Consider the following 57,671-nt stretch of genomic DNA (forward strand, 5'->3'; position numbering starts at 1 on the left):
AGGTCGGAACGTTCCCCTTCGAGACGTACGGCCTGCTCATGGCCCAGGCCTCCACCGGGTTCGAACTGGAGACACAGACCCTCTCGCTCTTCGAGAAGAACCTGTTCACCGACTCTGCCTACCCCAAGTGGTACGTCGAGTCGATCATGGTGCACGAGCTGTCCCACCAGTGGTTCGGCGACAGCGTCAGCCCCCGCACCTGGTCCGACGTCTGGCTGAACGAGGGGCACGCCACCTGGTACGAGGAGCTGTACGCCGAGGAGACCGCCCACCGGCCCATGGAGGAGCGGATGAAGGCCGCCTACGGCTCCTCCGACCGCTGGCGCCAGGCGGGCGGTCCGCCGGCGCGGCCCAAGCCGCCCGCTCCGGGCCAGAAGATCGGAATCTTCCGGCCCAACGTGTACGACGGCGCGGCCCTGGTTCTGTACGCCCTGCGGCAGGAGATCGGCCGGCCGGCCTTCGAGCGGCTGGAGCGCGTCTGGGTGAGAGAGCACCGGGACGCCACCGCCGGCACCGCCGACTTCGTCCGGCTGGCCTCGGCGACCTCCGGGCGCGACCTGACCGGCTTCTTCAAGGCCTGGCTGTACGGCGAGAAGACCCCGCCGATGCCGGGCCACCCGGACTGGAAGCCGCTGAGCCCGGCCAAGGCCGCGGGCCCGGCGGGCCACGTCGCGCACGGCCACACCGCGACGCACGGCGGCGGTGCCGGGAAGCAGGGGAGCGGCCGGTGACACAGGGGCCGTGAGGCCGGGCGTGCGGGGCGCGGCCGGGGAGCCCGGGCGCCGCGGGCGCGCGATAACACGGTGACGCGACGAGCCGCCTCGTGCGACCATCTTCGGGTCGGGCGGGACGGGCCACGGGAATCTCCCGGGGTACTCGTACGTTCACCATTCAGAAGCGGTCCTGCGGGCCCGCGCCACCGACGCCGTAACGGCATCCCATCGACGTAAGGATCCAATGACCTCCTCTTCTTCCCCTTCCCAGGACACCAAGCGCCTCGCGCACGCCTATCCCGAGGGTCTTCGGGCCGATGCCCTGATGGAAGAGGACGTCGCCTGGAGCTACGAGATCGACGGCGAGCGGGACGGCGACCAGTTCGACCGCACCGAGCGCGCGGCCCTGCGCCGTGTGGTGGGCCTGTCCACCGAGCTGGAGGACGTCACCGAGGTCGAGTACCGCCAGCTCCGCCTGGAGCGGGTCGTGCTCGTCGGAGTGTGGACCACCGGCACCGCGCAGGACGCCGAGAACTCCCTCGCGGAGCTGGCGGCCCTCGCGGAGACCGCGGGCGCGCTCGTGCTCGACGGCGTCATCCAGCGCCGCGACAAGCCGGACGCGGCCACCTACATCGGCTCCGGCAAGGCCGCCGAGCTGCGGGACATCGTGATCGAGACCGGCGCGGACACCGTCATCTGCGACGGTGAGCTGAGCCCGGGCCAGCTGATCCAGCTCGAGGACGTGGTCAAGGTCAAGGTCATCGACCGTACGGCCCTGATCCTGGACATCTTCGCCCAGCACGCCAAGTCCCGCGAGGGCAAGGCGCAGGTCGCGCTCGCGCAGATGCAGTACATGCTGCCGAGGCTCCGCGGCTGGGGTCAGTCGCTGTCCCGGCAGATGGGTGGCGGTCGCGGCGGCCTCGCCACACGCGGCCCCGGTGAGACCAAGATCGAGACGGACCGGCGGCGGATCCGCGAGAAGATGGCGAAGATGCGCCGGGAGATCGCGGAGATGAAGACCGGCCGCGAGATCAAGCGCCAGGAGCGCCGGCGCCACAAGGTGCCGTCCGTCGCCATCGCGGGCTACACCAACGCCGGCAAGTCCTCCCTGCTCAACCGCCTCACGGGCGCCGGCGTCCTGGTCGAGAACGCCCTGTTCGCGACCCTGGACCCGACCGTCCGCCGGGCGCAGACACCGAGCGGCCGGCTGTACACGCTGGCGGACACCGTCGGTTTCGTGCGGCACCTGCCGCACCACCTGGTCGAGGCGTTCCGCTCCACCATGGAGGAGGTCGGCGACTCCGACCTGATCCTGCACGTGGTGGACGGCTCGCACCCGAACCCGGAGGAGCAGCTCGCCGCCGTGCGCGAGGTGATCCGGGACGTCGGCGCCACCGACGTGCCCGAGATCGTCGTGATCAACAAGGCGGACGCGGCCGATCCGCTGGTCCTCCAGCGGCTGCTCAGGGTCGAGAAGCGCTCCATCGCCGTCTCGGCCCGCACCGGCCGGGGCATCGAGGAACTGCTCGGCCTGATCGACAACGAGCTGCCGCGCCCGGCGGTCGAGATCGAGGTGCTCGTGCCGTACACGCACGGCAAGCTCGTCGCCCGCGCCCACACCGAGGGCGAGGTGATCTCCGAGGAGCACACCGCGGAGGGCACCCTGCTCAAGGTCCGGGTGCACGAGGAACTGGCAGCGGACCTGGCGCCGTACACCCCGGTCTCGGCGGCCTGACCCACGGCTGCACCGAAGGCCCGCTCCCTCTGTACGAGGGGGCGGGCCTTCGTGCGCCTTGTCAGGGGGGCGCGTGCGGCACCGATGTGCGGCAACCCCCACGTCGAGACGTGCAGGCCGCCGCCCTCACCGCCCGGCGTTCCTACTGCCCGGCGAACTTCCTGCTCATCGACGTGTACACGTCCTTGGCCACCGGGCCCAGCCGCGGACCGGCAAGCCATCCCGAGGTCACCGGACCGATGGACGTGTTGGACACGAGCGCGGGCTTGCCGTCGGCACCCGTCTCCACCCAGCCCCCACCGGAGGAACCCGCCGTCATCGTGCAGCCGATCCGGTACATCGTCGGATCCGACTGGTTGAGGGACAGCCGGCCCGGCTTGTCCTTGCACTGGTACAGCAGCTGACCGTCGAACGGAGCCGCCTCCGGATAGCCGGACGCGGTGATGCTGCTGACCTTCGGCACCGCCGGCGCGTCGAAGTTCACGGGCAGCGCCCCACCGACCGTCTCCTCCAGCGACTTGCCGCCGTTGCCCTGCTCCGGGGTCACATGGATCACCGCGAAGTCGTACGGCGCACCGTTGCCGCCGCTCTCACCGCCCTGGTCGATCCACTGCTGCGAGGTACGCGCCCCGTCGGCCCACCAGACGCCGTACGGCGCGATCTCGGACCGGCTGGCGTTCTGCAACTGGGCAACCGACCTGCCCGAGTTGTTGTACGACGGCACGAAGGCCATGTTGCGGTACCAGCCGCCGTTCCTGCCGGCGTGCACACAGTGTCCCGCCGTCCACACCAGGTTGGACTTGCCCGGGTGCGCGGGGTCCTCCACGACCGTGCCCGAGCACACCATGTGGCCCTCGGGCGAGTCGAAGAACACCTTGCCCGAGACAGGTGCGTTGGTGTGGTACGGCGGCACGACCGCCTGGGCCTTCACCGGCTGCGGGGTCGGGTCCGTCACGCCCTGGTCACCGGAGATGTCGTTGTCGCGGACGCCCTTGCCGGGGTCGTTGGCGTGACGCATCCGGTCGGGGTCCCACAGACCCTTGATGATCGGGTTGATGAAGTCGTTGGCCTCGCGCAGCCAGTCCTGCCTGTTCCAGTTCTTCCAGGCGCCGTTCTTCCACTTGTCGATGTCGATCCCGTGCTGCTTCAGCCGCCGCTTGAGGTCGTCCGGGATCTTGATCTTGCCGTCGCCGCCACTGGCCGCGGTCGCCGAGGCGGTCGGCTTGCCGTCGGCCGTGTCGTCGCCGTTGCAGGCGGTGGCGGTCAGCGCCAGCGCCGAGGCGAGGGCGACCGCCGCCAGTGCGGGGGAGGTCCGGCGGGGACCACTCCCTCGCCGAACGGTGAACGACGGCCGTATGGATCGCATGCTCTGACTCCCCCTGAGTGAAGGTACTCGGCGCTTCGGCCGCGCCACCGGCCGCGAACCCATGGGGAGTTCATGCCGGTCCCACGACCGTCTAGGAACGGCATCACACACTATGCGCTCGCTGTGAGGGACTTCCGCCGGAACGGCAACGGTTCGGCTACAAGCCGTCTGACCAGGCCGGTCACCAGGGTGGGGGAGTCCAACGCCGAGGCCGTGACGGCGGCAGGCCGCTGGTCTCCCCCCTGCGGCTCCGTGACGTGCGCCACCGCCCGGACCGCCGGCGACCGTGCACCGCGCGTGCCGCCCTTCCGCCCCGGCAACGATCTTGGGCGAAGCCGTAACCCGTCGAACCCTCCGCGGTTGTAGCGGTGGGGGGCCAGCTGCCTGCACCCGGTCCCCGCCGACCAACTCGCCTGTGGACAGCCGGGAGGACAGCGAGCCGTGGCCGTAACGGAGTCGATGGCCGGGGACATGCCCGGGCAAGCGCGTGCGCTGCACGAGGGGATCCTCAGACGTCAGTCGGCGCGTGAATCCTCCGCCCGCACCTACGCCCGGGCCCTGCCCATCGTCCCGGTCCGGGCCCGTGGGCTCACCATCGAGGGCGCCGACGGCCGCCGCTACCTGGACTGTCTCTCCGGGGCCGGCACCCTCGCGCTCGGACACAACCATCCGGTCGTGCTGCAAGCCATCCGCAGGGTCCTCGACTCCGGCGCTCCGCTCTCCGTCCTCGACCTGGCCACCCCCGTCAAGGACGCCTTCATCACCGAGCTGTTCCGCACTCTCCCCCCAGGCCTCGCCGACCGTGCCCGCGTGCAGTTCTGCGGGCCGGCCGGCACCGACGCCGTCGAGGCCGCTCTCAAACTGGTCCGCGCCGCCACCGGCCGCACGGGCATCCTCGCCTTCACCGGCGCCTACCACGGCATGACCGCCGGCGCCCTGTCCGTCTCCGGTGACGCCCGCGACGTCCAGGTCGCCCGCCTGCCCTACCCCCAGGACTACCGCTGCCCGTTCGGCGTCGGCGGACCGCGCGGCGCCGAACTCGCCGCCCGCTGGACCGAGTCCCTCCTCGACGACCCCAAGTCGGGCGTGCCCCTGCCCGCCGGGATGATCCTCGAACCCGTCCAGGGCGAGGGCGGGGTGATCCCGGCGCCGGACGACTGGCTGCGCCGTATGCGACAGCTCACCGCGGACCGGTCCGTTCCGCTGATCGCCGACGAGATCCAGACCGGAGTGGGCAGGACGGGCGCCTTCTGGGCCGTCGACCACAGCGGCATCACCCCCGACGTCATGGTCCTGTCCAAGGCCATCGGCGGCAGCCTCCCGCTGGCAGTGATCGTCTACCGGGACGACCTCGACGTCTGGCCGCCCGGCGCCCACGCGGGAACCTTCCGGGGCAACCAGCTCGCCATGGCCGCCGGCACCGCGACCCTCGCCTACGTCCGGGAAAACGGACTCGCCGCCCGAGCCGCCGACCTCGGCGCCCGCATGCTGGGCCAACTCAGGGAACTCTCCGACACGTTCGCGTGCGTCGGGGAGGTGCGGGGGCGCGGGCTGATGATCGGGGTGGAGCTGGTGAACCCGGAAGGCACCGGCCCCGGACCCCACGACCACCTCGTGCCCACCGTCTCGGAACCCGCCGTCCCCGCTCCCACCGTCTCGGAACCCGTCGGCTCCGGACTCGCCGCCCAGGAAGCCCACTTCCCGAGACCTACCGTCCCGGAATCCGTCGCCCCGGGGCCCGCCGGTCCTGAACCCGCCGTTCCGGAACGCGCACGCGCCCCGCACCCGGCCTCGCCCGAACTCGCCGTGGCCGTGCAGCGGGAATGCCTCCACCGTGGTCTGATCGTCGAACTCGGCGGCCGCCACTCGGCTGTGGTCAGGCTGCTTCCCCCGCTCACGATCAGCGACGAGCAGGCCATGGCCGTGCTGGACCGCCTCGCGGACGCGGTGGCCGCGGTGGCCCGCGCCTACCAGGAGCACGGCCCACGCCGCGGCCCCCACCACGGCCCTGCCCAGCGCGCGGGCTGAGCCCCGAGCCCGCACCGCCCAGCTCCCGACGCCCGCCCCAGCCATCGGAGCGCCTGCCTTCCCCATCCGACTGCACCCCCCTTTCAAGAACCCTCAGGCCGAAGCCGGCCACCCACGACACATCCACCGCCCACTCGTGCACGCCCGCTCTCCCCGCCGGTCCGGCCCTCCGCGACGGCAACCGCCGACGCCGCCGCGGCAACCGCCGACCGCGCAGGAACACCGCCCGAGCCACGGCACGAGCCCCGCACCTCCCCAGCCAGCCACGAGGAGCCGCCATGAACGCCAGCCCCACTCCCGACGGCAGCGCCGGCGCTCCCGACGAACAGGGAGACCCCGGCGCCCCGGCCTCTCCCGTGCCGCTCGTCGAGTCGGTTCCCCAGCAGAAGCGCCGCACCGCCGATCTGACCCGAGTCACCGAGCCGGGCACCGATCTGCTGGAGCACCCCGACCCGCGCACCGCCGCCCAGGCCGCCACCGTGGAGAACCTCCTGCGGTGCTGGGTCCGCGAGACAGCCCCCGCCGCCCCCACCGCCGGCACCCTGCGCCTTCCGCTTCCGGCCAGCGGCACCTGTCTGCTCGTGCCGGTCCGCTACTGGTCCCCTACGGGCGCGCACCGCTTCGGCCCACCGCGCCTCGCAGGCGCCCCCGACACCGCCCCCGCCGTCGACGCCGTCACCCTGGCGGCGCTGCTCGCCCGCGAGACGGCCGGTGACACGAGCGCTGCGTCCGGCACCGATGCTCCGGGCACCGAGACCGCGGGCGCCGAGACCCCGGGCACCTCAGATCCCGGCGACGGCGGCGACCTCGTGGCCAGGGTGGCCGACTCCCTCCGCCGCACCGCGACCTTCCTCCGCGAGCGCCGCGAGCACCCCACCGATGTCCCAGACCTCTTCCTCTCCGCCGAGCAGGCGCTCGTCCTCGGACATCCCCTGCACCCGACCCCGAAGAGCCGGGAGGGCCTGACCGAGGCAGAAACCCGCCTCTACTCACCGGAGTTGCGCGGCTCCTTCCCTCTGCACTGGATGGCTGTCGCCCCCTCTCTCCTCGCGACCGACTCGGCCTGGACCGAAAGCGGCCGACCCGTGCCGGCCGGCCACCTCACCCGGCGCCTCGCCGGGACCGACCTGCCGCTGCCCGACGGCTACGCCGCCCTGCCCCTGCACCCCTGGCAGGCCCGCGAGCTGCGCCATCGCGAGAGCGTCGGCGCCCTGCTCGACGCCGGCCTCCTGCGCGACCTCGGCCCTCTCGGCGCCCGCTGGCATCCCACCTCCTCCGTACGCACCGTCCACCGGTCCGGCGCCCCCGCGATGCTCAAGCTGTCGCTGGGCCTGCGCATCACCAACTCCCGCCGTGAGAACCTGCGCAAGGAACTCCACCGGGGAGTCGAGGTCCACCGGCTCCTGCGCTCCGGTCTGTTCAAGCAGTGGCAGGCCGCGCACCCCGGCTTCGACATCGTCCGTGACCCGGCCTGGCTCGCCGTCGACGACCCGGACGGCCGGCCGGTGCCCGGACTGGACGTGGTGATCAGGCACAACCCGTTCACCCCGACCGACGACGTCGGCTGTGTCGCCGGACTCGTCTCGCCCCGGCCCGTCTCCGACGGCGCCGACGCCACGACGCGGCCGCCGGCCCGGCCCATGCGTTCACGGCTGGCCGAGCTCGTGGAGAGGCTCGCCGCCCACACCGGCCGACCGGTCGGAGCCGTTGCCGCCGAGTGGTTCCTCCGCTACCTGGCGCACGTCGTCCGCCCCGTGCTGTGGCTGGACAGCGAGGCCGGCATCGCACTGGAGGCCCACCAGCAGAACACCCTGCTCCTGCTCGACGGCTACGGCTGGCCCGTCGGCGGCCGCTACCGAGACAACCAGGGCTACTACTTCCGCGAGTCCCGGCGGGCCGAACTGGACGCCCGGCTGCCCGGCATCGGCGAGCGCAGCGACACCTTCGTCTCCGACGAGGTCACCGACGAACGCTTCGCCTACTACCTCGCCGTCAACAACGTGCTGGGCCTGATCGGCTCGTTCGGCTCCCAACGGCTCGCCGACGAGCGCCTCCTCCTCGCATGCTTCCGCCGCTTCCTCAGCGAGGTCGCCACGGGACCCGGAGCACTGCGCACCCCTCTGCCCGGGCACCTGCTCGATTCACCCGTGCTGCGCTGCAAGGCCAACCTGCTGACCCGGCTGCACGGCCTGGACGAACTCGTCGGCCCGGTCGACACCCAGTCCGTCTACGTCACCATCGCCAACCCCCTTCATTCCTGAGCTTCATTACTGAGCGAATCGAACCGTCTCCCCGCCCTGCCGAGGAACATGACCCACCTCGTCTCCTGAGAGGAGCGCACCATGCCTCCCACCGACGCGAACGCCGGCCCCGGCCCCGCCCGCCCCGGTGCCCCCACCCACGCGGGCGCGCCTGTCCACGAGGCCTCCGGCGGGCCCGCCGCGGACCGAGCGGGCAGCCGGAGTGCCCCCTTCGCGGGCTTCGCCGTCGAGGACGACGACGGGGACTGCGAGGAAACACTGGACCTGCATCTGCCCGCCGATTTCCTCGCGCTCCTCGCCGGAGGCACCGGCCATCTCCTGGGTCAGCTCCCCTCGTGGGGCCCGGTGGTCACACGGGTCGGCTCCTTCCGGCTCGTTCCTGTACGCATCGATCAGGACCTGCCGCTCGTCCATCGCTGGATGAACGACCCCGCCGTCGCGGAATTCTGGGAGCTGGCCGGGCCCCCGAACCGGACGGAGGAGCATCTGCGCGCGCAACTCGACGGCGACGGAAGCAGCGTGCCCTGCCTCGGCGTACTGGACGGCACACCGATGAGCTACTGGGAGATCTACCGGGCGGACCTGGATCCACTGGCCCGCCACTACCCGGCCCGGCCGCACGACACCGGGATCCATCTCCTCGTCGGCGAAGCGGCGGACCGAGGGCGGGGCGTGGGCTCGGCCCTGCTGCGGGCCGTGGCCGACCTGATCCTCGACCGGCGCCCCGCGTGCGCACGCGTCGTAGCAGAACCCGACCTTCGCAACACCCCCTCCGTCGCAGCGTTCCTGAGCGCGGGATTCCGGTTCGCGGACGAGGTCGACCTGCCCGGCAAGCGGGCCGCCCTCATGATCCGGGACCGGGTCCTGCGCGATGTGCTGTAGCGCACTGTGACCGCCCTGTCACATCTAGTACGACTGGTGTGCCGGGGGAGTTCCCGCCGATCCCGGAAATTCCTGCGCCGACCACCGTCCACTCGTTCACCCGCTCAACCGTCCACCTCGCCCCACCCAGGAGCCCGGCCGTGATCCCGCCCTCCCTCCCCGTCTTGATCGCCCGTTTGTCAGTGCCGGGCCGTAGGGTGGTCGGGCTATGACGAAGCCCTCACTCCCCGAGCTCCTGCACGCCGCTGTCACCGCTGTGGGCGGCACGGAGCGCCCCGGCCAGGTGACCATGGCCGAAGCGGTCGCCGAGGCGATCGACGACGGATCCCACCTGCTGGTCCAGGCAGGTACCGGCACCGGCAAGTCGCTCGGCTATCTCGTGCCGGCGCTCGCGCACGGGGAACGGGTGGTCGTCGCCACGGCCACCCTCGCGCTGCAGCGCCAGCTGGTGGAGCGGGACCTGCCGCGCACGGTGGAGGCCCTGCACCCGCTGCTGCGCCGCCGCCCGGAGTTCGCGATGCTCAAGGGCCGGTCGAACTATCTCTGCCTGCACCGGCTGCACGAGGGCATGCCCCAGGACGAGGAGGACGGTCTCTTCGACCAGTTCGAGGCCGCGGCGCCCACCAGCAAGCTGGGCCAGGATCTCCTCAGGCTGCGGGACTGGTCGGACGAGACGGAGAGCGGCGACCGGGACGACCTCACTCCGGGCGTGTCGGACCGCGCCTGGGCACAGGTGTCGGTGTCGTCGCGGGAGTGCCTGGGCGCATCGAAGTGCGCCTACGGCGCCGAGTGCTTCGCGGAGATGGCCCGGGAGCGGGCCAAGCTCGCCGACGTCGTGGTCACCAACCACGCGCTGCTCGCCATCGATGCCATCGAGGGCGCACCGGTGCTGCCGCAGCACGAGGTGCTGATCGTGGACGAGGCTCATGAACTGGTCTCCCGCGTCACCGGCGTCGCGACCGGCGAGCTCACGCCCGGCCAGGTCAACCGGGCGGTGCGCCGCGCCGCCAAGCTCGTCAACGAGAAGGCCGCCGACCAGCTGCAGACCGCCGCCGAGGGCTTCGAGCGGCTGATGGAGCTGGCACTGCCGGGCCGTCTGGAGGAGATCCCGGAAGATCTCGGCTATGCACTGATGGCCCTGCGGGACGCCGCGCGCACGGTCATCACCGCGCTCGGCACCACCCGCGACAAGTCGGTGCAGGACGAGGACGCGGTCCGCAAGCAGGCGCTGGCCTCGGTGGAGACGGTGCACGACGTCGCGGAGCGGGTCCTGAACGGCTCGGAGTGGGACGTCGTCTGGTACGAGCGGCACGACCGCTTCGGTGCCTCCCTGCGCATCGCGCCCATGTCGGTGTCGGGTCTGCTCAGGGAGAAGCTGTTCTCCGACCGCGCGGTCGTCCTCACCTCGGCGACCCTCAAGCTGGGCGGTGACTTCAACGGCGTGGGCGCCTCCCTGGGGCTCGGCCCCGAAGGCGTGGAGGGCGAGGACCTGCCGAAGTGGAAGGGCATCGACGTCGGCTCGCCCTTCGACTACCGCAAGCAGGGCATCCTCTACGTCGCCCGGCATCTCTCGCGCCCCGCGCGTGACGGGGAGCGCTCCGACATGCTGGATGAGCTGACCGAGCTGATCCAGGCGGCCGGCGGCCGTACCCTCGGGCTGTTCTCGTCCATGCGGGCCGCGCAGCTCGCGGCGGAGGAGCTGCGCTCGAGGATTCCCGAGTTCCCGATCCTGCTCCAGGGCGAGGAGACCCTCGGCGAACTGATCAAGAACTTCGCGGCCGACCCGAGGACCTGTCTGTTCGGCACCCTTTCTCTGTGGCAGGGCGTCGACGTGCCGGGACCGAGCTGCCAGCTGGTCGTCATGGACAAGATCCCGTTCCCCCGTCCCGACGATCCCTTGATGAGCGCCCGGCAGAAGGCGGTGGAGGACGCGGGAGGCAACGGCTTCATGGCGGTGGCTGCCACCCACGCCGCTCTGCTGATGGCCCAGGGCGCCGGCCGGCTCGTCCGCGCCTCGGGAGACCGGGGCGTGGTCGCCGTACTGGACCAGCGGCTGGCGACCGCACGGTACGGCGGCTATCTGAAGGCGTCACTGCCGGACTTCTGGTACACCACGGACCGTAACCAGGTGCGTAAGTCGCTCGCCGCGATCGACGCGGCGGCTAAGGCGGTCGAGGCGCAGCAGGACGCGAAGTGATCGCGGGGTGGCCTGACCGGCGCCGGTCAGGCCACCCCGCCATACGAGGGAGTGCCGGGAACCGTCCCGGACAGGGCAGGGCCCCGGAACCGGCGCAGGGGTTCCGGGGCCCGGTCAGGGAGCGAGCTGCCGTACGGCCCGCCCGCAGGCGTCACACGCGCCGCAGCACCGCGACGACCTTGCCCAGGATGGTCGCGTCGTCGCCGGGGATCGGCTCGTAGGCCGCGTTGTGCGGAAGGAGCCAGACATGGCCGTCCTCGCGCTTGAAGCGCTTGACGGTGGCTTCGCCGTCGAGCATCGCGGCCACGATGTCGCCGTTCTCGGCGACCGGCTGGCGGCGCACGGTGACCCAGTCGCCGTCGCAGATCGCGGCCTCGATCATGGAGTCGCCGACGACCTTCAGGACGAAGAGCTCACCGTCGCCGACGAGCTGGCGGGGGAGGGGGAAGACGTCCTCGACGGACTCCTCCGCGAGGATGGGGCCACCGGCGGCGATGCGGCCGACCAGCGGGACGTAGGACGCGGCGGGCTTGCCGGCGGTGTCCGTGGGCTGCATGGTCACGGCCTGGTCCGAGCCGCGCACCTCGTACGCACGCGGGCGGTGCGGGTCGCGGCGCAGGAAGCCCTTGCGCTCGAGTGCCATCAGCTGGTGCGCGACCGAGGAGGTGCTCGAGAGACCGACGGCCTGGCCGATCTCCCGCATCGACGGCGGGTAACCGCGCCGCTGTACCGAGTCGCGGATGACCTCGATCACGCGGCGCTGCCGGTCGGTGAGTCCGGAGCTGTCGGCCCGGATGCCTGGAGGTCGGCCTGGCAGGGAGCGCTTGGGCCCCTCGGGATTCGTGGCTTCGTTCATCACGTGTACCGCCTCGACTCGGCCCTGGGAGCGGTCCTGGGCGGTGATGGTGGCACTGTCTGCGGTGGTGGTCACGTCGGCCCCTCTCGATGGTCTCCCTGCTGCACAACGGTAGTTGCTTTCGAAAGGTTGCGCCAAACACACGTTCGAGTGAAAAAGTGTGATCCACCTGACGCGATCATGTGTCTGGGTGTATTGCTGACGCGCCACCTGGCGGGCAAAAGCGCCCATTGTTGTACTCTTCACCGCCGGGGTTGCCGACCTCGTGGGTCGCGGCCCCAGTCTGCCATCCGGGAGCCGGCCGTCCTGGCTCCGGGTCCCTTCTGCCCCGGAGTCCCACGCGTCCTCCGTGTGGCGCTCACGGTATCTCCGTAAGCCGCACAGCGATACGGTTCTGCGGCCCGCGTGTCCCTGAGCGGGCCGTTCGCGGCCGGTGCGCGCGGTGGTTCCCGGCGACACGCGATTCTGCCTCGATGTATGAGCCAATCCCCACATCTAGTGGTTGGATGGCTACGGCAGCCCAGAAGTTGTGGTCCCCCCGGTCTGAGACGGCTCCACGATCGCCTATGCTTAGGGCTGCTTCGCGGGGCTCATGTGGCTCGGTGAGGTTTATGGGTCTGCTGTGAGGAGGGTTGGAGATCATGCACTGTCCCTTCTGCAGGCACCCCGACAGCCGCGTGGTCGACAGTCGTACGACCGACGACGGCACGTCGATCCGCAGGCGCCGCCAGTGCCCCGACTGCTCCCGTCGTTTCACGACCGTGGAGACGTGCTCGCTCATGGTGATCAAGCGGTCCGGGGTCACCGAGCCGTTCAGCCGGACCAAGGTCATCAACGGCGTGCGCAAGGCGTGCCAGGGGCGGCCTGTCACCGAGGACGCACTCGCCCAGCTCGGCCAGCGGGTCGAGGAGGCGGTACGGGCCACCGGAAGCGCCGAGCTGACCACCCACGACGTGGGACTGGCCATACTCGGCCCGTTGCAGGAACTCGACCTCGTCGCCTATCTGCGATTCGCCTCCGTCTACCGGGCGTTCGACTCGCTCGAGGACTTCGAGGCCGCCATCGCGGAGCTGAGGGAGGCGACGGGAGGCCCCGGCGTGGACGAGGAAGACGCGGGAACGGGGAGCAAGGAAGACGATCGCGGGCCGGGCGGGACCGGCGAGGTCCCCGTGCCCGCTCACGCCGCCGACTGACGGCGGGCCGGAAACCGGGAGGAGAGCCGGGTTCCGGCCGTGAGGCGGCCAACGAAGACCTGTTGCGGGTGGCAGCTGAGGGTGCCCGCGACACACGACAGAACACCGTGCCACGGGAACAATCGGGGCACTTCAGGGCGTTTTTGCCCGTACAGGGAGGCGGCATGACAGAGACGGCGAGCGGTCCGGCACGAGGTTCCCGAGCCAAGGGCGCCAAGGCCACCAAGGGGCTGCGTGTCGAGCGCATCCACACCACCCCCGGCGTACACCCGTACGACGAGGTGTCGTGGGAGCGCCGTGACGTCGTCATGACCAACTGGCGCGACGGCTCGGTCAATTTCGAGCAGCGTGGCGTCGAGTTCCCCGACTTCTGGTCGGTGAACGCGGTCAACATCGTCACCAGCAAGTACTTCCGCGGTGCCGTCGGCACCCCGCAGCGCGAGACCAGCCTCAAGCAGCTGATCGACCGCATCGTGAAGACGTACCGGAAGGCCGGCGAGGACTACAAGTACTTCGCCTCGCCCGCCGACGCGGAGATCTTCGAGCACGAGCTGGCGTACGCCCTCCTGCACCAGATCTTCAGCTTCAACAGCCCCGTCTGGTTCAACGTGGGCACCCCGCAGCCCCAGCAGGTCTCCGCCTGCTTCATCCTGTCCGTCGACGACTCCATGGAGTCGATCCTCGACTGGTACAAGGAAGAGGGGATGATCTTCAAGGGCGGCTCCGGCGCCGGCCTGAACCTCTCCCGCATCCGCTCCTCCAAGGAGCTGCTGTCCTCCGGCGGCAACGCCTCCGGCCCGGTCTCCTTCATGCGCGGCGCCGACGCCTCCGCCGGCACCATCAAGTCCGGTGGCGCCACCCGCCGCGCCGCCAAGATGGTCGTGCTCGACGTCGACCACCCCGACATCGAGGACTTCATCGAGACCAAGGTCAAGGAGGAGGAGAAGATCCGCGTCCTGCGCGACGCGGGCTTCGACATGGACCTGGGCGGCGACGACATCACCTCCGTCCAGTACCAGAACGCCAACAACTCGGTCCGCGTGAACGACGAGTTCATGAAGGCGGTCGAGGAGGGCGGCAAGTTCGGCCTGCGCGCCCGCATGACCGGCGAGGTCATCGAGGAGGTCGACGCCAAGGCGCTCTTCCGCAAGATCGCCGAGGCCGCCTGGGCCTGCGCCGACCCCGGCATCCAGTACGACGACACCATCAACACCTGGCACACCTGCCCCGAGTCCGGCCGGATCACCGCGTCGAACCCGTGCAGCGAGTACATGCACCTGGACAACACGTCCTGCAACCTGGCCTCGCTCAACCTGATGAAGTTCCTGAAGGACGACGGCAAGGGCAACCAGTCCTTCGAGACCGAGCGCTTCCAGAAGGTCGTCGAGCTGGTCATCACCGCGATGGACATCTCGATCTGCTTCGCGGACTTCCCGACCCAGAAGATCGGCGAGAACACGCGCGCGTTCCGCCAGCTCGGCATCGGCTACGCCAACCTCGGCGCCCTGCTGATGGCCACCGGCCACGCCTACGACTCCGACGGCGGCCGCGCCCTCGCCGGCGCCATCACCTCCCTGATGACGGGCACCGCCTACCGCCGCTCCGCCGAACTGGCCGCGGTCGTCGGCCCGTACGACGGCTACGCCCGCAACGCCGACGCCCACAAGCGCGTCATGGCGCAGCACGCCGACGCCAACGGCAAGGCCGTCCGCATGGACGACCTGGACACCCCGGTGTGGGCCGCCGCCACGGAGGCCTGGCAGGACGTGCTGCGTCTCGGTGAGAAGAACGGTTTCCGTAACTCCCAGGCGTCCGTCCTCGCCCCGACCGGCACCATCGGTCTCGCGATGTCCTGCGACACCACCGGTGTCGAGCCCGACCTGGCGCTCGTGAAGTTCAAGAAGCTGGTCGGCGGCGGCTCGATGCAGATCGTCAACGGCACCGTCCCGCAGGCCCTGCGCCGCCTGGGTTACCAGGAGGAGCAGATCGAGGCGATCGTCGCCCACATCGCCGAGCACGGCAATGTGATCGACGCCCCGGGCCTGAAGCACGAGCACTACGAGGTGTTCGACTGCGCCATGGGCGAGCGCGCCATCTCCCCGATGGGCCACGTCCGCATGATGGCCGCGATCCAGCCGTGGATCTCCGGCGCCATCTCCAAGACGGTCAACATGCCGGAGACGGCGACCGTCGAGGAGGTCGAGGAGATCTACTTCGAGGCCTGGAAGCTGGGCGTGAAGGCGCTCGCGATCTACCGCGACAACTGCAAGGTGGGCCAGCCGCTCTCCGCCAAGAAGAAGGAGCCCGCGGAGGACAAGGCCGAGGAGCCCGCCGCGGAGCCCAAGGTCGAGAAGGTCGTCGAGTACCGCCCGGTCCGCAAGCGCCTCCCCAAGGGCCGCCCGGGGATCACCACCTCCTTCACGGTCGGTGGCGCCGAGGGCTACATGACCGCCAACTCCTACCCGGACGACGGTCTCGGTGAGGTCTTCCTGAAGATGTCCAAGCAGGGCTCGACCCTCGCGGGCATGATGGACGCCTTCTCCATCGCGGTCTCCGTCGGCCTGCAGTACGGCGTGCCGCTGGAGACGTACGTCTCGAAGTTCACCAACATGCGCTTCGAGCCGGCCGGCATGACGGACGACCCGGACGTGCGGATGGCGCAGTCGATCGTCGACTACATCTTCCGCCGTCTGGCGCTGGACTTCCTGCCCTTCGAGACCCGCTCCGCACTCGGCATCCACTCCGCCGAGGAGCGCCAGCGGCACCTGGAGACCGGTTCCTACGAGCCGTCCGAGGACGAGGTCGACGTCGAGGGCCTGGCCCAGTCGGCGCCGCGTGCCCAGGAGCTGAAGGCGGTCGCCACGCCGAAGGCCGAGACCGAGGCGGCCAAGCCCGCTCCGAAGCAGGCCCACACCAGCGCCGAACTGGTGGAGATGCAGCTGGGCATCCAGGCCGACGCCCCGCTGTGCTTCTCCTGCGGCACGAAGATGCAGCGGGCCGGTTCCTGCTACATCTGCGAGGGCTGCGGCTCGACCAGCGGCTGCAGCTGACGGTCGTGAAATGAGGTGAGAGTAAGGGGCGCCGGCCATTGCCGGCGCCCCTTACTTCTAGTGCCGGGGCCTACTTCTGGTGCCTGGCCCTGCCCATGACACGGGTGAAGGCCACCGGGTCCTCCTCGAAGCCGTGCACGCCGGGACGGAAGGCCCACTCCCCGGCCTCGTCCCGCACGAACTCGGCGATCGTGGCGGCCGTCGCCCCGGGGACCGAGCCGAAGTCGTCCTGGGCGAGCACGGTGTAGCGGCCCTCCCGGACGCGCATGCCCGGGTTCAGCACCTGGGCGAACGTCCTGGGCCCGTAGCGCTGCTGGATGACGACGCCGACCACCACGCGCGCGTACCGGCCGTCCAGCCGGTCCAGTTGCAGCGTCATGACCTCGTCCCAGCCGAAGCCCTTGCCGTCCGGGCTGTCCCGGTTGAGGAAGATCGTTCCGTCCGGTGAGCGGCTGTCGAAATGCACCACATACGCCGGGCTCCCGTACGCGTCGCCCGACACGAAGGTCGCGGCGACCAGATCCAGATCGCTCGGAGGCTGACCCGCCGGACTGGGGTCCCACTTGAGTCCGACCTCGACCTCGCGCATTCCCTTGCTGAAGCCGGTCAACAGGCTTTCCCCTTCCCCCAGTGGCTGCCTCGTTCCCCAACTCCCGCGGAGAGGGGGTCTCTTGTTCATCGTGCCACGCGCGCGTGGGCATGTGCGCGGGTGATCTGCGCCGGAGCGTGACCGGCGCCACGTCCCGTGGCCTTACGATGGCGCGGTGCTGGTCAAGTGGATTCGCTGCACCGTGGTGGACCGCCGCGGGTTCGAGCGGGGGCAGCGGAAATGGGCGGGGCTTCTGGGGGAGCCGGGATTCCGGGGGCAGGGTGGCGGCTGGAGCCGGCAGCGACCGGGCGTGGCGCACATCTTCGCGTTCTGGGAGAGCCGCGCCTTCTACGACTCCTTCATGGCCCGCTCGCACGACCGGCTGGCGTCCGCCCAGGCCGGCACGTTCAAGGACGCCCAGGCCAAGCTGTTCGAGTACCGCTTCGATGTGAAGACCGGCTTCGAGCCGAGGTTCACCGACGCCGATCTCATCCGCGTGGCGCTGTGCCGGATCCACGAGGAGCGCGTCGAGCACTTCACCCTCATGCAGGAGAAGGTCTGGAATCCCGCGATGGCCGGTTCGCCCGGCATGATCCGAGGCATGTTCGCCGAGGCGGCCGGGCAGGAGTTCATGATCCTCTCGATGTGGCGGTCGGCCGCCGAGCACGGCAAGTACCGCACCGAGCGTGTGGAGCGCCTCGCGCTGCGCGCCCAGACCGAGGCCGACGTCGCGGCTCTCTCCGGGGACATCGTGGAGATGGAGCCGTCCTGGACGGTGTGAGATCCAAGGGTGAATGAGTTGGATTTTCCAACTTACTCGCAGTGTCAGGTGCCGACGCGGCCGTCGAGGGCGGGTTTCGTGTGACATACGCTGTATGAGCCCCCACGAGTGCATTGATGTCCGTCGCTCGATCTAGGGTTTTGGCATGGCACGACCACGGCGCATCGTCCTTGTCCGGCACGGCGAGTCCACGGGCAACGTCGACGACTCCGTGTACGAGCGCGAGCCCGACCACGCGCTCGCGCTGACCGAGCGCGGCTGGCGGCAGGCCGAGGAGACCGGCAAAAGGCTCCGGGAGCTCTTCGGCCGGGAACGCGTGAGCGTGTACGTCTCCCCCTACCGCCGGACCCACGAGACACTCCGCGCCTTCCACCTCGACCCGGACCTCATACGCGTCCGGGAGGAGCCCAGGCTGCGCGAGCAGGACTGGGGCAACTGGCAGGACCGCGACGACGTACGCCTGCAGAAGGCCTACCGCGACGCGTACGGCCACTTCTTCTTCCGGTTCCCGCAGGGCGAGTCGGGCGCCGACGTGTACGACCGGGTCGGCGGCTTCCTGGAGAGCCTGTACCGCAGCTTCGAGGCCCCCGACCATCCGCCGAACGTCCTGCTGGTCACCCACGGGCTCGCGATGCGCCTGTTCTGCATGCGCTGGTTCCACTGGACGGTGGCCGAATTCGAGTCGCTGTCGAATCCCGGGAACGCCGAGATGCGGATGCTCGTTCTCGGGGAGGACGGCAAGTACACGCTCGACCGGCCCTTCGAGCGCTGGCGCAAACCGGTGCCGTACTGGGTGAACGGATAGAGTGGCAGAGCGATGACCGCTGACTCCTCGACCTCGGGGCGCCTGGAGCGCGCCCTCGCCAGCCTGCGCGGACTGGCCGTGGGGGACGCCCTGGGCTCCCAGTTCTTCGTTCCGGCGAACTACCCCCTGCTGAAGCGGCGCGAGCTGCCCGCGGGACCCTGGCAGTGGACGGACGACACCGAGATGGCCTGCTCCGTGGTCGCCGTCCTCGCCGCCCACGGCCGCATCGACCAGGATGCTCTGGCCCGCTCCTTCGCCGAGCACCACGACTTCGACCGGGGGTACGGCCCTGCCGTCAACCGTCTGCTGCGCCTGGTCCGAGAGGGCCAGGACTGGCGGGGACTGGCCGCCGGGCTGTTCAACGGACAGGGGTCCTGGGGCAATGGAGCGGCGATGCGGATCGCGCCGCTGGGCGCGTGGTACGCGGACGATCCCGAGCAGGCGACCCATCAGGCGGAGATCTCGGCCTACACCACCCACCAGCACCGCGAGGCCGTCGTCGGCGCCATGGCCGTGGCCGCCGCGGCGGCGCTGGCCGGCTCGCCGGACGGCCCGCCCAGCCCCGAGGCACTCCTCGACGGCGTCGTCGCCCTGGTCCCGAAGAGCGCCGTCGGCCAGGGGCTCCGGCGCGCCCGGGACATGCTCGACTACGGCGACGCGGGAACCGTCGCCGCGGTGCTCGGCTGCGGACGGCGTACGACGGCCCACGACACCGTGCCCTTCGCCCTCTGGTCCGCCGCGCGGAGCCTCGGTGACTACGAGACGGCCTTCTGGACGACGGCCGGAGTGGGCGGCGACATGGACACGACCTGCGCGATCGTGGGCGGTGTGCTCGCCTCCGGCAAGGCGGGGGCTCCGCCCGCGGAGTGGATGGAGCGCGCCGAGGCACTGCCGGCCTGGGTGCAGTCCGGGCCTTGACCCTGGGCAGCTCCGCTCAGGCGGACCGGGGCTTCCGAGCGGCCCTGCCGACAGGCCGAGCCGTGCGGACACGGTGTCTGCGTCTGCGCATCACGAAACTCTGCGTGTCCATTGGGAACTCTGCGTGACTACCGCCCGTTCCTCCCATGTCCGTAGCGGGCTGCGCCTCTCGGTGGCAGGGCGGCGGGCAGGCGACGAGCAAGGGGCCGAGGGGGCGTGGAGATGGCGTCCGCGATGCGGTCTGTGCTGCCGGTTCTGCTGCTGGTTCCGGTTCTGTTTCTCGGACGGGTGCCGGCCGTGATGCGTACGGCCGGACCGCCGCCGGCGCCGTCAGGCACCTGGTGGCGGTCCGGCCGACCGTGGCGTCGTGCGTCTCGCGGCGGCTCAGCCGATGCCCGGGCCCGCCACGCCGGCGAGTGCGTCGAGATCGCTCTTGCGCACCCTGATCACCAGCCAGGCGGTGAGGAACGCGACGGCGGCCATGGCGGCGGCCGGCACGAAGGCCGTGGAGATGCCGTGGGCCAGCACCTCGTGTCCCCAGGGCGCCGGAAGCTGGTGCGTCTTGGCGAACCGGGCCTGCTGCTCGGGCGAACTGCCGGCGAGGAACTTCGGCAGCTGCTTCTTCGCCTCGTCCTTGGCGGCCGAGCCGAAGACGGTCGTCAGGATCGACAGTCCGAGCGAACCGCCCACCTGCTGCATGGCGTTGAGGAGTCCGGAGGCGGCACCGGCCTCGTGCTGGGCGACTCCGGACACCGCCGTGACCGTGGCGGTCACGAAGTTCAGGCCCATGCCGAAGCCGAACACCAGCATCGGCCCGAGCACCCCGCCGAGATAGGAGCTGTCCGGCCGGATGAAGGTCTGCCAGACCAGCCCGACCACCACGAGCGCCGTGCCGGTCATCATGAACGGCCTCGGGCCGAGCGCGGGCAGGAAGCGCTGGGACAGACCCGCGCCTACCGCGATCGCGACCGTGACGGGGAGGAAGGCCAGGCCGGCCCTGATCGCGCTGTAGCCGAGGACGTCCTGCACGAACAGCACGATGTAGAAGAACATGCCGAACATCGCGGCGGCGAGGCTCAGCATGATCACGTACGTTCCCCAGCGGTTGCGGTCCGCGAACATCCTGAGCGGGGTGATCGGCTCCTTGGCCCGTACCTCGGTGAAGACGAAGGCGAGCAGCAGCACCGCGGCCGCGCCGAACGAGCCGAGCGTGAGGCCGTCCCGCCAGCCGTTCTCCGAAGCGCGGATGAACCCGTAGACCAGCGAGGCCATCCCGGCCGTCGACGTCAGTGCGCCGGTGATGTCGAAGCGGCCCGGATGCCGCTGGGACTCGTTGATGTAGAGCGGGGCGAGAGCGGCGATCAGCACGCCTATCGGCACGTTGACGAACAGCACCCACCGCCAGTCGAGCCAGTCCGTGAGCATGCCGCCCGCGAGCAGGCCGATGGCGCCGCCGCCCGCGGACACGGCGGCGAACACACCGAAGGCCCGGTTGCGTTCCGGGCCTTCGGGGAAGGTCGTGGTGATCAGTGCCAGCGATGTGGGCGAGGCGATCGCTCCGCCGACGCCCTGCAAGGCCCGCGCGGCCAGCAGTTGCCACGGCTCCTGGGCGAGACCGCCCAGCAGGGAGGCGAAGGTGAACAACAGGATGCCGGTCATGAACACCCGGCGGCGGCCGAGGATGTCGCCGGCGCGCGCGCCGAGCAGGAGCAGACCGCCGAACGTGAGCGTGTAGGCGCTGACCACCCACGTCAGGTCCGTGGTGCTGAACTTGAGCGCGTCTTGAATGTGCGGGAGCGCGATGTTCACAATCGTCGCGTCGAGCACCACCATGAGTTGGCAGGCCGCGATGACGGCGAGTGCGATGCCGGGATGCCCCTCCCGGCGGGCCACGCCCGGTTCTGGATCCTGCAGCAGCTGAGAGGTCGTCACTATGGGTCCCCCCTGAAGGCGTTAGTGAACGATCGCGTTCACTTTCGTGTCCACGGTAGTGAGTCCCCAACAGTGAACGCAAGCGTTCACTTAATCTCGTGCCCCGCCCCGCGTCCCCCTGTTGCTGCCGCGCGGCACGGCCTCCCCCCGGCAATCCCCGCTTCCCCTGTTGGAGAGACACAGATGGTTACTTCGCGCTGGACGGCTGCTCCCGCTCGGGCGGCTTCCCCTCGCCGCCGCGGCGTGGTGCTGGAGCGTGCGATCCTCGAAGCCGCGCTGGAGCAACTCGGCGAGGTCGGCTGGAAGGGCCTGACCATGGAAGGAGTCGCCGCCGGCGCCCAGACCGGCAAGGCCGCGGTCTACCGCCGCTGGCCCTGCAAGGAGGACCTCGTCGCGGACGCGCTGGTGGCCGGGCTCCCCAGGGTGGAGAAGGCCCCGGACCTCGGCAGCGTGCGCGAGGACCTTCTCGCCCTGTGCCGGCAGGTACGGCAGATCATGTTCTCGCCGCCGGGCGTGGCGCTGCGCTCGGTGATTCACGAGTGCGACCAGATCCACGCGGAGCGCTTTCAGGAAGTGATCGTCGGAGGGGTGGTGGAGCCGACCGTCCGGCTCCTCCAGGAGGTCATCACTCGCGGAATAGAGCGCGGCGAGGTGCGTGCGGACGCGGCCAACGGCTATGTCTTCGACGCCATCCCGGCCATGTTGATGTACCGCTCGAAGATGTGCGCCAGCGAATGGAGCGATCAGGACCTCGAGGAGATGATCGACCGGCTGATGCTCCCGCTGCTGCGCCCCTACGGAGCCTGACGGCACCCTCGGCGATCCGCCGCTGACCTGCCCGGCAGTACGGGAGACCGGGGTGTCGGCAGACCCGCCCGGCGGCGTACGCTAAGGGCGCCATGCCGTACGAACCGCCTACCCACACCGTCGAGCGCTCCCTGCGCGCCACGACCGGAGCGAAGGTCATTGCCGGTGTCGACGAGGTGGGGCGCGGCGCATGGGCCGGACCTGTCACCGTCTGCGCGGCGATCACCGGACTCCGCCGCCCGCCGGAGGGGCTGACCGACTCCAAGCTGCTGACGATCAAGCGGCGCACCGAGCTGGCGGAGACCCTCCGCTCATGGGTGACCGCCTACGCGCTGGGGCATGCTTCCCCCGAGGAGATCGACGACCTGGGGATGACCGCCGCGCTGCGCCTCGCCGCGGTCCGGGCTCTGGACGCCCTGCCGGTCCGCCCCGACGCCGTGATCCTCGACGGGAAGCACGACTACCTCGGTGCTCCCTGGAGCGTGCGCACGGTGATCAAGGGCGATCAGTCGTGTGTGGCCGTTGCGGCGGCGTCGGTGATAGCCAAGGTTCAGCGCGACAAAATGATGGCCGAACTGGGTGTCGACCATGCACACTTCGGATTTGCGGACAACGCCGGGTATCCGTCGCCCGTGCACAAGGCCGCACTGGCGGAGTGGGGGCCCACCCCGCACCACCGCCTGTCGTGGGCGTATCTTGATGCGTTGCCTCAGTGGCGGCACCTCAAGAAGGTCCGCAGCTGGGTGGACGGAGGCGTTCCCGAGATCGAGGGCCAGCTCGGCTTCGATTTCTGACGGTTCCGCTCGCACTGATGTGCCACCCGGTCACCCGTGCCGCACCAACGTTTGATAAATATCAGCTCATGCCTCTCATTCCCGAGGAGCCTCAGATTCACGAGAGTGCCCAGGGTCCCCGCGCCACGCCGGCCAACGGCCGTACCGCGCCGACCCCCCGCCCTGTACCCGGCCCCCGTCCCGCGGCTCCGTCCCGCCCCGGTCGTCCCGGCCCTCCGCGGCCGGCGCCGCCGGTGCAGCGCACGCAGCGTGACGTGGCTCAGACCAAGCCCGGTCCGTCCGGCCCGGCCGCTCCCACCGCCACGGCGGCAGGCCCGCAGATCCAGCTGATCCCGGCCTCGGCCGAGGGTGCGCTCGACGCCGCAGAGGAGGCGGTGGACCTGCTGCTGGAGTCGGGCCGTGCCCCCGGCGACGTGCTCGTGATCACCACCGGGTCCCAGCACCCGTGGGCGGAGCACGAACTGTCCTTCGGTGAAGCTTCCTACTGGGCGCAGCACGACGCCGGTGACGACGTCTTCTACGCGGACGCCTCCGTTGCCTCCCGTGCCGCGTCCCGCCCCGTGGTCGTCGTGGCCCTCAACGGAGGCCCCGCTGCCGCTGCCGCCTCGGCCCTGCCGCTGGCCCACTCCCGGGCCGGTGCGCTGCTGATCGTCTGCGGCGACCCCCAGCAGATCAACTCGGTGCTGGGCGCGGGCGTCTGATCGGCGTCCGGCGCCTCGTGGCGGCGGGGTGACGAGGCAGCCGATCCGGCGGCAAGCGCACGGCGTGGCCTTTGGCATGCCCGGATGACCGCAGGGACCGCGGGCACCGCCTGCTTTCCGGTGGCCACGGGCACTTGGTGAGCGGTCTCGACACCGCGCGCCCGCAAGGTCGTCGGCGCGGGCCCGGCGTCGGCCTGTTTTTCCGTGCGGCCCCGTGCCCTTGAGGCGCCCAGGGCCTTGCCGCCGTCCGGTCGTCGGCGGCCCTGGGGTGGCATGACCGTGCCGTGACTACAGTCAGGCTGTGTCCCTGCCACTGGCCCGGTTCGCGGACGGTGTGCCGACCGGCCGGTCCCCGGCGTCGCCTAGCGGGCCGCCGCGCGGCGCAGCACCTCGGAGACCGGCCCGCCGGTGCGCGGTGCGGGCGGCGGAGCGTCGGAGGTGGCGAAGGGCTCAGGTGCGGAGTCCGCGTTGGGGCGGCGTCCGCTGCGGCCCTCACCGAGCACGTGCCAGCCGTCGTGGGTCAGCGTGATGTACGCCCCGCACCGCAGCCCGTGCAGGGTGCAGGCGTCGCGCAGGCCCCACATCCAGGCCCCGTCCTCCTCCGTCCACTGCGCGTCGCCCTCACGGCAGTACAGGAGGATGGCCGTGCGCACCGGGGTCCGGCGCCTCAGGTCGTGCGGAATGACCCGGCGCAGCTGCGCGAGCAGCGCGTTGCGGAACATCCAGCCGTCGGCCGGGGCGGGACGGCGGGTGAACGACGCACTGGCGCACAGCCGTTCCTCCGGATCCAGCACTGCCACGACCGCCGTGGAAGGCTTCGGCCGATGGCGGGAGTGCAGACCGGTGACGACCTCACGGGGGTTGCGCAGCAGAGGGATTCCGGCGGCGGCCCATTCGGCCGGCTCGAGCAGACGGCTTGCGGAAGCGGCGGTCGCGGACGTCGAGAACGAGGCCGCCGAGGACGAGGCGAATCCGAAGGTCACGTTCCTCCCTTCGGCTACGCGCCCACACTGCGGGCGGGGTCGGATTCGAGGGACCGCGCACCGCAGCAAAGCCCGACCGGTCACGGGCGAGCCGCGCGGGGAGCGGACCTCAATTCTTCCTGCCGAACTTGGATGCGGCAACGAGCAATTGGGGCCACCGACTGTTATCTGGTGGTGCGTGGCTTATATCCCTACCCAAAGGTTGGCCCACCGACGCATGCGGTGCCGGGATCATGTCCGCTCCGCCACCCGGCACGAGTGCGCGGTCAGCCCTGGACGGCCAGGACCAGCGGCAACACCCCCCGAGCGCCGGACTTTCTGAGCAGGCGTGCCGCGACCGCGAGCGTCCAGCCCGTTTCGGTGAAGTCGTCGACCAGCAGCACCGGACCGCCGGCCTCGGAGAGCGCCGAAGCCAGGCCGGGCGGCACCGTCAGCGCGCCGTCGAGCGCCTTCAGCCGCTGCGCGCTGTTGCTGCGCGGCACGCGCGGCACGTCCTCGCCGTACTCCACCGAGCCCAGCAGCGGCAGCCGGCCGACCTCGGCGATGCGGGCGGCCAGCGAGCGGATCAGCAGAGGCCGGGTCCGCGAGGCGACGGTGACGACCCCCACCGGCCGTGCCTGGGCGTCGGACACACCGGAGGCCCAGCCGCCGGGGCCCTTCGCCCAGTCGGCCAGGACACCGACCACGGCCCGCGCCACGTCGTCCGGGACGGCGAGGTCCGGTGCCTGCGGCGCGAGGAGCGGACGCAGGCGGTTGCCCCAGCCGATGTCCGACAGCCGCCCCAGTGCACGCCCCGGTGACGCCTGTTCACCGGCCGGAATACGCCCCTTGAGGTCGATGCCGATCGCCGGCAGGCCCGTCGGCCACATGCGGCGGGGCTCCACCTCGACGCCGGCCCGGCCGAGGTCACTGCGGGCGGAGTCCACCGAGCCCGGTGAGGTGTCCGCGGTGAAGCGAGGGCCGGCGCAGTTGTCGCAGCGGCCGCACGGTCTGGCGGCTTCGTCGTCCAGCTGACGCTGCAGGAACTCCATCCGGCACTCGGTGGTGGACGCGTAGGCCCGCATGGCCTCCTGCTCCGAAGCGCGCTGCCGGGCGACCCATTCGTAGCGCTCGGCGTCGTACGACCAGGGCTGGCCGGTGGCGATCCATCCACCCTGGACGCGGCGGACCGCTCCGTCCACGTCGAGGACCTTGAGCATCGTCTCCAGCCGCGAGCGGCGCAGCTCGACCAGCGGCTCCAGCGCGGGCAGCGACAGGGGGCGGTCCGCCCGGGCGAGGACGTCCAGGGTGCGCCGGACCAACTCCTCGGAAGGGAAGGCCAAAGACGCGAAGTACTGCCAGATCGCCTCGTCCTCCTTGCCCGGCAGGAGCAGTACCTCGGCGTGATCGACACCGCGACCGGCACGGCCGACCTGCTGGTAGTAGGCGATGGGGGAGGAGGGGGAGCCGAGATGGACCACGAAACCGAGATCCGGCTTGTCGAACCCCATGCCGAGCGCGGACGTGGCGACCAGCGCCTTGACCCGGTTGGCGAGCAGATCGTCCTCTGCCTGCTGACGCTCGGCGTTCTCCGTCTTGCCCGTGTACGAGGCGACGGTGTGCCCGCGCTGCCGCAGGAACGCGGTGACCTCTTCGGCGGCGGCGACCGTGAGCGTGTAGATGATGCCGGAGCCCGGCAGGTCGTCCAGGTGGTCGGCGAGCCACGCCATGCGGTGCGCGGCGTCCGGCAGCCGCAGCACGCCGAGGCTGAGGCTCTCCCGGTCCAGCGGCCCGCGCAGCACCAGGGCGTCCGAGGCGCCGCCGGTGCCCAGCTGCTCGGCGACGTCCGCGGTCACCCGGGCATTGGCCGTGGCGGTGGTGGCCAGCACGGGCACACCGGGCGGAAGGTCGCCGAGCATGGTGCGCAGCCGCCGGTAGTCGGGGCGGAAGTCGTGGCCCCAGTCGGAGATGCAGTGGGCCTCGTCCACGACCAGCAGACCGGTCGCGGCCGACAGCTTGGGCAGTACCTGGTCACGGAAGTCCGGGTTGTTCAACCGCTCCGGGCTGACGAGCAGGACGTCCACCTGGCCGGCCGCGATCTCGGCCTGCACGGCATCCCACTCCTCGGTGTTGGAGGAGTTGATGGTGCGGGCATGGATGCCGGCCCGGGCCGCGGCGTCCACCTGATTGCGCATGAGCGCGAGCAGCGGCGAGACGATCACCGTGGGCCCGCTGCCTCTGGCCCGCAGCAATGAGGTCGCCACGAAGTACACCGCGGACTTGCCCCACCCCGTGCGCTGCACGACCAGGGCCCGGCGCCGCTCGGCGACCAGCGCCTCGATCGCCCGCCACTGATCCTCGCGCAGCCGGGCCGTGCGCGTGGCGTCCCCGACGAGCCGGGCGAGGACGGCGTCCGCCTGCGCCCGGAGATCCGCGTTGCTCGTGTGCTCCATGCGTCCCATACAACAGGACGGGACCGACAAACGGCGGACCGCTGTCCTGGGCTGTGGACAACCCGGGACGGCGTTGTCGTGTCCCTGATCCGACTTGTCCACAGGCTCAACCGGAACCACGCAATCCGCGAGATCGTCTGCGCATGACGAATCACAGCGAAACCACCGGACCGTTCGAGAACGACGACATCTCGGGCCAGGAGCCGTTCACCGGCGCGTCCGCGCACGACACCCAGGTCACGCTGCGCACCCCGGCCGAGCTGGCCGACGCCCTGCCCTACCTCCTCGGCTACCGCCCGGAGGACAGCATGGTGCTGGTGGCCCTGCACGACCGCGAAGGCAAGGGCAGGTTCGGCGGCCGGGCCCGGCTCGGCATCCCCAAGAACGAGGAGGACTGGAAGGCGGCCGCACGCCAGCTGGCCCAGGGACTGGTGACCGGCAGCGAACGACGGGGCGCCCGGCCCGAGCAGATGGTGGCCTACGTCTGCCAGGAACCATCCCCGGGCGAGTCGGGCCGCGACGTCAAACGACGCCTCGAACCACTGGTCCACCTCCTGCGCACCCAGTGCGGCGAACTCGACGTACCGGTCATCGAGGCCCTGTGCGTCTCCGACGGCCGCTATTGGTCGTACTGCTGCCCGATCGAGGGCTGCTGCCCCGAGGACGGCTCACCGATGGGCCTTCCCGGCACCTCCGTGCTGGCAGCGGCGGCCACCTACGCGGGCATTCAAGTGCGCGGCACGCTCAGGGAGTTGCGCGCCAGGCTGCAGCCCTGGGAGACATCCGCGGCACTGGAGCAGGAGATCGCCCTCGACGCGGCCGGCATGACCCTGGTGCCCCGCATCCTCGATGAGGCGTCCCGCGCGGAGGTGGCGGAGGAGACGCTGCGCCTCGCCGAGCGGATCATGCGCCGCTTCGCCGCCGCGGCGCCGGTGTCCGGCACGCATCCGGCGGACCTGCGCGACGACCGTCTGCTCGCCCACGACGAGGCGGCGGCTCTGATCCTCGGGCTCCAGGACCGTACGACCCGCGACCGGGCGGCCGCATGGATGGAGGGCGACGAGGCGGGTCCGGCGCTGCGGCTCTGGCGTGCCCTGGCCCGCCGGTGCGTCGGGCCGTACGGCGAGCACGCCGCGGCTCCGCTGACCCTGGCCGGCTGGGTCGCCTGGTCGACTGGTGACGAATTGGAGGCGCGTGAGGCGCTGGCCATGGCTCTGGGCGCGGATCCCGACTACCTCTTCGCCCGCCTGCTGCACCAGGCCTGCAACGAAGGGCTCGATCCGGAAGCGATCCGCCGCTGTCTGCGCGCGGACCGCGGGACGAGCACGCCCGAGGAGAACGGGGCTCAGCCGAGCCGCCGGAAGGACACTGCTCGGGCCGGCCTCCCGCCTGCCGACGGTGCCGGAGCCGGTGTCCGAGTCGACCCGCTTGGCACCGAAGGCGATGCCCGAGTGGATCCCCGAGACGCCGGAACCGGTGTCGGAGGGGACGGCCAGCCCGCCGGAGCAGGGCGAGGTACCGGCACGCGTCGGCGGCGCCGGGTGCGATCGGCCGAGACCGGCGCCGCCCCTCGCGCCGCCCGGACCGCCGGAGGACGGCGGAGGCCGGCCGGCTCCCACCCCGGCTCGTCGGCGGCCGAGCCCGCACGCCCCGGCAGCCGCGGCCTCGGTGGCTCGCGCACACGTGGGGCCGAGTCCGGCGGCACCACGGCGGGCGCAGCCGTGTCGAGGACCGACCGCTGCGACTCCGAGGGCGAGGGCTGACCGTGGCCCGGGGAGCGCGACGAGGTTGCGCCGGCCGACCGTCCGCGCCCGGCTGCCCAAGACGCCCGCGGGGGTGTCGTGTGACCGTTGTCGGCCAGGGTTCGCAGCCCAGCCCAGCCCTCGCCTCCTCGCTACCGGCCGAGCCGCTTCCCGCCGGCCGGGCTGGGGGCGCCGGCGCCCTCTTCGCCTCGTACATCGGCGGGCCGCGGCTCGCCATGATCGAGAGGGGGCCGGACACCCTGCGACCGCGACGGTGACCTCGCGCAATGCCAGAAGGCGACGAACAGGACCCGGCTCCGCACCGCATACCGGAACGAAGCGGAAGCGCCACCGATGGGGCCGAGGAAGGGAGTGTTTATCGTCAGGAAGACGACTATGATCGCGGCATGCCCTACGACCCGTCAGCCTTTCCGCCATTCGCCGTGACCGTGGACCTGGTCGTGCTGACCGTACGCCGCCATGCCCTGTGCGCGCTGGCGGTCCGCCGTGGCGAGCCCCCGTTCCAGGGGCGCTGGGCGCTGCCCGGAGGCTTCGTGCGGGCCGACGAGGACCTCTCCCAGGCGGCAGCACGTGAGCTCGCCGAGGAGACCGGGCTGTGTGTGCACGACCCCGCGACCCCGGCTCAGGCCAACGGAGCCCATCTCGAGCAGCTCGCCACCTACGGAGACCCCAAGCGGGACCCGCGCATGCGGGTGGTGAGCGTCGCCCACCTCGCGCTCGCACCCGACCTGCCCGCCCCGCGCGCGGGAGGCGACGCCAGCAACGCGCGTTGGGCGCCGGTCGAGGAACTGCTCCAGCAGGCCGGTTACGGCCGCGACGGCGAACCCTTGGCGCCGCTCGCCTTCGACCACGCCCAGATCCTCGCCGACGGGGTGGAACGGGCCCGGTCCAAGATCGAGTACTCGTCTCTGGCCACCGCGTTCTGCCCGAGCGAGTTCACCGTCGGTGAGCTGCGCCGGGTGTACGAGGCGGTGTGGGGCGTGGCGCTCGATCCGCGCAACTTCCATCGCAAGGTCACCGGCACGCCCGGGTTCCTCGTCCCCACCGGAGGTACGACCACGCGCCAGGGCGGCCGGCCGGCGCAGCTCTTCCGGGCGGGCGGCGCCACGCTGCTCAACCCCCCGATGCTCCGCCCCGAGGTCTGAGGCAGGCAGCCGCTCCCCGGATGCTCGGGAGCCCGCGTCCCGTCGCCGCCGTGGAGTACCTCGAACGGCGCAACTGAACGGGGTCCGGCCGCACCACGTGTGGTAGAAGACCCGGCGATACCAGGAAAACGGCACATAGCGCACTATCTTGCTGCAGGTGATCCAGGCCTTCGGACTGACCAGCACCCCCCGCAAGGCGCACCCGCCCGCCGTCGACGACGTCTCGTTCGAAGCGCGCGCGGGCCATGTCACCGTGCTCCTCGGCGGCGCCGGCGCGGGCAAGACGACGGCGCTCAGACTGATGCTCGAGCTCCAACCGGGGCGCGGCATCACCTACTTCAGAGGGCGGCCCCTGCACCACATCGCTCATCCCGCGCGGGAGGTCGGTGTGCTCCTCGGCGACGTGCCGGGGCATCCGGCCCGCTCGGTCCGGGGCCATCTGCGCATGCTGTGCGCGGCCTCGGGAGTCCCTGCGCGGCGGGCCGACGAAGTCCTCGAGGTGGTCGGTCTCGTCAGCTTCCGCGACGAGCCTCTCGGCACGCTCTCGCGTGGCATGGACCGCAGGCTCGGCCTGGCCTGCGCCCTGCTGCCCGACCCGCACACGCTCGTCCTCGACGAGCCCGCTGCCCATCTGTCCGCCCGCGAGACGGAGTGGCTGCACGGAATGCTGCGCGCCCACGCCGGCCAAGGCGGCACGGTGCTGTTCACCACCGCCGACCCCAAGGAGGCCGCCCGCACGGCCGACCGTGTCATCACCCTCGATGGCGGCAGGGTGGTGGCGGATCAGGAGGCCGGTGAGTTCGCCCGTACCCGGTTGCGTCCGCGTGTGGCCGTCCGCAGTCCCCACGCAGCGCGGCTCGCGGCCCTGCTCACCAAGGAGGCCCGTACGGCGCGCCGCTCCGTCGAGGTCGTCCGCGAGGGCGGCAACCGCCTGTCGGTGTACGGCTCCACGACCGCCGATGTCGGAGAGACGGCATTCCGGCACGGCATCCTCGTCCACCAACTGGCGGACGAAGTCGGCGACATGGGCCCGGGATCCGACGCCGGGCCCGCTGTGGCCGGTGCCGAGGCGACCGTGGCCGAGCCGCGGGTGGAGCGCGCACACGCCGGGCCGGGGTCCTCTTCCGCGGAGCACGAGACGGTGCGCGATCTGCCGGCGGTGGAGCCGGACGCCTCGGCGTTCGGCCTTGCGGCGTCCGCGTCCGGCCCCCGGGTCCTCGGCCTGGCGGCCGCGGCGGCCGGTGCGCCGGCCTGCGACGCGCCGGAGCAGGCGGCACCCGGAACGTCCGGCCTTCCGTCCGGGGAGCGGGGCGGCGCCGCACCGGGCCACGCGGCGACAGAACGGCGTGCCACGCCGTTCGGCTTCGCGGCACCGCAACGAGGCGACACGGCAGCGGGCGCCCCGGCCCAGCAGCGATGCGTACCCGGCACCGCCGCGGGCGAGGATCCATCGGCGGGGGAGGGGAGGCAGGCCCTGAGCGGTGCGCGGACGTCGCTCGCCGAGACGTCCCCGGACCGGAGTGCGGCAGGGCACACGGAGACCACCCGTCGGCTACGGACCGACGGCGTGCCGCTCGCGGGCACGGTCCCGGAGACGAGCGGGCCCGTGCACGTCGGCCCGGCCGCCGGCGAGGACGCCACCGAGGGCGGCCCCGGAGCGGCTCGCGCCGTGGTGCAGGCCGGAGCCGACGGCGGCCGGGGCACCGGCTCGGCGGCCTCGGCGAGCACCCGGCGCGAGGCGACCACGGCCGCCCCCGAACCGCAGACCGGCGGCACGAGGACCCTGGCCGTCGGCATCTCCGCGCTCCGCACCCGTCTCCCCGGCGCCCGCAAACCCCGCTCGCGTCAGCCGCAGGGCACCCGCGCCGTCCGCCTCGACGAGGCTTCCTCCGTCGACGCCCTTTCCCCCCTCCCGCCCCCCATCGCCGTCCGCCCCGCCCCCAGCCCCCTCCGCCCCCTGCGCTACGAGATCCGACGAGCCACCGGCATCGGTGTCGGGTTCCTCACCTGCGGTGCCGTGCTGGCGGTGTCCGCGCTCACCGCCGTGGTGCTGGCCAGGATCGGGCACACCCCGCAGGCGCGGCTGTTCGCCGCGTGGCCCCGTCAACTGCCGCTGCCGCCCGCGGCACTCGCCGCGGGGCTGCTCGGTGCGCTGTCCTTCGGGGACGAGTTCCGCCACCCCGCCCTCGCGGCGGACCGCGGCACCGTGCCCCGCCGGCTGGGGCTGCTGACCGCGAAACTGCTCGTCTCCGGAGCCACCGCGGCCCTGCTGGCCTTCCTCACCCTGGGCTGCGACGCCGAAGCGCTCTACATCGTCTACGGACGGGAGCTCACGCAAGTTCCCGCGGACTGGCTCTCGCTCGGGGTGAGTTGGTTCGGCCTCGTCGTCGGGTGCGCGTGGGCGGGTGTGCTGTCGGCCGGCGTGTTCCGGTCCACCTCGGCCGGCCTGGCCGCGGTACTCGCCGTACCCGTTGCCGTCGTCCCTTGTGTGCACACGGTGATGGCGGGGCCGGCCCCCGGCGTGGCCGCCGGGTTCACCGTGCGGATGCGGGAGGTCCTCTTGCTGCAGTGGCCCTTCGGGGGCGAGCGCTACCTGCTCGGCTTCGCGCGCGTGCTCGCCCAACCGATCGGTGGCGCAATGACGTTGTCGTTGTCGGCGCTGCTGTGCGCGTACCTGGTCACGACGCTGCGCACCCGGTTCCGGTGATGACTCTGCGTACACTTCCGATCTCGATGCGTACACAACTCCCCAGGGAAAGACCATTTCTTTCCGATAAGGCGTCAATTGCGATGGGGTGAGCGATCACCCTTTCGTGTGCTTTTCACCAAAGACCTCAAGGGAGTTGGAGGCGACGCCGACAAAGGATCCGTGAGTACCCTTGCGCACACCATGATGACCGCCGCCCGCTCCACCGACTCCGGTCTGGCCGGCCCGGGCGAACTCGACCGCTACCCCTACGCAGAACCGCAGGTGGCCGACCGCGTAGCGGCGCCCTCCTGGGAAGGCGCGGATCCCGAGCTCGGCCGGGTCGGCCGACGCGCCGCCGGCAGCCGCGGACGCGGGCTGCACGGCCAACTCGTCCAGCAGCTCGGACAGATGATCGTCTCCGGCGACCTGGGCGCCGACCGGCCGCTGGTGCCCGAGGAGATCGGCCAGCGCTTCGAGGTCTCCCGCACCGTCGTCCGCGAGTCCCTCCGCGTCCTCGAGGCCAAGGGCCTGGTCAGCGCCCGCCCGAACGTCGGCACGCGCGTACGTCCCGTCAGCGACTGGAACCTGCTCGACCCCGACATCATCGAGTGGCGGGCCTTCGGGCCCCAGCGCGACGACCAGCGCCGCGAGCTGAGCGAGCTGCGCTGGACCATCGAGCCGCTGGCCGCCCGCCTCGCCGCCGGGCACGGGCGCGAGGAGGTGCAGCAGCGCCTCAGCGACATGGTCGAGATCATGAGCCACGCCATGGCGCAGGGTGACGCGCTGACCTACTCGCGCGCCGACAACGAGTTCCACGGGCTGCTCATCCAGATCGCCGGCAACCGCATGCTCGAGCACCTCTCCGGAATCGTCTCCGCCGCCCTCCAGGTGTCGGGAGGTCCGGTCACGGGCTGCGACCGGCCGAACGAGGCGTCGCTCGCGCAGCATGCGCGGATCGTCGACGCGCTCGGCACCGGCGACGGCGCGGCGGCCGAGGCGGCCATGCGGCAACTGCTCACGGTCCACCCCGAGGTGGAGCGCGTGGTGCCCGCCCCGCGCGAGCACTGACCCCGCGGCCGGGGCGGAGCGGTCGCCGGTGTGGGGCGTCAGCCTGGTTCTCGTGGCGCGCGTGGCGGCGCCGGGCTCGTTGACGGCCGCCGCTGGACCTTGCCGGACCCTGCGCGGTCCGGCAAGGTCCAGCGGTGCGACGGGCCGCCAGGGGTGTCCGGATGACCGGGCGGGGCTTCAACGGGTGACCTATTTGCCCATATTTGATCACTTTTGATCGCTTACGGGGTGTGACTCGGGCCACGCAGATTGGGCGTAACGCTCGTGGAAACAGCGCGATGACCTAAGAGGTGACAGCCGCGGAGGGAATACGGACGCCTGTACAGGCGCTGTGCACTCTCCCGGCCCCCGCCCGCGCCGTCGGCCCATCCCCAGGCCGGTGGTCGGCTCCTGTCCGCAGTGGACGGTGCCGGAAGCCGCTTTCCAACGTTCCGAGAGGTTGTTCGTGTCGGCCAGCACATCCCGTACGCTCCCGCCGGAGATCGCCGAGTCCGTCTCTGTCATGGCGCTCATTGAGCGGGGAAAGGCTGAGGGGCAGATCGCCGGCGACGATGTGCGTCGGGCCTTCGAAGCTGACCAGATTCCGGCCACTCAGTGGAAGAACGTACTGCGCAGCCTCAACCAGATTCTTGAGGAAGAGGGTGTGACGCTGATGGTCAGTGCCGCAGAGCCCAAGCGCACCCGCAAGAGCGTCGCAGCGAAGAGCCCCGCGAAGCGCACCGCCACCAAGACGGTCGCGGCGAAGACGGTGACCACCACGAGGAAGGCCACCGCGAGCACGGCCGCTCCCGCGGCCCCTGTCGCTCCCGTCGCAGCCGATTCCGCCGAGGAAGCCGCCCCCGCCAAGAAGGCCGCGGCCAAGAAGACGACCGCCAAGAAGGCGGCCGTGAAGAAGACCGTCGCGAAGAAGACGGCCGCCAAGAAGACCACCGCCAAGAAGGACGACGTCGAGCTTCTCGAGGACGAGGTTCTCGAGGACACCAAGGTCGCCGACGAGCCCGAGGGCGCCGAGAGCGCGGGCTTCGTCCTGTCCGACGAGGACGAGGACGACGCGCCGGCGCAGCAGGTCGCCGCGGCCGGCGCCACCGCCGACCCGGTCAAGGACTACCTGAAGCAGATCGGCAAGGTCCCCCTGCTCAACGCCGAGCAGGAGGTCGAACTGGCCAAGCGCATCGAGGCGGGTCTGTTCGCCGAGGACAAGCTGGCCAATGCCGACAAGCTGGCGCCGAAGCTCAAGCGCGAGCTCGAGATCATCGCCGAGGACGGCCGCCGCGCCAAGAACCACCTGCTGGAGGCCAACCTCCGTCTGGTGGTCTCCCTGGCCAAGCGCTACACCGGCCGCGGCATGCTCTTCCTGGACCTCATCCAGGAGGGCAACCTCGGTCTGATCCGCGCGGTCGAGAAGTTCGACTACACCAAGGGCTACAAGTTCTCCACGTACGCCACCTGGTGGATCCGTCAGGCCATCACCCGCGCCATGGCCGACCAGGCCCGCACCATCCGTATCCCGGTGCACATGGTCGAGGTCATCAACAAGCTCGCGCGCGTGCAGCGCCAGATGCTCCAGGACCTGGGCCGCGAGCCCACCCCGGAGGAGCTGGCCAAGGAACTCGACATGACCCCGGAGAAGGTCATCGAGGTCCAGAAGTACGGCCGCGAGCCCATCTCCCTGCACACCCCGCTGGGTGAGGACGGCGACAGCGAGTTCGGTGACCTCATCGAGGACTCCGAGGCCGTCGTCCCGGCGGACGCCGTCAGCTTCACGCTCCTGCAGGAGCAGCTGCACTCCGTTCTGGACACCCTGTCCGAGCGCGAGGCGGGCGTCGTCTCCATGCGGTTCGGTCTCACCGACGGTCAGCCGAAGACCCTCGACGAGATCGGCAAGGTGTACGGCGTGACGCGTGAGCGCATCCGCCAGATCGAGTCCAAGACCATGTCGAAGCTGCGCCACCCGTCGCGTTCCCAGGTGCTGCGCGACTACCTCGACTAGGTCGCGGTCGTACGACGGCGAGGGCCCGGCTCCCTTCGGGGGGCCGGGCCCTCGTGCTGCGAGCCGCCGTGCAGTGGATCACTCTGGGTGTCCCAGTACGACCCGAGAGTGAGGAGTCTGCATGCGCCGTTCCGTTGCCCGGGCACTCATCCGGCCGCTGGCCCTGGCGGCCGCCATGGCCTCGATACCCCTGGTGGGCGCGGCTCCCGCGCCTGCCGACAGCGTGGTGGTCGGCGGCTTCCCGATAGACGTCTCCCAGGCCCCCTGGACGGTCGCGCTGTCCAGCCGTGACCGGTTCGGAGGTACGCGGGCCGGACAGTTCTGCGGGGGCGTGGCGGTCACACGGACGGCCGTGCTCACCGCGGCCCACTGTCTGACCGAGGAGGTCCTCGGAGCGCCCCCCGACCGCGTGCGGGACCTGAAGGTCATCGCCGACCGCACCGACCTGCTGTCGGGCGGGGGCCAGGAGGTCTCCGTACGTGACGTCTGGACCAACCCCGGCTACGACAGCCGCACCAACTCCGGCGACTTCGCCGTGATCACACTCGCCAGGCCGCTGCCGCAGGGCGTGGTGATCGGCATGGCGGGCGCGGGCGATCCGGCCTACACGCCGGGCACGCAGGCCATGGTCTCCGGGTGGGGTGACACGACCGGCGAGGGCGCGTACGCGCGCAGGCTGTACGCGGCACACGTGCGCGTGCTGTCCGACGACCTCTGCTCCCGCGCCTATCCGGGCGGTCCCGACGGCACCTACCGGGCCGGCAGCATGCTCTGCGCCGGAGAGGCCGCCGGCGGCCCGGACGCCTGCCAGGGGGACAGCGGCGGCCCGCTGGTGGCGAAAGGCCGGCTGATCGGGCTCGTGTCGTGGGGGAGCGGCTGCGGCACGCCGGGCAGCCCCGGGGTCTACACACGGGTCTCCGAGGTCGTGCACGTGCTGCAGGCGGTCTCAGGGGCTCAGAAGGCCCTTCACGGCCGTCCCGGCCCGCTGGGCGGCCCATGAGGTCTCCGCACGGAGACATGAGCACGGGCGGCCGCTCCTGGAGGGAGCGGCCGCCCGTTCACCGGCCTGTGCCGGGGCTGGCTCGTCGTGGTGCGAGATTCAGCGCTCTTCTTCGGAAGCGGTGTTCGGAACGGACGTCAGCCGCTCCGTCTCGTCCTGTATCTCAGCGGCGATCTTCTTGAGTTCCGGCTCGAACTTGCGACCGTGGTGGGCGCAGAAGAGCAGTTCTCCGCCGCTCAGCAGGACGACGCGCAGGTATGCCTGGGCGCCGCAGCGGTCGCAGCGATCGGCGGCCGTCAGCGGGCTCGCGGGGGTCAGAACAGTAGTCACGTCGCCTCTTCTCTAGCTCGACGAGCTGTCGTACCAGGGTCAACATCCAACCAGCCCGAAAACGTTCCCGCTCGTGGCTTTTCCTCGAAAAAAATCTTCCGGGGCGGCTGTCTGCTGCCGGTTGGCGGCGAATGTGCCGTAGTGCGTCTCTTGGGGTGCGTACGGTTTCGCTCAGTGTTGTGTCTCGGTCCTCCAGGCCGGGTTGCCTGTTGTTCAGGAGGACGTGCCCGGAGCCTAAATGGTTCATGCCTCCAATGGAACGTGATATGCACTTCACTCCATCGAGGGATCGAACGTGTATACGAGCTTGGACTAGTGTGAGTTCCCGACGAGGGTGGCGTTACACCGGCTCTACCAGGCCTCGGTACCCTCTGAGCGGCGACCGAAGCCGTCCCCTTACCCAGTAAGGGACCAACTGAAATTCAGCGAGGAGCGAACCGCGTGACCGCCGACACGTCCGTGCCGTCCACAGCGCTGCTGGCAGGAGCAGACCGGGACGGTTCCAACTACACCGCGCGGCACCTGCTCGTCCTCGAGGGCCTCGAGGCCGTGCGCAAGCGCCCCGGCATGTACATCGGATCGACCGACAGCCGCGGTCTGATGCACTGCCTGTGGGAGATCATCGACAACTCCGTGGACGAGGCCCTCGCGGGCGTCTGTGACCGCATCGAGGTGATCCTCCACGACGACGGCTCGGTGGAGGTGCGCGACAACGGCCGGGGCATCCCCGTGGACGTCGAGCCCAGGACCGGCCTGTCCGGCGTCGAGGTCGTCATGACCAAGCTCCACGCGGGCGGCAAGTTCGGCGGCGGATCGTACGCCGCCTCCGGCGGTCTGCACGGCGTCGGCGCCTCCGTCGTCAACGCCCTCTCCGCGCGTCTCGACGTCGAGGTGGACCGCGGCGGCCACACGCACGCCATCAGCTTCCGGCGCGGCGTGCCGGGCGCCTTCGCCGGCGAGGGCGCCGACGCGAAGTTCGAGGCCAAGAGCGGGCTGCGCAAGACCAAGAAGATCCCCAAGACCCGCACCGGCACGCGCGTGCGCTACTGGGCCGACCGCCAGATCTTCCTCAGGGACGCCAAGCTCTCCCTGGAGAACCTGCACCAGCGCGCCCGGCAGACCGCCTTCCTGGTGCCGGGCCTGACGATCGTCGTCCGTGACGAGTTCGGCCTGGGCGAGGGCGGCAGCAAGGGCGAAGAGTCCTTCCGCTTCGACGGCGGCATCAGCGAGTTCTGCGAGTACCTGGCGGGCGACAAGCCGGTCTGCGACGTGCTCCGCTTCTCCGGCAAGGGCACCTTCAAGGAGACGGTCCCCGTCCTCGACGAGCACGGCCAGATGACGCCGACCGAGGTGACGCGTGAGCTGGGCGTCGACGTCGCGCTGCGCTGGGGCACGGGCTACGACACGACCGTCCGGTCCTTCGTCAACATCATCGCCACCCCCAAGGGCGGCACCCACGTCTCCGGCTTCGAGCAGGCCGTGACCGGCGTGTTCAACGAGGTGCTGCGCGCCAAGAAGCTGCTGCGCGTGGCCGAGGACAACATCGTCAAGGACGACGCCCTCGAGGGCCTCACCGCCGTCGTGACCGTGCGCCTGGCCGAGCCGCAGTTCGAGGGCCAGACCAAGGAAGTCCTCGGCACGTCGGCGGCCCGCCGCATCGTGAACAACGTGGTCACCAAGGAACTGAAGGCGTTCCTGACCAGCACGAAGCGGGACGCCGCCGCCCAGGCACGGGTCGTCATGGAGAAGGTGGTGGCCGCCGCCCGCACGCGCGTCGCGGCCCGCCAGCACAAGGACGCCCAGCGTCGCAAGACCGCCCTCGAGTCCTCCTCCTTGCCGGCGAAGCTGGCCGACTGCCGCAGCGACGACGTCGACCGCAGCGAGCTGTTCATCGTCGAGGGCGACTCCGCGCTGGGCACGGCCAAGCTGGCGCGGAACTCCGAGTTCCAGGCCCTGCTGCCGATCCGCGGCAAGATCCTCAACGTGCAGCGGTCGTCGGTGACCGACATGCTCAAGAACGCCGAGTGCGGCGCGATCATCCAGGTCATAGGAGCGGGCTCGGGCCGCACCTTCGACATCGACCAGGCCCGCTACGGCAAGATCATCATGATGACCGACGCCGATGTCGATGGGTCTCACATCCGCTGCCTGCTGCTCACCCTGTTCCAGCGCTACATGCGGCCGATGGTCGAGGCCGGCCGGGTCTTCGCCGCGGTGCCGCCGCTGCACCGTATCGAGATCGTCCAGCCGAAGAAGGGCCAGGACAAGTACGTCTACACGTACTCCGACCGCGAGCTGCGCGACAAGCTCATGGAGTTCCAGAGCAAGGGCATCCGCTACAAGGACTCCATCCAGCGCTACAAGGGTCTGGGCGAGATGGACGCCGACCAGCTGGCCGAGACCACGATGGACCCGCGGCACCGCACGCTGCGCCGGATCAACCTGTCCGACCTGGAGGCCGCCGAACAGGTCTTCGACCTCCTCATGGGCAACGAGGTCGCGCCGCGCAAGGAGTTCATCTCCAGCTCGGCGGCCACGCTGGACCGCTCACGCATCGACGCGTAGCCGCTGCCCGGGGCTCGGCCGACGGGGGGTGCCTGCGGGGGGGCAGCTCCGGATGGTGCGGTCCAGGCGGGGCGGAGCCGGGGATGCATAGGTGGCCGTAGGGAGGGAGACGGAGACGGGCTCTGTGGTCGTCGAGGGTGATGCGGGGTCGGCGGTGCAGGCTGGGGTAGCGGCCCGCGCCGGTTGAGCGGCGTCACTCGTCGCCGGGCGGCCGCGGTCGCATGCCTGTGCTTGCGCCGGCTGCCGGCCCACCCGCTTCAGGCGAAGCCTAGGACGCCGGGTGTGTCGCTGCTGTTGCTGAAGAGCACGCGTCCCGTCGGCGGCGCCCGCCGGTCAGGAGCGGCCCGCGTGCATCTTCAGGCTCGGCGGTTGCCGTCGGCATGCCAATCCGTGCGCGACCTCGACGCCGGCCCCCCCGGCGGGAAAGCGGCTTCTCGACCGCTTGTCGACAGGGCTGACGCCGGCCGTCCGCATTCCGCCTGACCGGGCTCCCTCACCGCTGTCTGCCCGGGATGACGCCGCCTCACCGCGCCCGCTGGACAGATCTGGATCCGACCGCTCGCTCGGCAGGACCGCGTGCCACACTCGGCCCTCGGCCGACCCGGGCTGCCCCACCCCGCCGGTCGGCCGGGACCGCCCCCTCGGCCAACCCGGTCACGCTGTTCACCGCCTCCCGAGCCGGTCCTGCGCCACCAGCCTGTCCAGGGCCCGTACCCACCGCACGGCTCCCCTCAGTCAGACCGCGCCGCCAACCGCCTATCAACCGGCCCGTATCTCACCCACCCCCGCCTCCGGCCCCACCCCCGCCTGGGGCCCCCGGCCTCCGCCCCTCTCCGGCCTGCGCCCCACCCGGCCTCCGGCCCACCCCGCCTCCGCCCCAGCCCCGCGTCTGCCCGGGGGCACTACACCCGTGGGTGGAGACGGACCGCTGTGGGTTTCCACCCGTGATCCACCCCGGCTCCGATCTCCCGACCTGCGCCTTTCCGTAGTTTCGTTGGTGTCGGCGGCACCCGCTCCCGGCGCACCATCTTCTCGTTCAGTGGAGGCTCGATGTCCGGGGTCGTCAACGCACTGCTGATCGTTGCCGTCGCCGTCATAGTGATCGTGCGGCAGTTCCGTGCCCGGGCGATCAACACCGACCGGCGCTGGTGGCTGATCCCCGTGGTCCTCGTCGTCGTGGCGCTGCGCGAGCCCGGCGTCCTCGACGTCCACCACCGCACCGGATCCGCCCTGCTGCTCGCGGTGGAGCTGATCATAGGGGTCGCCACCGGCGCCGGCTGGGCCTGGACGACTCGTATCTGGAGGGAACCGGACGGCGTCGTGTGGACCAAGAGCACCAAGGCGAGCGTGGCGGTGTGGATCGTGGGCATCGCCTTGCGCATCGGCATCTACGGCATCGGCTCCGCACTCGGCCTGCACCAGGACAGTTCCGCACTGATGATCGCCCTCGCCACCACCCTGCTGGTCCGCGGCGGCATCCTGGTCTGGCGGGCTCAGTCGCTCGACGCCGGGGACGGTCCTGCTCCGGCGTACGGTGACGGCATGCGGTCGGTCAGGAGGGAGCGCGCGTGACGGAGAACGCCTGGACACGCTGGCCGTCGCGGGAGGCACTCGGCCGTGCCGGCACCTCCCGGCCGCGGCGCATCCTCGCCTGGGCCGTCAGGGTCCTGGTCCTCGCCATGCTGATGTGGGGCGCCTACCACCAGAGACACATGGGGGTGCAGGGCGTGGCCGCCGGGATGGCGGGAGTCGTCGTCGCCGGCGTCCTCGCCTGGGGCCTGTTCCGGACCACCTACCAGCACCGCCTGGTGCCCTCACTGGTTCTGATGTGCGCCCTCATGGCCCTCGCCGCCGGTGCCGAGGCCGCCGGGTTCCAGGGCGGAGCCCTCGTGATCTGGTGCGGTTGCGCGATCACGGGGCTGGAGCGGCTGCCGCTCGGGGCCGCCCTTCCGGTGACGACGACGTGCCTGGCCGCGTACTCGGCCTTCAACAATGACGTCTGGATGACCACGGCCGCCACGGTCGCGGGCATGGCCCTCGCCGGGTACGTCCTGCGGCTGGACGCCGAGGCACGCGGCAACGCACAGCGACTGCTCGCTCAGGAACGCGCCGCCCGGGCCGCCGAGGCCGAGTCCGCCGCGTTGGCCGAGCGGGCGAGGATCGCACGCGAGATCCATGACGTGCTGGCCCACAGCCTCTCGGCTCAGCTGGTGCACCTGGAGGCGGCGCGGCTGCTGATCGAGAACGGCGCGGACCGCGACCGCATCCTGGAGCGGGTGGTGGCCGCCCGCGGCATGGCCCGCGACGGACTCGCCGAGACCCGGCAGGCCCTGTCCGCCCTCCGGGGCGAGCTGACCCCGCTGGAGGACTTCCTGAGCGACCTCGTCAGCGGAGCCGATGGCGCCGAGGTCACCGTGACGGGTGAGCGCAGGCCCCTGCCGGCCGAGGCCTCCCAGGCCGTGCGCAGAGTCGCCCAGGAGGCGCTGACGAACGTCCGCAAGCACGCCCAGGGAGCGAAGGTGCAGCTCAGGCTCGATTACAGCGAGCACGAAGTGACGCTGGACGTACGGGACTCGGGTGGGCGGCCGGGCGAACTCACGGGGTCCGGTGGCGGGTACGGTCTGCTGGGCATGCGCGAGCGTGCCGAGTTGCTGGGCGGCTCACTGGACGCGGGGCCGGGCGAGGAGGGGTTCGTGGTGACGCTGAAGGTGCCGGTATGACCGAGACGGAGGGGGAGAAGAAGCCCGCGCGGGTGGTGGTCGCCGACGACCAGACGGTGGTCCGGGAGGGCATCGTGATGCTGCTCGGTCTGCTGCCCGGGGTGGAGGTCGTGGGCGCCGCTGGAGACGGCGAGGAGGCGGTGCGGCTGGTCGCGGAACTGGCCCCGGACGTCGTCCTGATGGACCTGAGAATGCCCCGCTGTGACGGCGTGGAGGCCACCCGGCGCATCCGGGAGCAGTACCCGGCCACGCAGGTCGTGGTGCTCACCACGTACGCGGACGACGAGTCGCTGTTCCCCGCGCTGCATGCCGGCGCCCGGGGGTATCTGACCAAGGACGCGGGCGGTGACGAGATCGTGCGTGCGGTGGAGAGCGTGCTGTCGGGAGACGCGGGCTTGTCCCCGAGTGTCCAGCGCCGGCTGCTGGAGCGGCTGTCGCGGTCCGAGCCCGGGCCGCCGGTGACCGCCGAGGCGCCGCCCGACGGGCTGACCGCGCGGGAGACCGAGGTGCTGACGCTGATCGCCGAAGGGCTCAGCAATCAGGAGATCGCCCGCAAGCTGCATGTGTCGACCGCGACCGTGAAGACCCACATCAACAACCTCTTCTCCAAGGCGGGCCTCAAGGACCGGGCGCAGGCGGTGCGTTACGCCTACAGCAAGGGGCTCGTGCGGCCGCCCACGCAGTGAATCACCTGATGGGGTGAAGTGCGGAGGGAAGAAGAGTCAGGGATCTTCCCGATCTGTCCATCCTTGGGCATGCAGTCAAGCAACGGTCGTGCCCGTGGAGCCGGGGACGGTCCCGAGACGCCGTCCGGGAACCGGGAAGACCACGGCGCATCCACCCGCGACATGACGTACAAGGACCCTTGGTGCGACGCGCTGGGGTACGACGTGCCGGCCGCCGGGTGGGGCGAGCCGGCCGGCCCGGGGGTGCCGGCGCCGGCGGCGCCGTCCGCTCGCGGAGAGCGGAGCGCGGCTGCGGTTCACGCACGGGATGTGTACGTGGAGGTGCAGCGCAGCGCGGCCTTCCAGGAGGTGCGGGGCAGGTACCGGCGGTTCGTCGTGCCGGGGGTCGTGGTCTTCCTCGCCTGGTATGTGGGATATGTGGTCACCGCCACGACCGCGCCGGGGCTCATGGCCCGGCCGGTGGCGGGAGCGGTGAACGTGGCCATGGTGGCCGGGCTGGGACAGTTCCTCACCACGTTCCTGTTCACCTGGGCCTACGCCCGGCATGCGCGGCTGCGCCGGGACCGGGCGGCGCTGGAGCTGCGCTGGGACACCCAGGAAATGACCCGGGAAGTGCGGGGAGGCACCTCGTGACCGGTGACCATCAGACGCCGGCGCTGCTGCTCTTCAGCGGTTTCGTGGCCGTGACCCTCGGGATCACGACATGGGTGAGCCGGCGCCGGCAGGGTTCGGCGGAGGAGTTCTACGCCGGAGGGCGGCTGTTCTCGCCCATGGAGAATGGTTTTGCCATCGCGGGCGACTACATGTCCGCCGCCTCCTTCCTGGGGGTCACCGGGCTCATCGCGCTGTACGGCTACGACGGCATGCTGTACGTGGTGGGGTTTCTCGTGGCCTGGCTGGTCGTGTTGTTCCTGGTGGCCGAACTGGTGCGCAACTGCGGGCGGTTCACCCTTGCCGACGTGGTGGCCGCGCGGATGAGCGAGCGTCCGGTGCGGATCGCGGCGGGCACGTCCTCGGTCACGGTGTCCGTGCTGTACCTGGTGGCGCAGATGGTCGGCGCGGGCAGCCTGGTGGCGCTGCTCCTGGGGCGCACGGGCGGGGCGGCGCAGGCCTGGGCGGTCATCGTGGTCGGCGCGCTCATGGTGATCTACGTGTCGCTGGGCGGGATGCGGGCCACCACCTGGATCCAGATCGTCAAGGCGGTCCTGCTGCTGAGCGGCACGATCCTGCTGACCGTACTCGTCCTGGTCCGCTTCCACGGCGATGTCGGACGCCTGCTGCTCACGGCGGCGGACCGCAGCGGTCATGGAAGGGCGTTCCTGGCGCCGGGCCTGAAGTACGGCGGGAGCTGGACCGCCCGCCTCGACTTCATCAGCCTGGGGCTCGCCCTCGTCCTGGGCACCGGGGGACTGCCGCACATCCTGTCCCGCTTCTACACGGTGCCCACCGCGCGGGCCGCCCGGCGTTCCGCGGTGTGGGCCATCGGGCTGATCGGCGGCTTCTACCTGATGACGATCGTTCTCGGCTTCGGGGCGGCCGCCGTGGTGGGGACGGGCGCGGTGCGCGGCTCGAACGCGGCCGGGAACACCGCGGTGCCGCTGCTCGCCCGGGAGCTGGGCGGCGGTGCGGGCTCCACCGGCGGAACGGTTCTGTTCGCGGTCGTCGCCGCCGTCGCCTTCGCCACGATCCTCGCCGTGGTCGCCGGCATCACGCTCGCCTCGTCGGCGTCGGTGGCGCACGACCTGTACGCGTCGCTGCGACGCCAGCACGGCACGGCGCGCAGCGAGGTGGCGGTGGCGCGCTGGGCCGCGGTGGGTATCGGCGTCGCGGCGATCGCGCTGGGTCTGCTGGCCCGCGATCTCAACGTCGCCTTCCTCGTCGGCCTCGCCTTCGCCGTCGCCGCGTCGGCGAACCTCCCCGTGCTGCTGTACTCGCTGTTCTGGCGCGGCTTCACCACCCGGGGCGCGGTGTGGGCGGTGTACGGCGGGCTGATCCCGGCGCTGGGACTGGTGCTGGTGTCCCCGGTGGTGTCCGGCAGCCCGGCCTCGCTGTTCCCGGACGTCGACTTCCAGTTCTTCCCGTTGCAGAACCCGGGCATCGTCTCCGTCCCGCTCGGCTTCCTCGCCGGCTGGATCGGCACGATCACCTCCGGGGAGGTCGCCGACGAGGCCAAGTACGCCGAGACGGAGGTACGGTCGCTGACCGGCGCCGGTGCCGTGTAGCGCCGGGGAGTCCCGTCACGGTGCCACCCAGGCGTACCGGTGTTCCGGCCGGCCGGTGTCGCCGTACTTCAGGGAGAGCCGGAGCCGGCCGGCCTGTTCCAGATGGCGCAGATAGCGCTGGGCCGTGGAGCGGCTCAGACCGGTCCGGGCGGCGACCTCGTGGGCGGACAGCGGCTGCCCGGCTCGGTGCAGCACGCCGCAGATCAGATCGGTCGTGGGCTCCGAGTGGCCGCTCGGCAGGCCGGGCGTGGACGGTGCGGGAGACGTCCGAAGCGCCCCGAAGATCCGGTCGACCTGCTCCTGTCCGGTCAGGCCCCGGCCGCCGACCCGGTCCACCGTGCGGCGCAGGGCGGCGTAGGAGTCGAGGCGGGCCCGCAGGGCGGCGAAGGTGAACGGCTTGACCAGGTAGTGCAGGGCGCCCAGGCGCATCGCCTGCTGCACGGTCGTCACATCGCTGGCCGCAGTGATCATGACGTCCGTGCCGTGGCCCTGGTCCCGCATGCGGTGCACGAGATCGAGTCCCGTCTGGTCCGGCAGATAGTGGTCGAGCAGGACCAGGTCGACGGTGCCGCGTTCCACGGCCGCCAGGGCCTGGGCAGCGCTGTGCGCGCGGGCGGTCACCCGGAAGCCGGGAACCTTTCCCACGTACTTCGCGTTTATCTCAGCGACGCGGAAGTCGTCGTCCACGACCAGGACGTCAATCATCGGGCCTCTCCTCCAAGGCCGACGGGCGTTAAGCCCGTGTTTCGGCTCCGCAGTTGTAGCGCGAGCAAAATGAGCACAACAGGCTCTTGCGAGCAAAAGAACGGCTTGTGCCCACAAGACTGCTGCTGTGGCCGGGGCCACACCTACCGTCCCGGGCCATGAGCGCACACACCAGCCCCGCCATCGAGCTGCGGGGCGCGAGCAAGACCTTCAGAACCCCGTCAGGGGGACTGCACACGGCCGTGCGCGGTCTGGATCTGACCGTCGGGCGCGGCGAGTTCGTGGCCGTCGTAGGCCCGACGGGCTGTGGCAAGTCCACCACGCTGACGCTGGTCAGTGGCCTGGAGGAGCCCACCGAGGGCGAGGTGCTGGTGGCCGGGGAGCCGGTCGACGGCGTCGGTGACAAGGTCGGCTTCGTCTTCCAGCAGGACGCCACCTTCCCCTGGCGCACGGTCCTGTCCAACGTGATGGCCGGCCCCCGCTTCCGGGGCGTGCCGAAGGCCGAGGCCAAGGAGAAGGCCCGTGAATGGCTGGCCCGCGTCGGCCTCTCCGCCTTCGAGGACCGCTACCCGCACCAGCTCTCCGGCGGTCAGCGCAAGCGGGTCGCCCTCGCCGCCACGTTCGTCAACGACCCCGAGATCCTGCTGATGGACGAGCCGTTCTCGGCGCTGGACGTGCAGACCCGGGCGCTGATGTCGGACGAGCTGCTGGAGCTGTGGGAGGGCACGGGCTCCTCGGTCGTCTTCGTGACCCACGACCTGGAGGAGTCCATCGCGCTCGCCGACAAGGTCGTGGTGATGACCGCGGGGCCCGCCACCGTCAAGCAGGTCTTCGAGATCGACCTGCCCCGGCCGCGCAAGGTGGAGTCCGTCCGCCTGGAACCGCGGTTCATCGAGATATACCGCGAGATCTGGGAGTCCCTCGGCGAAGAGGTCCGCATCACCCGTGAAAGAGGTGCCGCCCATGTCGCCTGAGACTCTCGAGACCCCCGTCGTCGCCACGGCCAAGGTCACCGACCGCGCGCAGACCCGCGCCCAGGCCGCCCGCCGCCGCAGGGCGCTTGTCGTCGCCGTACGCGTGCTGCTGCTGGTGGCCGTCCTCGGGCTGTGGGAGGGACTGTCCCGGGCGAAGATCATCGACCCCTTCAACTTCTCGATGCCGTCGAAGATCTGGGACCAGATCTGGACCTGGGTCACCCACGGCACCGCGCTCGGCTCGCTGGGCGAGCAGATCTGGTACACGCTCTACGAGGCACTGCTCGGCTGGGTCATCGGTGTGGTCGCCGGTGTCCTGCTCGGCATCGCACTCGGGCGGGTCAGATTGCTCGCCGAGGTCCTTGGTCCATACATCAAGGTGCTCAACTCGATTCCCAGGATCGTCCTGGCGCCGATCTTCCTGATCTGGTTCGGGCTCGGGCCGTCCTCGAAGATCGCCTCCGCCGTCGTGCTGGTCTTCTTCCCGGTGTTCTTCAACGCCTTCCAGGGCGCCCGCGAGGTGGACCGGAACCTGGTGGCCAACGCCCGCATCCTGGGCGCCAGCGACCGCCGGGTGACCCTCCAGGTGGTCATCCCGTCGGCCACCTCCTGGATCTTCACCAGCCTCCACGTCAGCTTCGGCTTCGCCCTCATCGGCGCGATCGTCGGCGAGTACATCGGCGCGACCAAGGGCATCGGCCTGCTCGTCGCGCAGTCGCAGAACACCTTCAACGCGGCCGGCGTCTACGCCGCCATGGTCATCCTCGCCGTCGTCGCCCTCGCCGCCGAGGGACTGCTGACCTTCGCCGAGCGCCGCATCTTCCGCTGGAGGCCCGCCGGTTCCGACAGCTGACCGGCCCCTCGCGGACCAAGCCCCCCACGCCTTCCCCGTACCGCCCTCTCACAAGGACGTGAACCGCATGCGCAACACCGCCAGATACGCCTCCCTGGCCGCCGCCGGCCTGTCTGGCGCTCTCCTCGCTCACCGCCTGTGCCAACGACGCGGCCAGCTCCACGGCCGACACCGGCAGCGGTGGAGGCGGCGCCCAGGGCAAGGGCGCGAGCGTCAAGATCATGGTCGGCGGCCTGGACAAGGTCATCTACCTGCCGGCGATGCTCACCCAGCGCCTCGGCTACTTCACGTCGGAGGGCCTGAACGTCCAGCTGCTCAGCGAGCCGGCCGGCGTCCAGGCCGAGACCGCGCTCGTCTCCGGCCAGGTGCAGGGAGCGGTCGGCTTCTACGACCACACCCTCGACCTGCAGGTGAAGGGCAAGTCGGTGGAGTCGGTGGTGCAGTTCTCGCACGCGCCCGGCGAGGTCGAGGTGGTCTCGAACAAGGCGGCGGGCAGCCTCACCTCGCCCAAGGACTTCAAGGGCCGCAAGCTGGGCGTGACCGGCCTCGGTTCGTCCACGGACTTCCTCACCAAGTACCTGGCGGTCAAGAACGGTGTGAACGTCAGCGAGTTCACGCCCGTGGCCGTGGGCGCCGGACCGACGTTCATCGCGGCCCTCCAGAAGGGGGCGATCGACGGCGGCATGACGACCGACCCGACCGTCGCGACGATCCTCGACAAGAAGGCCGGCAAGGTCCTCATCGACATGCGCACCCCCGAGGGCTCGCAGAAGGCGCTCGGCGGGCCGTACCCGTCGTCAAGTCTGTACATGCAGACGGACTGGGTGAACGGACACAAGGACACCGTCCAGAAGTTGGTCAACGCATTCGTCAAGACGCTCAAGTGGATGTCCACGCACAGCGCCGACGAGATCGCCGCCAAGATGCCCGCCGACTACTCCCAGGGCAACAAGTCGCTCTACGCGCAGGCCATCAAGAGCACCCTGCCGATGTTCACCGACGACGGCGTGATGCCCCAGGGCGGCCCCGAGACCGTGGAGAAGGTGCTCAAGTCGTTCAACCCCAACATCAAGAACGCCAAGGTCGATCTGAGCAAGACGTACACCACCGAGTTCGTCAAGGCGGCCAAGTGACTGCCGCCTGAGACGCGCTCAGCCGCGGGTCGCCCACACGTAACGGTGTTCCGGGCGGCCCGCGTCGCCGTACTTGAGGGTCAGCCGCGCACGCCCGGTGCGTTCCAGGAGCTTCAGATACCGCTGGGCCGTCTGCCGGCTCACCCCCGTCCGCTCGGCGATCTCCTGCGCGGACAGCGGTCCTTCGGCGTTCATCAGCGCCTGGCGCACCAGCTCGGCCGTGGTGGGGGAGTGCCCCTTGGGCAGACCGGGCTCCGAGGGGGCGGACAGGGCGCTGAAGATGCGGTCCACCTGGGCCTGTTCCGCCTCGCCGCCGCCGTCCAGGGTGCGCCGCAGCTGCGCGTACGCCTCCAGCTTGGCCCGCAGACCGGCGAAGGCGAACGGTTTCACCAGGTACTGCAGCGCGCCCTGGCGCATCGCGGCCTGCACGGTCGACACGTCCCGCGCCGCCGTCACCATGATCACGTCGGCCTGGTGGCCGCGCCTGCGCATCTCGCGGACGACCGCGAGACCGGTGTCGTCGGGCAGGTAGTGGTCCATGAGGACGAGGTCCAGCCGGGGCAGCTTCTCCACCTGGCGCAGCGCGTCCGCGGCGCTGTGCGCCTCGCCGGCCACGTGGAAACCCGGCACCTTCTCCACGTACGCCGCGTTGACCCGGGCCACGCGCGCGTCGTCGTCCACGACCAGGACCTCGATCATCGGGTCTCCTCCTCGGTGACGGCAGCGGGCCGCAGTGCCTCGTCGGGCACCGCGGGCTCCAGCTCCGGCTCGTCGGGCACCGCGGGCTCCAGCTCCGGCTCGGTCAGCGCCTCCGGCAGCACCACGGTGAACTCCGCGCCGCCACCGTCCGCCGCGCCCACCGTCGCGCTGCCGCCCTGCCGTTCGGCGAGCCTGCGGACCAGCGAAAGCCCGAGGCCCCGCTTGCCGTGCGCGGGCGGCTTCTTGGTGGACCAGCCCTCGGTGAAGACCAGCTCGCGCTGGTCGGCCGGAATCCCGGGACCGGTGTCGCGCACCCTGAGCACGACCGTGCGGCCCTCGGTGCGCAACTCGACCTCCACGCGCGCGTGAAGGGTGCCGGCGACCGCGTCGAGGGCGTTGTCCACCAGGTTGCCGACCACCGTGACCAGACCGCGCGGATCGATCAGCCGGTCCGGCAGCCGGGTGCGCTCCGACACCCACAGCGCGACGCCGCGCTCGGCCGCGACGGTCGCCTTGCCGACCAGCAGCGCGGCCAGCAGGGGATCCTGGATCTTCTCCGTGACCTGCTCGGCGGTGGCCCGGTGGTCGCCGACCACCTCGCCGACGAACTCCACGGCGTCGTCGTACATCTCCAGTTCCAGCAGCCCGAGCAGGGTGTGCATGCGGTTGGCGTGCTCGTGGTCCTGGGCGCGCAGGGCGTCGATCAGCCCGCGCGTGGAGTCCAGTTCGCGCCCCAGGCGCTCCAGTTCGGTGCGGTCGCGCAGGGTGGCCACGGCGCCGCCGTCGTCCGTGGGCATGCGGTTGGCGACCAGCACCCGCTGGCCGCGCACGGTGAGCAGATCGGTGCCGGTCACCCGGCCGGCCAGGACGTCCGTCGTACGGCCCGCGCCGAGCGCCTCGTCCGGGGTCCGCCCGACGGCCTCGTCGCCGATGCCGAGCAGCCGCCGCGCCTCGTCGTTGAGCAGGCGGACACGGCCGCCGCGATCGAGGGCGACCACGCCCTCACGGATGCCGTGCAGCATCGCCTCGCGCTCCGCGAGCAGCGCCGAGATGTCGGAGAACGCCAGGTCCCGGGTCTGCCGCTGGACCCGGCGGGAGATCAGCCACGCGGCCAGCGCGCCCACCGCGAGCGCGCCGCCGGCGTACGCGAACAGTCCCGGTATCGCGCCGATCAGCCGCGCCCGCACGCTGTCGTAGGCGATGCCGACCGAGACCGCCCCGATGATCCGGTGGCGGGCGTCGTACAGCGGCACCTTGCCGCGGGCCGAGCGGCCCAGGGTGCCGTTGTCGATCTCCATGACCTCCTTGCCGGCGAGGGCCTCGCGCGGATCGGTGGAGACATGGTCGCCGATCTCCGAGAGCGTGGTGTGCGACCAGCGCACGCCCCGGTGATCCATGACCACGATGTACTCGGCGTGCGTGGCCTTCCGGATCCGCTCGGCATCCCGCTGCACCGGCCCGTCCGCCGTCGGCGGGGTGGTCAGGAGTCCTTCGGCGATCTGGGGGTCCTGGGCCGTCGTCTCCGCGATGGCCAGCGCACGGCGCTCCGCCTCCTGGTCCAGCTGCTTGCTCAGCGGCGCCAGGAACAGTCCGGTGGCGAGCACCGCGACCCCCGCGGCGATCGCCACCTGCATGAGCAGCACCTGCGAGAACACCCGCCGTGGCAGACCGAGGCGGAGACGGCGTGCGCGGGGAGTGGGGCTCATGCCCACGACGGTACGTGGACGCGCGTGCCCGCCCCCAGGGGGTGTGGTGGGGATCTCTTGACCGGTTCTTGGAAGAGGTGCCGGTCCGCTCCCTGAAGGGCGGTGGACGTCGCCGACGGCGCTGAGGGGCGTCCGCTCAGGCGTCGGGCGCCGTCGGCCGCAGTTCGCGCACGGACCGCACGTCCATCCGCGCCGGCGTGCCGAGCACCGCGGCGCCGCAGCTCTCCGGGCGGGGCGGCAGGGACGCCTCCTGGGCCACGGTCACCCGCCAGCGGCGGCCGTCGGCGTGCCCGACGGTGACCTCCCAGCGCAGGGCCTCCCCCTCGGCCGGTACGGCCTGCGTCCGCACGACGCTGAGCACACCCATCCGGTACTCGCCCGCCGCCGCCCGCACGGCCAGCTCGGCCGCCTGGGCGGGCCGTTCCCAGGCGGAGCAGCCGCGGCACCCCTCGACCACCACGCGCCCCTCCTGGACGCCGTGCAGCGCCTCCTTGACGGTGTGCGCCTCGGCGCGGCCGTAGGCGTAGCCGTACGGCAGGACGAGCACGGTCGGCGAGAAGCGATGTCCACCCAGATGGGTGACCTCCCAGACGCCGCGCACGCCGGAGGCGGCCAGTTCGGTGGCGAGCGGGCGGCCCAGGAGGGCGCAGCAGCGGTCCCGCTTGCCGTTGGTGCACACGAGCGCGAGCGGGTCGCCGCGGTGCGGCCGTCCGTCGAGCACCTCGCCGAAGGAGCCGTGGTCGCCGGCTCCGAGAGCGGCGAAGTCCAGGCCGAGCAGCCGCCGGGGGTCGCGGGTGGCGGCGCTGTGCAGCCATATGCGGCCCGGCACGGTGTGGGCGGCGTACACCTGCCGGACGGCGGGCCTGCCGGGATCCGCGTGGCGCCCGGGGCGGCGGATCAGCGCGATGCGGACGCCGGTCCCCTCCGCGGCCGTCTCCAGCGCCCGGCCCAGCGCGGGGTCCAAGTGGCTCGAAGTGAGCGCCTTGGCGCCCCACGGGCCGGGCTGTTCCAGCAGCAGCCACGTCGCCGCCGTGGCCGCCGTGCCGGAAACCGGCTCGTCGAGGCTCCGGGAGACGATCGTGCACCTACTCACACAGGCGAGCCTAACCTGACGCCTTCAAGGGCGACTTCCGGCCGCAGGCGTGTCCTACTCCGGGCGGGTACCCGGGCCGGTCTCGCCGGGAAGCGGCCGCGGAGGGCGCGTACCGACGTAATGGCCCACCGGGCGCATCCGCAGCGGCCGTTCGCCGTACTCCTCCAGGGCGTGGGCGATCCAGCCCGCCGTGCGGGCGACGGCGAAGATCGTCTCGCCGGCCGTGGCGGGCATGCCGCTGGACGCGGTGAACACCGCCAGGGCCAGGTCGACGTTGGCGTGCAGCGGGGTGTGCCGGGCGGTCGTGGCGACGATGTCCCGCGCGGCGAGCAGGGCCGACTCGGCGTGCGGCACCTCCTCCAGCAGGCCGAACAGCACGCGCGCACGGGGGTCCTCACCGGTGTACAGCCGGTGGCCGAGCCCGGGGACGCGCCGTCCCGCGCGCAGTTCCCCGGCGATCACGGGGACGGCCGTGCCCTGATCGAGCACGTCGAGCAGCATGCGGTGGGCGTTGCCGCTCGCGGCGCCGTGCAGCGGGCCCTCCAGCACGCCGAGGCCGGCCGAGACGGCCGCGTAGGGGTGCGCGCGGGCGGAGGCGGCGACCCGGACGGCGAGCGTCGAGGCGGCCAGGTCGTGGTCGGCGAGCAGGGCGAGGGCGGTGTCCAGGACGCGCAGGGACGCCTCGTCGGCGGGGCGACCGGTCAGCCGGCCCCACAGCCGGCGGGCGAGCGGTCCGTCGTCCTCGGGGGCGTACACGACCGGCGGCAGCGCGGCGACGAGCGTGGGGATCAGGATCCGCGCGGTGTTCAGCACCGCGTCCTCGGACAGGTCGAAGCGCAGCGGGTCCTCGGCCGCCGCGGCGACGGCCGCCACGCGCAGCCGGTCGGTGGGGGAGGCGTGCTCGGACAGCGCGTTCACCGCGCGGCGCGCGACCTCGACCGTGGGCCCGGGTGCGGAGAAGGTGACGCCCGGGGTGAGCCGGCCCGTCCACAGCCACTCCGCGACCTCCTCGTAGGAGTGACGGAGGGCCAGTTCGACGGCGTCCACGCCGCGGAAGTAGTACCGGTCCTGCTCGATCAGCGTGATCCGGGTCCGCACCGAGAGGTCCCCGCCGGAGCCCGGAGTCGCGGCCGCCTCGCGGCGGTGCCGGCGGGCGAGGGCCTCCACCTCCCTCGCCTCGAAGGTGCTGGCACGCCCGCCGGGCTCGCGCCTGCTGCTGAGCAGGCCCCGGCTCACGTACGCGTACACCGTCTCCGGCTTCACGCCGAGCAGTTCGGCGGTCTCCTTGGTGGTCAGCCTGCGCCCGGGACGGCCGGGAGCGGGTTCGTGATCGCGCATGGGGGTCACCGTAGCCGCCTCTGTACACCTTGATCGCAGTGAGTTGATTCAATCAACATTGACAAGAAATGAGTCAAGCATGGACAGTCGGATCAAGTCCAGGGAGGAGAACCATGGCCATCAACACCACCGCAGCCCCGCTCATCGACGCGCCGCGCGGCCTCGCGGGCGTCGTCGTCGCCGAGACCGAGATAGGCGACGTCCGCGGGCGCGAGGGCTTTTACCACTACCGCCAGTACTCGGCCGTCGAACTCGCGCAGACCCGCGGCTTCGAGGACGTCTGGCATCTCCTCGTCCACGGCGCGCTGCCGGACGCCGGGCGCCGCGCCGCCTTCGCCGCCGAGACCGCGGCGCTGCGGCGGCTGCCCGAGGAGGTCGCCGCGGCGCTGCCCGCGATCGCCGCGGCCAGCCGTGTCTCCGGCCCGCTGTCCGGGCTGCGCACGGCCCTGTCCCTGCTCGGCTCGGCCCGGGGGATGCGACCGGTCTACGACATCGACGCCGGCCGGCGCCGCGCCGACACCGTCGCCGCCTGCGCGGCCGTGCCCACGCTGCTCACCGCGTTGTACCGGCTCGGGCAGGGCCTCGAACCGGTCGAGCCGCGCGACGACCTCCCCCACGCGGCCAACTACCTGTACATGCTCACGGGCGAGGAGCCCGAGCCGCGGCGCGCGCGTGCGGTCGAGCAATACCTGATCTCAACCATTGACCATGGATTCAATGCATCAACCTTCACCGCCCGCGTCATCGCCTCCACCGGCGCCGATGTCGCGGCCTGCCTGACCGGAGCGGTGGGCGCCCTGTCCGGGCCCCTGCACGGGGGCGCGCCCAGCCGTGCCCTGGACACCTTGGACGCCATCGGCACGCCGGAGCGGATCGACCCGTGGATCCGCGAACGGGTGCTCGCCGGTGACCGGATCATGGGGTTCGGACACGCCGTCTACCGCACCGAGGACCCGCGTTCGCGGATGCTGCGGGAGATCGCCCAGAGCTTCGGCGGTCCGCGCGTGGACTTCGCGGTGGAGGTCGAGCGCCGGGTCGAGGCGATCCTCGCCGAGCTGAAGCCGGGCCGTGAACTGCACACCAACGTCGAGTTCTACGCCGGCGTGGTCATGGAACTCTGCGGCCTGCCCCGGGAGATGTTCACCCCCACCTTCGCCGCGGCACGGGTGGTGGGCTGGAGCGCCAACATCCTCGAGCAGGCGGCCGACTCGAAGATCATCCGGCCGGTGGCGCGGTACGTGGGCCCCACGCCGCCGGTCCCGGTGCCGGCCGCCGGCTGACCGTCCCCGCCCCGCCTGTGCCGGCCGCCGGCCGGCACACCGGCCCCAGCTGTACCGGCGGCACTACCCGCCCCAGCCGTGCGGGCGGCACGCCTGCCCCACGGGCCTCTCCTATCCTGGACCGGCAGCCGGTCCATGCCCCTACAGAGAGAGGTCACCCGTTGGGGAACAGCAGAGGTCCGCAGATCCCGGTCGTCGTGCTCGCGGGATTCCTGGGCTCCGGGAAGACCACGCTCCTCAACCACCTCCTGCACCGCAGCGGCGGCAGCCGTATCGGGGCGATCGTCAACGACTTCGGCGCCATCGAGATCGACGCGATGGCCGTCGCGGGCGCCCTCGGCGACTCCACCGTCTCGCTCGGCAACGGCTGCCTGTGCTGCGCGGTCGACGCGAGCGAACTCGACGGCTACCTGGACCGGCTCGCCGACCCGGCCACCGGCATCGACGTGATCGTCATCGAGGCCAGCGGGCTCGCCGAGCCGCAGGAACTGGTCCGCATGGTGCTGGCCTGTGAGAACCCGGGGGTGGTCTACGGCGGGCTCGTCGAGGTCGTGGACGCCGCCGAGTTCGACGACACCCGGGCCCGGCATCCCGAGATCGACCGGCACCTCGCCCTCGCCGACCTGGTCGTGGTCAACAAGCTCGACCGGGCCGCCGACGGCGACCGGGTGCTCGCTCTCGTGCGGTCCCTCGCGGACGGCGCCGCCGCGGTCCCCGCCACCTACGGCCGGATCGACCCGGAGTTCCTCTTCGACTGCCGGCCGAGCGAGGAGCGGATCGGCCAGCTCTCCTTCGACGACCTGCACGATCACGGCACGGACGAGCACACCGGCCACCTGCACACTCGCTACGACAGCCTGTCCTTCGCCGCCGACGTGCCGATGGAGCCGCGCCGCCTCATGCGGTTCCTGGACAGCCGGCCCGAGGGGCTGTACCGGATCAAGGGGTACGTCGACTTCGGGCCGTACGACACCCGCAACCGGTACGCGGTGCACGCCGTGGGCCGGTTCCTGCGCTTCTACCCCGAGCCCTGGCCCGCCGCCGGCCCACGCCGCACCCAGCTCGTGCTGATCGGCGCCGGCATCGACACCGAGGCCCTCGGCCGGGAGCTCAAGGGGTGCGAGAACGACGCCCCGCACGCCGACGAGCACGGCATGTGGGGCGTCCTGCGCTATGTCCAGGGCACCGAGGAGGATCCCGGCGCCGAGGAGTTCCCCGGCGCCGAGGTCCGCTAGAGCACCGGCCCGGCGACCACGGACACCGTCTTCGGCAGCGACGCGCCCGAGCCGTCGCGACGAGGGTCCGGCTCCGGCAGCTCCGCCGGGGTGCCGTTCTTCTGCGCCGCGCGCGCGGGAGCCGCGCCCGCCCAGGCCAGGGACAGGCAGTCCTCGCCCTTCAGGAACCGCTGGCAGCGCACACCGCCCGTGGCCCGGCCCTTGCGCGGGAACTGGTCGAACGGCGTCAGCTTGGCCGTCGTCTGCACCGAGTCGTCCAGTGTGCCGCGCGAGCCCGCCACCGTGAACACCACCGCGTCGGCCGCCGGGTCGACGGCCGTGAAGGAGATGACCTTCGCGCCCTCGGCGAGCTTGATGCCCGCGATACCGCCGGCCGGGCGGCCCTGCGGGCGCACGACCGACGCCTGGAAACGCAGCAGTTGCGCGTCGTCGGTGATGAAGACGAGGTCCTCCTCGCCGGTACGCAGCTCCACCGCGCCGACGATCCGGTCACCCTCCTTGAGGGTGATCACCTCCAACTCGTCCTTGTTCGCGGGGTAGTCGGGCACCACGCGCTTGACGACGCCCTGCTCGGTGCCGAGCGCGATGCCCGGCGACGACTCGTCGAGCGTGGTCAGGCAGACCACCGTCTCGTCGTCCTCCAGGGAGACGAACTCCGCCAGCGGCGCCCCGCCGGAGAGGTTCGGCGCCGTCGCGGTCTCCGGCAGCTGCGGCAGGTCGACCACGTTGATCCGCAGCAGCCGGCCCGCCGAGGTCACGGCGCCGATCTCGCCGCGCGCGGTGGCCGGCACCGCCGAGACGATCACGTCGTGCTTGACCCGCTTTGCGCCCGCCTGCTCCGGGAACGGCTCGGCGGTCGCCGTACGGGCCAGCAGACCCGTCGAGGACAGCAGCACCCGGCACGGGTCGTCGGCCACCTGCAGCGGCACCGTGGCCACCGGGGTGGCGCCGGACTCCAGCAGGACCGTACGCCGGTCGGTGCCGAACTTCTTGGCCACGGCGGCCAGTTCGGTCGAGACCAGCTTGCGCAGCTCCGCGTCGGAGTCCAGGATCCGGGTCAGCTCCGCGATCTCCGCGGTGAGCTTGTCCCGCTCCGCCTCCAGTTCGATGCGGTCGTACTTGGTGAGCCGGCGCAGCGGCGTGTCGAGGATGTACTGCGTCTGCACCTCGCTCAGCGAGAACCGCCGCATCAGGCGCTCCTTGGCCTGCGCGGAGTTCTCACTGGACCGGATCAGCCGGATGACCTCGTCGATGTCGACGAGCGCGGTCAGCAGGCCCTCGACCAGGTGCAGCCGGTCCCGCTTCTTGCCGCGGCGGAACTCGCTGCGGCGCCGGACCACGTCGAAGCGGTGGTCGAGGTAGACCTCCAGCAGCTCCTTCAGGCCCAGGGTGAGCGGCTGGCCGTCCACCAGGGCGACGTTGTTGATGCCGAAGGACTCCTCCATCGGGGTCAG

The 57,671-nt window shown here is 71.4% G+C and carries 43 protein-coding genes and 1 pseudogene (2 of these 44 running past the window's edge); 31 read left to right on the forward strand and 13 right to left on the reverse strand.

The features are described 5' to 3' along the window. Positions 1-731: the 3' end of a M1 family metallopeptidase gene (locus tag ACGFZN_RS18300; RefSeq protein ID WP_393859488.1), read on the forward strand. Its footprint begins 1,018 nt before the window's first position; only the last 731 of its 1,749 coding nucleotides appear in the window; its start codon lies off the left edge, out of view; its stop codon occupies positions 729-731. A gap of 226 nt (positions 732-957) precedes the next feature. Next, entirely contained in the window at positions 958-2,448 is a 1,491-nt protein-coding gene (gene hflX, locus ACGFZN_RS18305) for a GTPase HflX (RefSeq protein WP_393859489.1), read from the forward strand. Between the two features lie 142 nt (positions 2,449-2,590). Here the strand turns inward: hflX and ACGFZN_RS18310 are convergent, their stop codons facing one another. Further along, the gene (locus ACGFZN_RS18310; RefSeq protein ID WP_393859490.1) at positions 2,591-3,814 is read right to left on the reverse strand and encodes a trypsin-like serine peptidase; all 1,224 of its coding nucleotides are present in this window, start codon (positions 3,812-3,814) and stop codon (positions 2,591-2,593) included. Positions 3,815-4,255: 441 nt separating this feature from the next. Here ACGFZN_RS18310 and ACGFZN_RS18315 point away from each other — a divergent pair, with 441 nt between their 5' ends. The 4 genes from ACGFZN_RS18315 to ACGFZN_RS18330 all read left to right on the forward strand — a co-directional run bounded on the left by ACGFZN_RS18315 (position 4,256) and on the right by ACGFZN_RS18330 (position 11,182). Next, on the forward strand, positions 4,256-5,842 hold the full coding sequence (locus ACGFZN_RS18315; RefSeq protein WP_393859491.1) for a diaminobutyrate--2-oxoglutarate transaminase family protein: 1,587 nt from the start codon (positions 4,256-4,258) through the stop codon (positions 5,840-5,842). A 278-nt stretch (positions 5,843-6,120) separates the two neighbouring features. Further along, entirely contained in the window at positions 6,121-8,103 is a 1,983-nt protein-coding gene (locus ACGFZN_RS18320) for an IucA/IucC family protein (RefSeq protein WP_393859492.1), read from the forward strand. Between the two features lie 81 nt (positions 8,104-8,184). Beyond that, positions 8,185-8,985 carry a GNAT family N-acetyltransferase gene (locus tag ACGFZN_RS18325; RefSeq protein ID WP_393859493.1) on the forward strand — a complete coding sequence of 267 codons (801 nt, stop codon included), beginning with the start codon at positions 8,185-8,187 and terminating at the stop codon, positions 8,983-8,985. A gap of 208 nt (positions 8,986-9,193) precedes the next feature. Continuing rightward, complete coding sequence (locus ACGFZN_RS18330) at positions 9,194-11,182, forward strand: ATP-dependent DNA helicase (protein WP_393859494.1); 1,989 nt, start codon at positions 9,194-9,196, stop codon at positions 11,180-11,182. Positions 11,183-11,333: 151 nt separating this feature from the next. On the opposite strand, the gene lexA is transcribed toward ACGFZN_RS18330, so the two are convergent. Beyond that, positions 11,334-12,113, reverse strand: a complete 780-nt coding sequence (lexA, locus tag ACGFZN_RS18335; protein ID WP_330337407.1) for a transcriptional repressor LexA — start codon at positions 12,111-12,113, stop codon at positions 11,334-11,336. Between the two features lie 566 nt (positions 12,114-12,679). Between lexA and nrdR the strand changes: the two genes are divergently transcribed. After that, a complete protein-coding gene (nrdR, locus tag ACGFZN_RS18340) occupies positions 12,680-13,231 on the forward strand; it encodes a transcriptional regulator NrdR (protein WP_393859495.1) in 552 nt (183 codons plus the stop codon). Between the two features lie 164 nt (positions 13,232-13,395). Then, complete coding sequence (locus tag ACGFZN_RS18345; RefSeq protein ID WP_393859496.1) at positions 13,396-16,281, forward strand: vitamin B12-dependent ribonucleotide reductase; 2,886 nt, start codon at positions 13,396-13,398, stop codon at positions 16,279-16,281. Between the two features lie 70 nt (positions 16,282-16,351). Here ACGFZN_RS18345 and ACGFZN_RS18350 read toward each other — a convergent pair whose 3' ends face one another. Then, a complete protein-coding gene (locus ACGFZN_RS18350; RefSeq protein ID WP_393859497.1) occupies positions 16,352-16,891 on the reverse strand; it encodes a TerD family protein in 540 nt (179 codons plus the stop codon). A gap of 154 nt (positions 16,892-17,045) precedes the next feature. Between ACGFZN_RS18350 and ACGFZN_RS18355 the strand changes: the two genes are divergently transcribed. From ACGFZN_RS18355 to ACGFZN_RS18365, 3 genes are all read left to right on the forward strand, one after another. Then, the gene (locus tag ACGFZN_RS18355; protein ID WP_393859498.1) at positions 17,046-17,651 is read left to right on the forward strand and encodes a YdbC family protein; all 606 of its coding nucleotides are present in this window, start codon (positions 17,046-17,048) and stop codon (positions 17,649-17,651) included. Positions 17,652-17,796: 145 nt separating this feature from the next. Next, entirely contained in the window at positions 17,797-18,456 is a 660-nt protein-coding gene (locus tag ACGFZN_RS18360; RefSeq protein ID WP_393859499.1) for a histidine phosphatase family protein, read from the forward strand. A gap of 12 nt (positions 18,457-18,468) precedes the next feature. Further along, positions 18,469-19,374 (forward strand): ADP-ribosylglycohydrolase family protein, encoded by a 906-nt coding sequence (locus ACGFZN_RS18365; protein WP_393859500.1) that lies wholly within the window; start codon positions 18,469-18,471, stop codon positions 19,372-19,374. 384 nt (positions 19,375-19,758) lie between these two features. Here the strand turns inward: ACGFZN_RS18365 and ACGFZN_RS18370 are convergent, their stop codons facing one another. Further along, a complete protein-coding gene (locus ACGFZN_RS18370; RefSeq protein ID WP_393859501.1) occupies positions 19,759-21,306 on the reverse strand; it encodes an MFS transporter in 1,548 nt (515 codons plus the stop codon). Between the two features lie 183 nt (positions 21,307-21,489). Here ACGFZN_RS18370 and ACGFZN_RS18375 point away from each other — a divergent pair, with 183 nt between their 5' ends. The 3 genes from ACGFZN_RS18375 (at position 21,490) to ACGFZN_RS18385 (ending at position 23,608) form a co-directional block, all read left to right on the forward strand. Further along, complete coding sequence (locus tag ACGFZN_RS18375; RefSeq protein ID WP_393859502.1) at positions 21,490-22,113, forward strand: TetR/AcrR family transcriptional regulator; 624 nt, start codon at positions 21,490-21,492, stop codon at positions 22,111-22,113. A gap of 92 nt (positions 22,114-22,205) precedes the next feature. Beyond that, a complete protein-coding gene (locus ACGFZN_RS18380; protein WP_393859503.1) occupies positions 22,206-22,907 on the forward strand; it encodes a ribonuclease HII in 702 nt (233 codons plus the stop codon). A 68-nt stretch (positions 22,908-22,975) separates the two neighbouring features. Continuing rightward, on the forward strand, positions 22,976-23,608 hold the full coding sequence (locus tag ACGFZN_RS18385; protein ID WP_393859504.1) for a hypothetical protein: 633 nt from the start codon (positions 22,976-22,978) through the stop codon (positions 23,606-23,608). A gap of 362 nt (positions 23,609-23,970) precedes the next feature. On the opposite strand, the gene ACGFZN_RS18390 is transcribed toward ACGFZN_RS18385, so the two are convergent. Continuing rightward, complete coding sequence (locus ACGFZN_RS18390; protein WP_393859505.1) at positions 23,971-24,591, reverse strand: hypothetical protein; 621 nt, start codon at positions 24,589-24,591, stop codon at positions 23,971-23,973. A gap of 266 nt (positions 24,592-24,857) precedes the next feature. After that, a complete protein-coding gene (locus tag ACGFZN_RS18395; RefSeq protein WP_393859506.1) occupies positions 24,858-27,023 on the reverse strand; it encodes a RecQ family ATP-dependent DNA helicase in 2,166 nt (721 codons plus the stop codon). A 143-nt stretch (positions 27,024-27,166) separates the two neighbouring features. Between ACGFZN_RS18395 and ACGFZN_RS18400 the strand changes: the two genes are divergently transcribed. The 6 genes from ACGFZN_RS18400 (at position 27,167) to ACGFZN_RS18425 (ending at position 36,678) form a co-directional block, all read left to right on the forward strand. Then, entirely contained in the window at positions 27,167-28,786 is a 1,620-nt protein-coding gene (locus ACGFZN_RS18400) for a DUF4192 domain-containing protein (RefSeq protein ID WP_393859507.1), read from the forward strand. 386 nt (positions 28,787-29,172) lie between these two features. Then, positions 29,173-29,931 carry an NUDIX domain-containing protein gene (locus ACGFZN_RS18405; RefSeq protein WP_393859508.1) on the forward strand — a complete coding sequence of 253 codons (759 nt, stop codon included), beginning with the start codon at positions 29,173-29,175 and terminating at the stop codon, positions 29,929-29,931. 157 nt (positions 29,932-30,088) lie between these two features. Beyond that, positions 30,089-32,638: an ATP-binding cassette domain-containing protein gene (locus tag ACGFZN_RS18410; protein WP_393859509.1), complete on the forward strand. Its 2,550-nt coding sequence runs from the start codon at positions 30,089-30,091 to the stop codon at positions 32,636-32,638. Between the two features lie 162 nt (positions 32,639-32,800). Further along, the gene (locus tag ACGFZN_RS18415; protein ID WP_393859510.1) at positions 32,801-33,688 is read left to right on the forward strand and encodes a FadR/GntR family transcriptional regulator; all 888 of its coding nucleotides are present in this window, start codon (positions 32,801-32,803) and stop codon (positions 33,686-33,688) included. Between the two features lie 445 nt (positions 33,689-34,133). Beyond that, positions 34,134-35,678 carry an RNA polymerase sigma factor gene (locus ACGFZN_RS18420; protein ID WP_393859511.1) on the forward strand — a complete coding sequence of 515 codons (1,545 nt, stop codon included), beginning with the start codon at positions 34,134-34,136 and terminating at the stop codon, positions 35,676-35,678. A 121-nt stretch (positions 35,679-35,799) separates the two neighbouring features. Beyond that, positions 35,800-36,678 (forward strand): S1 family peptidase, encoded by an 879-nt coding sequence (locus ACGFZN_RS18425; protein ID WP_393859512.1) that lies wholly within the window; start codon positions 35,800-35,802, stop codon positions 36,676-36,678. Positions 36,679-36,777: 99 nt separating this feature from the next. On the opposite strand, the gene ACGFZN_RS18430 is transcribed toward ACGFZN_RS18425, so the two are convergent. After that, positions 36,778-37,008: a hypothetical protein gene (locus tag ACGFZN_RS18430; RefSeq protein WP_030735014.1), complete on the reverse strand. Its 231-nt coding sequence runs from the start codon at positions 37,006-37,008 to the stop codon at positions 36,778-36,780. A gap of 441 nt (positions 37,009-37,449) precedes the next feature. Between ACGFZN_RS18430 and ACGFZN_RS18435 the strand changes: the two genes are divergently transcribed. The 6 genes from ACGFZN_RS18435 (at position 37,450) to ACGFZN_RS18460 (ending at position 45,201) form a co-directional block, all read left to right on the forward strand. Next, entirely contained in the window at positions 37,450-39,573 is a 2,124-nt protein-coding gene (locus tag ACGFZN_RS18435; protein WP_393859513.1) for a type IIA DNA topoisomerase subunit B, read from the forward strand. A gap of 1,050 nt (positions 39,574-40,623) precedes the next feature. Beyond that, positions 40,624-41,145 carry a DUF1453 domain-containing protein gene (locus ACGFZN_RS18440; RefSeq protein WP_393859514.1) on the forward strand — a complete coding sequence of 174 codons (522 nt, stop codon included), beginning with the start codon at positions 40,624-40,626 and terminating at the stop codon, positions 41,143-41,145. Beyond that, positions 41,142-42,293 carry a sensor histidine kinase gene (locus ACGFZN_RS18445; protein WP_393859515.1) on the forward strand — a complete coding sequence of 384 codons (1,152 nt, stop codon included), beginning with the start codon at positions 41,142-41,144 and terminating at the stop codon, positions 42,291-42,293. The genes ACGFZN_RS18440 and ACGFZN_RS18445 overlap by 4 nt, the downstream gene beginning before the upstream one ends. Next, the gene (locus ACGFZN_RS18450; RefSeq protein ID WP_393859516.1) at positions 42,290-42,979 is read left to right on the forward strand and encodes a response regulator; all 690 of its coding nucleotides are present in this window, start codon (positions 42,290-42,292) and stop codon (positions 42,977-42,979) included. Before ACGFZN_RS18445 ends, ACGFZN_RS18450 begins: the two co-directional genes overlap by 4 nt. Before the next feature lie 162 nt (positions 42,980-43,141). Beyond that, a complete protein-coding gene (locus ACGFZN_RS18455) occupies positions 43,142-43,612 on the forward strand; it encodes a DUF485 domain-containing protein (protein WP_393859517.1) in 471 nt (156 codons plus the stop codon). Then, complete coding sequence (locus ACGFZN_RS18460; RefSeq protein WP_393859518.1) at positions 43,609-45,201, forward strand: cation acetate symporter; 1,593 nt, start codon at positions 43,609-43,611, stop codon at positions 45,199-45,201. Before ACGFZN_RS18455 ends, ACGFZN_RS18460 begins: the two co-directional genes overlap by 4 nt. A 15-nt stretch (positions 45,202-45,216) precedes the next feature. On the opposite strand, the gene ACGFZN_RS18465 is transcribed toward ACGFZN_RS18460, so the two are convergent. Further along, positions 45,217-45,906, reverse strand: a complete 690-nt coding sequence (locus ACGFZN_RS18465) for a response regulator (protein WP_393859519.1) — start codon at positions 45,904-45,906, stop codon at positions 45,217-45,219. 158 nt (positions 45,907-46,064) lie between these two features. On the opposite strand from ACGFZN_RS18465, the gene ACGFZN_RS18470 reads away from it, so the two are divergent. From ACGFZN_RS18470 to ACGFZN_RS18480, 3 genes and pseudogenes are all read left to right on the forward strand, one after another. Further along, positions 46,065-46,880 (forward strand): ABC transporter ATP-binding protein, encoded by an 816-nt coding sequence (locus ACGFZN_RS18470; RefSeq protein WP_393859520.1) that lies wholly within the window; start codon positions 46,065-46,067, stop codon positions 46,878-46,880. Continuing rightward, positions 46,870-47,733 carry an ABC transporter permease gene (locus ACGFZN_RS18475; RefSeq protein WP_393859521.1) on the forward strand — a complete coding sequence of 288 codons (864 nt, stop codon included), beginning with the start codon at positions 46,870-46,872 and terminating at the stop codon, positions 47,731-47,733. The genes ACGFZN_RS18470 and ACGFZN_RS18475 overlap by 11 nt, the downstream gene beginning before the upstream one ends. Positions 47,734-47,800: 67 nt before the next feature. Next, positions 47,801-48,866 (forward strand): annotated as a pseudogene (locus ACGFZN_RS18480) (ABC transporter substrate-binding protein). 18 nt (positions 48,867-48,884) lie between these two features. Here the strand turns inward: ACGFZN_RS18480 and ACGFZN_RS18485 are convergent. The 4 genes from ACGFZN_RS18485 to ACGFZN_RS18500 form a co-directional block, all read right to left on the reverse strand. Next, positions 48,885-49,565: a response regulator gene (locus ACGFZN_RS18485; protein ID WP_393859522.1), complete on the reverse strand. Its 681-nt coding sequence runs from the start codon at positions 49,563-49,565 to the stop codon at positions 48,885-48,887. After that, positions 49,562-51,271 carry an ATP-binding protein gene (locus ACGFZN_RS18490; RefSeq protein WP_393859523.1) on the reverse strand — a complete coding sequence of 570 codons (1,710 nt, stop codon included), beginning with the start codon at positions 51,269-51,271 and terminating at the stop codon, positions 49,562-49,564. The genes ACGFZN_RS18485 and ACGFZN_RS18490 overlap by 4 nt, the downstream gene beginning before the upstream one ends. Before the next feature lie 136 nt (positions 51,272-51,407). Next, complete coding sequence (locus tag ACGFZN_RS18495; RefSeq protein WP_393859524.1) at positions 51,408-52,364, reverse strand: sucrase ferredoxin; 957 nt, start codon at positions 52,362-52,364, stop codon at positions 51,408-51,410. Between the two features lie 54 nt (positions 52,365-52,418). Beyond that, the gene (locus ACGFZN_RS18500; RefSeq protein ID WP_393859525.1) at positions 52,419-53,702 is read right to left on the reverse strand and encodes a citrate/2-methylcitrate synthase; all 1,284 of its coding nucleotides are present in this window, start codon (positions 53,700-53,702) and stop codon (positions 52,419-52,421) included. 113 nt (positions 53,703-53,815) lie between these two features. Between ACGFZN_RS18500 and ACGFZN_RS18505 the strand changes: the two genes are divergently transcribed. Together ACGFZN_RS18505 and ACGFZN_RS18510 are read left to right on the forward strand one after the other, a co-directional pair. Continuing rightward, positions 53,816-54,982 (forward strand): citrate synthase/methylcitrate synthase, encoded by a 1,167-nt coding sequence (locus ACGFZN_RS18505; RefSeq protein ID WP_393859526.1) that lies wholly within the window; start codon positions 53,816-53,818, stop codon positions 54,980-54,982. A gap of 161 nt (positions 54,983-55,143) precedes the next feature. Next, on the forward strand, positions 55,144-56,217 hold the full coding sequence (locus ACGFZN_RS18510) for a CobW family GTP-binding protein (protein ID WP_393859527.1): 1,074 nt from the start codon (positions 55,144-55,146) through the stop codon (positions 56,215-56,217). On the opposite strand, the gene ACGFZN_RS18515 is transcribed toward ACGFZN_RS18510, so the two are convergent. After that, positions 56,214-57,671, reverse strand: partial view of a DNA topoisomerase (ATP-hydrolyzing) subunit A gene (locus ACGFZN_RS18515; protein WP_393859528.1) — the 3' portion only. The gene runs 1,002 nt beyond the window's last position; the window shows 1,458 of its 2,460 coding nt (coding positions 1,003-2,460); the start codon falls outside the window, past its right edge — the gene reads right to left on this strand; it ends in the stop codon at positions 56,214-56,216. The genes ACGFZN_RS18510 and ACGFZN_RS18515 overlap by 4 nt on opposite strands.

The organism is Streptomyces sp. NPDC048192 (genome assembly GCF_043202415.1).
GTDB lineage: Bacteria > Actinomycetota > Actinomycetes > Streptomycetales > Streptomycetaceae > Streptomyces.

Coding starts and splice junctions, on each gene's coding strand:
- ACGFZN_RS18500 (WP_393859525.1), bottom strand. CDS start 53,702: ATGCGCGATCACGAACCCGCTCCCGGCCGTCCCGGGCGCAGGCTGACC.
- ACGFZN_RS18345 (WP_393859496.1), top strand. CDS start 13,396: ATGACAGAGACGGCGAGCGGTCCGGCACGAGGTTCCCGAGCCAAGGGC.
- ACGFZN_RS18365 (WP_393859500.1), top strand. CDS start 18,469: ATGACCGCTGACTCCTCGACCTCGGGGCGCCTGGAGCGCGCCCTCGCC.
- ACGFZN_RS18400 (WP_393859507.1), top strand. CDS start 27,167: ATGACGAATCACAGCGAAACCACCGGACCGTTCGAGAACGACGACATC.
- ACGFZN_RS18450 (WP_393859516.1), top strand. CDS start 42,290: ATGACCGAGACGGAGGGGGAGAAGAAGCCCGCGCGGGTGGTGGTCGCC.
- ACGFZN_RS18395 (WP_393859506.1), bottom strand. CDS start 27,023: ATGGAGCACACGAGCAACGCGGATCTCCGGGCGCAGGCGGACGCCGTC.
- hflX (WP_393859489.1), top strand. CDS start 958: ATGACCTCCTCTTCTTCCCCTTCCCAGGACACCAAGCGCCTCGCGCAC.
- ACGFZN_RS18380 (WP_393859503.1), top strand. CDS start 22,206: ATGCCGTACGAACCGCCTACCCACACCGTCGAGCGCTCCCTGCGCGCC.
- ACGFZN_RS18475 (WP_393859521.1), top strand. CDS start 46,870: ATGTCGCCTGAGACTCTCGAGACCCCCGTCGTCGCCACGGCCAAGGTC.
- ACGFZN_RS18505 (WP_393859526.1), top strand. CDS start 53,816: ATGGCCATCAACACCACCGCAGCCCCGCTCATCGACGCGCCGCGCGGC.
- ACGFZN_RS18455 (WP_393859517.1), top strand. CDS start 43,142: ATGACGTACAAGGACCCTTGGTGCGACGCGCTGGGGTACGACGTGCCG.
- ACGFZN_RS18360 (WP_393859499.1), top strand. CDS start 17,797: ATGGCACGACCACGGCGCATCGTCCTTGTCCGGCACGGCGAGTCCACG.
- ACGFZN_RS18440 (WP_393859514.1), top strand. CDS start 40,624: ATGTCCGGGGTCGTCAACGCACTGCTGATCGTTGCCGTCGCCGTCATA.
- ACGFZN_RS18405 (WP_393859508.1), top strand. CDS start 29,173: ATGCCCTACGACCCGTCAGCCTTTCCGCCATTCGCCGTGACCGTGGAC.
- ACGFZN_RS18385 (WP_393859504.1), top strand. CDS start 22,976: ATGCCTCTCATTCCCGAGGAGCCTCAGATTCACGAGAGTGCCCAGGGT.
- ACGFZN_RS18375 (WP_393859502.1), top strand. CDS start 21,490: ATGGTTACTTCGCGCTGGACGGCTGCTCCCGCTCGGGCGGCTTCCCCT.
- nrdR (WP_393859495.1), top strand. CDS start 12,680: ATGCACTGTCCCTTCTGCAGGCACCCCGACAGCCGCGTGGTCGACAGT.
- ACGFZN_RS18470 (WP_393859520.1), top strand. CDS start 46,065: ATGAGCGCACACACCAGCCCCGCCATCGAGCTGCGGGGCGCGAGCAAG.
- ACGFZN_RS18425 (WP_393859512.1), top strand. CDS start 35,800: ATGCGCCGTTCCGTTGCCCGGGCACTCATCCGGCCGCTGGCCCTGGCG.
- ACGFZN_RS18465 (WP_393859519.1), bottom strand. CDS start 45,906: ATGATTGACGTCCTGGTCGTGGACGACGACTTCCGCGTCGCTGAGATA.
- ACGFZN_RS18325 (WP_393859493.1), top strand. CDS start 8,185: ATGCCTCCCACCGACGCGAACGCCGGCCCCGGCCCCGCCCGCCCCGGT.
- ACGFZN_RS18320 (WP_393859492.1), top strand. CDS start 6,121: ATGAACGCCAGCCCCACTCCCGACGGCAGCGCCGGCGCTCCCGACGAA.
- ACGFZN_RS18330 (WP_393859494.1), top strand. CDS start 9,194: ATGACGAAGCCCTCACTCCCCGAGCTCCTGCACGCCGCTGTCACCGCT.
- ACGFZN_RS18485 (WP_393859522.1), bottom strand. CDS start 49,565: ATGATCGAGGTCCTGGTCGTGGACGACGACGCGCGCGTGGCCCGGGTC.
- ACGFZN_RS18490 (WP_393859523.1), bottom strand. CDS start 51,271: ATGAGCCCCACTCCCCGCGCACGCCGTCTCCGCCTCGGTCTGCCACGG.
- ACGFZN_RS18310 (WP_393859490.1), bottom strand. CDS start 3,814: ATGCGATCCATACGGCCGTCGTTCACCGTTCGGCGAGGGAGTGGTCCC.